Here is a 57,671-nt window from a genome sequence, read left to right on the forward strand (position 1 = left end):
TGCGTTGCGTGGTCTATGACTACAGCAGTATCTGCAAGTTTGATTACTTTACCCCCAAACTCCTGATGAGCACTGTAAACCCATCCACCATCCCACATAGCTAGTTTATTGGCCAAAAATGAACTGGAGCCTGATAAATTTAATCCGGTTGAGCCGCCTGGCTGCACTTTTATAGTGCCTACCGTAGCAGCAGCGTCAACGTTATCATGAGTAACCAGATATTTTGGAAAACCCAGCTTGGTGAGGCCCTGCAATGAAACCAAGCCGCCGTTACGAGTGCGGCGCTGATTATACCATCCAAAACCGGGAGCCTGGGTTAGCGCCTTTTGCCGACTTTTTATAAAACTGCTCTCAGCCTCAGCGGCAATAGTATTAAGCTCGTGTTTCTTCGCTTCAGTAACCAACGCCTGCTGACCAAAAACACGGCCGGCAAATACCATTAAAACGCATAAAACAGCCCGGCGGTAAAGTTTAATCATATATTAATTTAATGAAAGCTAATAAAGAATAGCCTGTAACAAGTTTGCACATTTTTACACACTTTCTAAAATAATAAATAACAACATTTCACTTTTAACGGCAGTTAACATTAACCATTGGCACAGTAATAAATCGAATTCCGTTTTTGTGTATTCCACCACTTATAAGGACAATTTAGGTATAATTACCGGTGTAAAGCAAATCGCTTATTCGTACACCGGGTAAAAATATACACATTTTGAGGCATTAAATCCCTTACAACTTAGTAGTATAAATAAAGTAAAGTGTCATTAATACAAAAATAAGATCGGGATTTACCCAAATACTTGAAATTAAGCTTTAAAGCAGGCTTTTGCATAATTATTGCCCTTGTGGACTGTTAACTAACGCTATCACGATTTGAAAAAGCCGCTACTCAGAACTTTTTGTACTCTTTTACTATTTTTCACCTGTTTTATTTGTTTTAATAACTCTTACGGGCAAAGCGTAACTTTTACAGGGATAACCACCGGTATACCAACAACAACGGTGGCCGGTACGGCGCAAGTTCCGGTTATGGGGTTTAGTGCGGCGGTAATAAATGGCAGCATAACTTTCACTTCGTTTTACTTTACATCAAGCGGAGGCAATGCCGACGATTACTTGGCTAACGGTACATTGTTTAGAAGCCCAACCGCTACTTTTGACCCATTAAACCCCGGATTACCTGTTGGAAACGTAACATTTAGCGGCACTAATGTTACCATCAATAATCTTTCGGAAACTATTAGCGGTACCAACTATTATTTTTTAGTTGCCGATGCTATTAATACGGTTGTTGGAAATGATGTTCAAATGGTGGTTGCATACAGCAATAACTGGGCTACAGACGCAAACGGCAATAATTATCAACCTAAATTTCCGGGAAACTTTCATCACAAATATACTGTTGCAACGCCTTACCCGCTGGCCATATCACTTCAAAATACGGGACTGGCTTCTCCCAGCGCTATTATAACTACTGGCACAAGCGGCATAAAGTTCTATGAGTTTAGTGTAACCAATAAATCAAGCTCTACTTATACTTTATCAAAGTTTAATATAAACAGTAATACATCAAGCCTTGGCTCTACATTAAATAATTTTAAATTATACAGCAATACAAACTCAAATACTTTTCCCAATACAGCAGCCATAGCTACGCTCCCATTTACGTCAAGCAGCTATGTAACTTTTAACTTAACCAACGAAACTATTGCCCCAGGCGACACTAAATATTACTGGCTCGTCGCTGATGCTTACGCAGGTGCCACGTCCAATTCAATACAATTTAGTTTAGCAGCAGGGCAAAGCGGTATTTCCAACCCTGGTAATGCTGAAGTGGTGTCGTCCTCGCCATTGGGTACGTTTAATACGGCTACTGCATATGGCAATACCTACAATATTAATTATACCAATTTAACGGTAACCTCCTTAACCGGCGGCACAACGAGTGGTACTATTACAGCGCTGCAAAATGCAGTGGTATTATTTGGTTTTAGTGTGACATCACCCACTACGATTGCTGTCTCAAATTTTAATATAAACAGCACAGTAAGCGGAGGAACTTTAGCTGCGCAAGATTATTTTGACACAGGCATATTATACCGCTGCAATAATGCCAACTTTAGCTCTGCAACCAGTAAAATACCCGTGGGTATGGTAACCTTTAATGGCAGTTACGCTAATGTTGTATTTAATACGCCTGAAAGCATCACTAGCTCAAGTGCCAACCAAAATTATTTTTTGGTTGCTAATAACATTAACACAGCGGCTTCAACTACTATCAAATTCAACTTCAGCAGTGGGCAAAGTACACCAGCAATTGTGCAAACAGGACCGGCGTCAAATTATAATAACTTTGACATAGCGGCCAACCAACTCACATTACCTACACCTACTATTGTATATTCGGCCAACAGCACAGGATATACAGCACAAACAACTTTTTATGCCGGCCAAACAGCCGTGCTAAATGGTTTCAATGCAAGAGCAGTAGGGAATATTTCTGTAACCAGCCCTTATATTGACTTTACTGTTTCCGGCGGCAGCCCATCAGGACTTTTCAATAATTTAACTTTATGGGTATCCACAACGGGGTCATATGCAGACGCTACCCAGGTTACCGGAACTTCTTTCACTAACGCAGGTTCTGGTATTAAAATAACATTGCCAACCGGCACGCCAATTACCATTTCGGGTGGTACCACTTTAAGTTACTATGTAGTTGGCACGCCCAAAGCAAGTGCCTCTCTTCCTACCACAAGAAACATTGGTGCAGCCAGCATCATGAGCGGCAACGGCGGAAACTCTTACACAACTACCCTTGGTACAGTCAGCTCAACACTAGCAGTTGCGACTATCACTATTGACGGTAACAATACGGCATCAGCCGGCATAACCCAAGGCGCCTTATCTTACGGGCAAACCAATATCGTATTGTTTGGGTTTAAGATGACAGCTCAGGGTACATTCACCATGTCAAAAATGAGTATCCCGACAAGCGTGAGTATGTCTAATTTCTTATCCAACGGAAAAATATACCGGTCGACCACGCCATATTTCACCGATGCACAGTTATTAACCACGGCGAGCGTAGCAACAGTTGCATTTTCATCAACATCGGCCGACATATCCAATTTCGGTCAAACTTTCACTGTTTCAACACCAACCACTTATTATTATTTCCTGGTGGGAGATTTAGTAAGTTCAACCGCTGCAGGCACTTCATTTCAATTAAACTTCACCAGCGGGCAAACCCCTGCTGCAATTAATAATGGCGACACCGGCGGCAATAAGTTTAATATTTTTACTACTACGGACGGTGTAAGTTTTACTATTGCAACAACTTATAAATGGACAGGCGCGGTAAGCAGCGATTTTACTGACCCGAAGAATTATAAAACGCTGACCAACCAAACAGTAAACACCATAGGCACAAATGTGGTACTTGAAATAGGCTACACTACTTATACAACCACTCCAAATGTTAACGGCGACATTACCGTCGGCGGCGTAACTTTTGGAACCGCAGTATCAAATCCTACACTAACCATGACAGCCGGTAAAAAGCTGATTATAAACGGCTCTATATCGGCAATAAACGGAATAAATGCAACTATATCTGGCTCAGGAAACACAATTACCGTAAACAGTACTGCCAATTCTGCAGTTACCGGATCATCTACATTAAATTTAAGTAATGTAGCGCTTAGCAATGCCGGCGCTTTTACTATAGCGGCAAACTCCTTTCTTAATTTAACCAACAATGCAACGATAGCCAATACGGGGACGTTTACCTTACAGGCCGACGCGAATGGTTCGGCCTCAATTGGCGCACTTTCTGGTAGCTCGGCACTCACCGGCAGTTATAATGTGCAACAGTATGTGCGGGGTAAGGCCAGCCTCAATTATCGCGGCTACAGGTTAATGTCTTCCCCGGTATCTGACGCTACACAAACTGGTTATTACAGCCTGGCCTATTTAAAAGGCACCGGCAGTTACCTTACGGGCCCCAATAGCTCAACAAATGGCTTTGATGTTAATGGCGCCTCAACTTTATACCTGTATCGGCAGGATACTACAGCCAGCACTAATTATAGAGGGGTAACAAATATCAACAACCCCAATTTATACGAAATAACCACTACCGATTATCCAACTGCACTGCCGCTGCCTATTGGTAACGGCTATCTATACTTTTTCAGAGGTAACAACAGTACCAGCACTACGGCTCTGCCAAGCGATGTAATATTACCCAGCGTCGGGCACTTAAATCAGGGATCAGTTGTTGTTAAAGATTGGTTTTATCCTATAAGCAAGGCATCTTTCCAAGATGCCAGCAGTTTGTCGTATACTTCATCCAGTGTAACTGAGGTGAGAGGTTTTAACCTGGTGGGTAATCCGTATGCAAGCACCATTGACTGGAACAAAGCTTTTGATGGCAGTAATGGCATTACCGCTTCAGGTATCTCGCCCATTATTTATGTTTATAATCCCTACACCAAAACTTACGCTACATATGATGGTTCAACGGGCGATAGCAAAGATAACGGCAGCAGGTTTATACCCACCGGGCAAGGCTTTTTTGTGGTTGCCAGCGGGCCGGGAGCAAAACTAACCTTTAATGAAACTGCCAAAGTAACCAACCAGCCAGGCACCTTTATGCTAAACAGTGCGCCAACAATGCAAAGCGTTAAAACGTTGCACATAAAACTGGTTAAAGACAGCGTACAGCAAGAAGAGACCTTGCTATCGTTCAATAACAACTTTAGTGATAATTACCTGGTTAACGAGGATGCACCTTATTTAAAAGGATACAGCAACATCAGTTTTTCAAGCCAATCGGCCGATAAGCATTTGCTGGCGATAAACCACTTACCTTTCCCTAAAGTTAGTCAAAGTATCGCGATGAGCGTTGCAGTGGCGCAGGCCGGCAGCTATCAGCTCAACATCGCCCAACAAGATAATATTCCGGCGGCTTATGATGTGTGGTTGAAAGACGCATATCTTAAAGACTCGCTTGACATCAGACACAACAGCACTTACAATTTCAACGTATCCCCTGATGTTAATTCAACTGGAGCGGGCAGATTTAGTGTGATTATGCGGCTAAATCCAAATAAAGTGGTACATCTGCTAAGTTTTAGTGCGATTAAAAGCACTAACGAAGTTAAGATAAACTGGACAGCAGAGAACGAGGCGAATTATACAAACTATGTACTTGAACGCAGTACAGACGAGGGCAAAACCTTCAAAACCATTGACAGTTTGACCTCAGCCGCGTTAGGCACTTATAACGATCTGGATCCGTCGCCGGTGCTTGGCGACAACTACTATCGTTTGAAACAAGTGGACGTTGCGGGTAACATATCCTATTCAAATGTAGTTAAGGTAATGTACGCAAATGCCGCTGGTACTATTCTGGCTAACAACAACATCAGCATATACCCAAACCCGGCGCATTCAACTATAAACCTGGCGGTAACTAATGCCGGCGATAAAAATGCAGTTACAGCAGGCTCTTATAAAATAACCATTACCAATAGCCTGGGGCTACTGGTAAAAGCTGAAACATCGACTAGCATTAACTGGCAGGGTCAGATAGATAATTTATTGCCGGGCACCTATTTTGTTCAGGTGATTAATACAAAAGATAATACATTAACCGGCAAAAGCACGTTTATAAAGTTGTAACTTTGCCAGCTCAATGCCCAGAAGATGAAAAGGATCCTTCTTTCAGCTATATTTTTAATTGCCAATATATCTGTGCTTTTTGCACAAGGTCCCTTTGGATGCAATGGGGGTGATATTGACAGCGGCGACTGCCCTATTGACAACTGGGTAATTGTTTTTGCAGCTTTATCAGTTATTGTAGCTACGGCATATTTATATAAAAAACAACAAAAGGAAATAAGAGCCAGGTTTCTTAATAACTAATATCTTTTATATTCGGCATACAATAACCTTAAAACAATTTGCCCACAATCATTTTTTTCCAGGCAACACGGATGATATTTACTAACAGGCCCTTGCGTTTGAAGTTAATTTTTTATCGCTATAAATTAATTTATTCAAAGTCAGTTTTTTATAAGCAATAATTTGTACTATTATACCAGAAACAGCCACTACAACCACACGTTGTTATATTAAGGTTGTTTAATAGTTAAGTATGTACGCCCCTAAGAGATTTACGTTTCTTGTTATTATCCTAAATCTAATTTGCCTGAAGTGTTTAGCCGCCGGCGTTACTGTCACTGTTCCAACAGGCGGCATAGGTATCTCGGCAGATAAGTCATCAGGCAGCGCGGGTGCTGCCTATACAGCGCTTGGCAACATTGTTTTAACATCAACTGCATCTGCTGATTTTCCGGTGGGGGCAACGCAAACCCTTACATTAAAAGTTCCAACCAACTGGCAGTTTCAGGCCGGTACAGGTTCGGCGACGGGCGGCGGTAACATCATGGTATTATCCACTTTAGTTACATCGGGTTCAGTAGTAGTAACATATACAAATCTGGTTGCCAGCATATCTAATACACTCACTATTAGTGGCCTGCAGGTGCAGGCCACAGTACGCACCATTTTAGCAAGCAGCAATATTACCTGCCAAACCGGTAGTGGTATTGCAGGTATTACCACTACCACAAATATGGGTTCACTGTCGCAAGTTGCCGGTGCTTTTGTAAAAATGCAGCTGCTTGTACCCGGCGAAACGGCGGCTCCGGGCACAACTACCGGCAAAACGGGAACGCCCAACGCAGCCTCGGCAGGTACTGCCTTCTCGGTTACGGTAAATGCTGTCGACGCCAACTGGAATGTAGTAAGCGTAACCGATAACGTGACTTTATCATCTACCGACGTTAATGCCACCTTACCATCAAGTACCGCATTGGTAAACGGCACTAAAACATTTACCACCGCTGTTAATTTAAGAACACCCGGTACAACAACCACAATTACCGCCACTGATGCTACTGACGGAACGAAAACAGCCAATACCAGTCCATCCATAACGGTAAACGTAGGCGCATATAATTCCTTGCTGATTATATTACCAGGCGAAACTTATGCACCGGGCACGTCAACCGGCAAAACAAGCACGGCAACTTCACCAACAGCGGGCACTTCTTTCAATATTTCTGTATACGCTGTTGATGCGGCCTATAATACCGTTACCTCAGTAACTGATAATGTTGCTATTACTTCAAACGATGTAAATGCGATTTTACCGGCCAGCGCTGCGCTTTCCGCAGGAACGATAACTTTTAGCTTTACCTTTAAAACAGCCACTACCACCAGAAATATAGTTGCTACTGATGCCACAGCGTCAAAGACGGTAACCTCGTCAAGTGTAACGGTATTGGCGGCGGCATTTTCCAAGCTTCAAATATTACTGCCGGGAGAAACAGCTGCGGCAGGTACAACCGCAGGCAAAACAGGCACACCAACTGCCCAATTGGCCGGAGTGGCATTTACCGTAACTGTTAATGCAGTTGATGCCTATTGGAACAAGGTTACCACCGCGCCTACTGATGCTATTGGTATAACTTCAAGCGATGTTAATGCTACTTTGCCTGCCAACGCTAACCTGGCTTCAGGCGTCAGGACATTCAGCATCACTTTACGAACACTTGGCACCGGTACTGTAACCGCGACAGATGCTACCGACGGCACTAAAACAGCTAATACCAGTTCTTCGGTAACCGTAAATCAGGGCACGTTAGCCAATTTGCTGATTGTTATGCCCGGTGAGACTTTCGCAGGTGGAACTGCAGCCGGCAAAACGGGGACGCCTAGTACGCCAGTGGCCGGTACGGCTTTTAATTTCAGTGTATACGCAGTAGATGCAGGCAATAATGTTATTTCAACCATTAACGATAACATTGCTATAACCTCGACCGATGCTAACGCAGCATTGCCTGCAAGCGCTGCATTATCTTCTGGCACACAAACATTTAATTTCACTTTTAAAACTGCGGGTAGTTTTAAGATCACCGCTACGGATGCTACTGCGTCGAAAACGATAACGACTGCTACATTAACTGTGATACCGGGTGCATTTGTTAAACTGCAGCTTCTTTTACCCGGTGAAATCGCTGCGGCCGGCACAGCAACCGGAAAAACAGGAACCCCTACTGACCGGGTGTCAGGCACAGCTTTTAACGTAATAGTAAACGCAGTTGATGCTAACTGGAACAGGGTGAGCTCAGTCACATCGGTAAACGCGACATTAATCAGTGATCAAATCAATATAATTTCTAACGATCTGGCTGTTGCAACGCCGGTTAGTACAGGAACTATGGCTGCCGGCACCAAAACCATTAGCGTAACCCTAAAAACACCAACCACACCAACAACACTGGGTACATTACAGGCCAGCGATGTTACCAATACAGGTATAACATCAAACACCAGCCCAACCTTTAATGTTAATGTTGGTACTTTTTCAAAGTTGCAGTTATTACTACCCGGCGAAACTGCTGCACCGAATACAACGACCGGCAAAACCGGTACACCCATTGCGCAAACAGCAGGTACACCATTTACAATAACCGTTAACGCGGTTGATAAGAACTGGAACATTGTTAATACCGCTACCGACGTAATAGGTATAACCTCTACAGACGCCAATGCAATATTACCTGCCAATGCCGCATTAGCGGGGGGTACTCAAACTTTTACATTTACGTTTAAAACAGCCGGATCGAAAAAGATCACCGCCTCTGACGTTACCAATACCAGCCGCACCGCTAACACCAGTCCTTCAGTAACCGTGAACGCAGGAGCCTTTGTAAAACTGCTTGCGCTGGCACCTGGCGAAACATTGGCGCCCGGCACGCCTATGGGTAAAGCAGGAACGCCAATAAACCAGTCGGCCGGGAAAGCATTTAATGTAAGTGTGTATGCGGTAGATGTTAACTGGAATAAGGTGACTACGATAACAGATGTCATCAACATAACTACAACTGACGCGGCGGGAGTAGTCGCAGCCAATGCTGCTTTAGTAAGCGGCGGAAAAAATTTTTCTGTCACCTTAAAAACTATTGGTACAGCTACGGTTACCGCTACTGATGTCACAGACGGAACAAAAACAGCCTACACGACATCAACCATTACTGTAGGCGCAGGCGCTTTTGCTAGATTGTTATTACTGATGCCAGGGGAGACTTCTGCACCAGCGACTACAACAGGCAAAACAGGTACCGCAATAACGCCGCAAACTGCGGGCACTCCATTTAACGTAACCGTTTATGCGGTTGACGCCGCCTGGAACATCCTTACTACACCAACCGATGTAGTGAGCATTACTTCCAGTACAGATATTAATGCTGCCTTGCCCGCGAATGCAGCATTGGTAGCCGGCACAAAAACCTTTAGCGTAACCTTTAAAACAGCGGGCGCCAGCAGGAATGTGGTTGCGAGGGATGTGACTGACGGCACGAAAACCTTAAACACCGGCACCTCAGTTACGGTGGTGGCCGGTGCTTACGCTCAACTTCAAATTTTGTTGCCGGGCGAAACAGCCAGGCCCGGAACCAGCGATGGCAAATCTGGCGCTGCAAACCCACCCGCCCGTGGCACGGCATTCAACATTACCGTTAATGCCGTTGACGCTTATTTTAACCTGGTTAATACAATAACAGATGTGGTTACCATTACCTCGTCAGACGGAGGGGCCACTTTGCCCGCTCCTACCGCACTGGTATCAGGCACAAAGAGTATGAGTGTTAAAATAGTCAGCACTTCAACATCGCCACTGCCAACAATCACCGCGACTGACGGTTCGATAAGCAATACCATATCAGTACCTGTCAGTGTTCCGCCAACAGCCGCCACTGATTATTTCAGGACAGCAGTATCAGGAGATTGGTCTGATGCGTCGATCTGGGAAAGTTCAACCAACGGTACTACGGGCTGGCAAAATGCAACTATAGTTCCGGGCACCTCAGCTAGTGGCGTTACTATATTAAATTCTTATAATGTTACGATATCGAGTACGGTTACTGCCGGGAAAATTACAATAAACAACGGCGGGACCCTGACGGTAACCAGTACATTAAATATTAACAGCGGAGGTGCAGATGTGCATGGAACTATAATTAACTCAGGGACGATTAACCCCACCGGTACGCTTGTTTTTGAAAGCGATGGCAAATACCAGCATAACTTTACCACCTCTGCCGGCACTATTCCCGCCGCCACCTGGGATAGCAATTCAACCTGCGAGATTATTGGATACACCAGTTACTCAGGCACTATAGGAGGAGCCGGCCAAACTTTTGGCAATTTTATATGGAACTGCGCTAACCAAAATACCACCGGCGGGGTTGCGCTGGGTGCAGTTACTGCATCAATAAACAATTTGACGGTTAGTAATACCGGTGCGTCAAGCAGCACGTTCCAGTTAATTAGCACAGCGAGTGCTACGGCAAATATCACCGTAAAAAGTTTTACGCAAACCGGCGGTAACTTTTTATTGAGCGCCAGTTCAAGCGCTACAGCTAATTTAAGCATCACCGGCGATTTCAATATGTCGGGCGGTATTATGAAAACTACCGGGAGCAATACATTGATTTCATTTGCAGGCACCAGTACGCAAAATTTTATTAAAACAGGCGGTACTATGTCAACGGCTTTAAATTTCGCTATCAATAACAACGCGATTGTTGACTTTGACACCAATGTTCTTGACGGATCAACCGGTACATTTACACTGAACAATGGAGGCACTTTAATTACTGCTAACGATGACGGTATTTCTTCATCGGGCGCCACCGGGACAATTCAAAGCAGTGGTACCCGCAACTTTGGCACTGCGGCAAATTTTGTATATGATGGAGCCAATGCGCAAAATGCAGGCACTGGCTTACCGACAACAATAAATAACATCACTATAAATAATAACCAAAGCGTAACATTGCCCGCCACAACAGCAAACTACACTATAAATGGTACGCTCACATTGACCGCCGGTAACCTGGATATGAATACCAATAACCTGTTAACCGGGAGCGGTTTTATAGCTACCGGCGCCGGCTACATCCGCACACAAAGCACCGCAACAGCACCTGTTTCGTCCGGCAAAACATGGGCCGTTGGGGTTGAGTATTATAGCGCGAATGCACAAAATGTGGTTGCGGGCACTTATAAAAACCTATCCTTCTCGGGGTTTGGCGCCAAAACGCTAACCGGGAATATCAGCGTCACGGGCGATTGGTCATCGGCTGATGGGAATATCGACTTTTTAACCAATAATGCTACTGCTCAGTTTACCGGTACCACACAAACACTGAATGACGATGGCACCAATGGCGTTACCTTTGGCAGCGTTACCTTTAGTAACAGCGGAACCAAAACTATGGCTTCGGGTAAGTTTTACCTGGCAACATCCGGGTTATTGACAATGTCAGGATCGGCAGTGCTGGCAGCTAACGGCAATCTTACTGTTTTGTCTGACGCGACAGGCACGGGCAATATAGGCTCCTTAACAGCGGGAGCCATTACGGGCAAAGTAAACATACAATGTTTTGTTACTGGTGGCGGCGACATTGTTAACCGGGGCTACAGGCTTATATCGTCTCCAATATCTGACCCGGCTGCAGCCAACTCTTACTACAATTTGTCATTCTTGCAGGGGAACGGTAGTTATTTAACCGGCCCCGGAGGGACTGCCAATGGGTTTGATGCCACGGGCAACCCCACAATATACTTGTATCGCGAGGATAAAACACCCAATAACACTTCGTTTTTAGCCGGTAATTTTAGAGGTATTACCGCCATTAACAGATCGCCGGCATATAATTTAAATACGGTTGACAGTACTATTAATATGCCGGTTGGTAATGGCATGGCTTACTTTTTCAGAGGGAATAACACCACTGTAGCTACTAATACGCCAAATGATGTTACGCTGAGTTCGACGGGCACATTAAACCAGGGACAAATCATTGTATCGCCGTGGTTTATAGGCGGTAGCAATTTATCGTACAATGCGTCAACCGGTTCAAGCGATCCCCGTAATAGTGTCGCGGGGTTTAACCTGGTGGGTAACCCGTATGCCTGCGCAATAGACTGGAACACCGCATTTGCCGGAACTATGACCAACGGTATTTATGCCCCTGGCACAGATCAAACGATTTATATTTATAATCCGCAGAGCAAAAATTACTCGACCTACTTAAATACCAGTTCATCGGGCGGTACGGGCACTAATGGTGGCACCAATATCATCCCCGTAAGCGAGGGTTTCTTTGTACGTGCCACCAGCAGCACTGCGCAATTAGTGTTTAACGAGTCGGCTAAGGTAAATGTGCATCCGGCTACTATGCTTAATAGCGCAACCACTACCATAGTGCCCCAGCAGTTACGACTGCAACTGTCAAAAGATACCATCAGTAAGGACGAAATAGCTATCGTATTCAACAATGCGGCACATGCTGATTATAAGGTAGGTGAAGACGCGCTATACCTGCAAGGCAACGGTGCAGTAAGCTTGTCCAATTTGTCGGGCGATAACAGAAAATTGGCTATTAATCAAATGCCGCTGCCAAAACAAGCGCAAAGTATTCCGCTCAACATGTATGTATCAAATGTAGGAAGCTATAAGTTTATTCGTACTGAGCTGAGCAATATTCCTGCGGTATACAATATCTGGCTGGTTGATAACTATATGCGCGATTCGTTAGATTTGAAAGCCAATAACCAGTATGATTTTATAGTAAGTGCCGACGCAGCCAGCCATAGCGCAGACAGGTTTAAGCTGGTTATGAAACCTAACCCCGCGCTGTCTGTACGCCTGTTAAACTTTACAGCAACTAAAAACACAACGCAGGTAAAGATAAACTGGATCGCCGAAAACGAGGCCGACTATACACAATACATTTTACAACGGAGTACCGATGGTGGCAAAACCTTTACGGTATTAGACAGCCTTACATCGGCCGGCTTGGGTACTTATAATGATTTCGATCCATACCCGGTTACGGGCAGCAATATGTATCGCATTAAACAAATTGACGTGCTGGGTAATATCACTTACTCAAACATCATAACGGTTATGTACTCGCCGCCGGCCAGCAACTTTATTGTGAATGCCCGCATCAGTGTATATCCAAATCCAACGTCAAATGCACTTAACCTGACGGTCAAAACAGGCGATGGTTCATCTGCTCCCGGGTATTATAAAATCACCGTTACCAACACATCCGGCATTGTCGTAAAAACAAGTTCGTCAACGCAAGCCGACTGGCACAACGATGTGAGTAACCTGGCACCGGGGACTTATTTTATTGAAGTGATTAACCTGAAGGATAACAGTTTGACAGGAAGGACAAGCTTTATAAAGTTGTAATATCCTTCCCAATACCTCATTGGCTAAGATATTGAAATTGCCACAAAGCCTGCTGTACAAAAAAGCCCCCTTAGCATACACTAAAGGGGCTTTCGCAATATTATTGAACCTTATGGTTATATAGATTGGTTTGATGTTGGCTGCATATAACCACCTCTGCGGCCACGTGGACCGTGTCCATCATAATGACGGCCTGCAGGTGGTGCAGATGAAGGAGCCAGACTTAGTTGATCTAATATGCCGTCGACAACCTTTGGTAAATCATCAATATTTTTTTGCGCATTATGGTGCACTTCACCTACCCCAAAGCCTCTCCAAACCAGTTCGCGGCTATGGCGGTCTATCAAGTCAATGATCAAAGTGCCTTCTTTATAATGTTCGGTGCCGGTATTTACAACACCTCCGTAGGCAAACGTACCACCGTAATAGTAATACGGGCGATACCAGCCGCCCCAGCCACCCCAGGCGCCCCAGCCAAGCCCAAAGCCACCGTAAAAACCCGGATAACCACCATAATATTCGGGATAGTAATAGGTGCGGGTACCTGTACCCACAACGCTTGAATAGCTCACAATAATATCTGGGTTACGCTGGTTTAATGTCAGCCCCTTAGCCTGCAAAGCTGCCGTAGCGGCATCTTTAATTTTGGCATCGGCCACCATGCTGCCACGGTTAGTTGCATTTCGGTTACGCGCGGGCGGCATCCATGCAAATGTTCTGTACTCGCTTAAGTTAGTGCGGTTTAAACCCGCGGTGTAATAATCATAACTTGTACAGGCCGACAAACCTGACACCATTGCAATAACCAGCAATGCATAAATTGATCTTTTCATGGCGATATATATATTACTGTTAGACTGCCTGCAATTAAAAGGTTTAATACCAAATTAAGTTTTTTGATTCGACAATTTTTAATAATTGTTACGATTAAATAACAGAAAAAACAAACAAAAACTGCACTTTTGTGCACCAAAAGTTCCGCTAAGCTTTTTGGGGAAATATTTACAAAAGCAGCAATGAGCCAATATTTTATTATAGATTTCGATAGTACATTCACCCAAGTTGAAGCATTAGACGAACTAGCCCGAATATCCTTAAAAGACCGCCCTGACCGCGAAGAAATATATAAAAAGATCGAAGATCTGACCAATGCCTCCATGGAAGGTAAATTATCTTTCAGCGAAAGCCTTGAAAACCGCGTTAAGCTATTGCAAGCCAATCGTGAGCACCTTAAGCAGTTAATCTCACATTTAAAGAAAAAAGTTTCTACTTCTTTTTCACGTAATACTATTTTTTTTAAAAACCATCAGGATGAGGTATTGATCGTGTCGGGTGGTTTTAAAGAGTTTATTACCCCGGTTGTTACCGAATATCATATCAAAAAAGAAAATATTTATGCTAATACCTTCGTGTTTGACGATGAGAGTAATATAATTGGTTACGATCGTTCAAACCCGCTATCGCAGGAAGGCGGAAAGGTTAAGCTGCTAAAAGAATTAAAATTAGAGGGTGATATTTACGGCATTGGCGATGGTTATTCTGATTTCCAATTGAAGGAGTCGGGCATGATTAAAAAGTTCTTTGCCTTTACTGAAAATATCGAACGCAAGTCAGTAGCTGAAAAAGCCGACCACATTACACCAAGTTTTGACGAGTTTTTGTATATCAATAAACTTCCCCGCGCTATATCGTATCCCAAAAATCGTATTAAATGCCTGGTGGTAGGAAATGTTGAGGATGACGCGAAAGTGCAAATGCGTAAAGAGGGTTATAACATCCGCGAACGCGAAAACTATGAAGAAAAATACCTGGAGGAAGCCGGTGTTTTGCTTTGCGACGAAGAGCATCAGCCCACACCTGAGGATATTCAAAATGCCGGGCGTTTAAAAGTGATTGGCTGCTTTGGCAAAGTTAACCGCAAACTGGCTGAAGCCGCGGGCCAACTGGGCATCATTATTTTTGACGACCCCAAACATAATCCGCGCAGCGACGACTTTTTGCCTAAACGCGTTATTGCCTTTATGAACGAGGGCAAAACACATACCAGTTGCAATTTCCCCGACCTGCAGCCGCCGCGCGTTAACAATGCCCACCGCCTGATACATATTCACAAAAACGTGCCGGGTATACTGGCTAAGATTAATGATGTTTTTGCGCGCCATAACATCAATATCGTGGCTGAGTTTTTGGTGACTAATGAGCAAATTGGCTACGTTATAACCGATGTAAACACAGGATATGATACCGAAGTGCTAGACCAGTTAAAGGCCATTGAGCATACTATAAAGTTTAGGTTATTGTATTAAAGTTCGGTTAAAAAATGAACAATAAAAAGAAAGAGGTTAGTGAAAACACTAACCTCTTTCTTTTTATTGTTTTTCCTCAGTAAGCGGCACCACCAGCACCGGCACCGTGGCGTGCCTTACCACATGCTCCGCTACGCTACCCATAAGCAAGCGATCGAGCCCAGAGCGGCTATGGGTACCCACTACAATCATGTCGGCCTCAAACTCCTGCGAACACTTGACTATACCGTCGACAGTATCGCCAAACTCGCTGAAATGCATTATTTCCAGGTCGCCGCCATATTTCTTAATAACGTCGTCAATGATATGTTTTGAAGCATCGTTTTGGATGTCCATCAACTCCACGTCAGCCATGCCGATGTCAGAAGCGCCGCTAAGCGGGTCGGCAGCGTTGTTATAAGGCGTTACAATCGGCTCAACAATATGCACCAGCCCTACTTTGGCTTTAAATTTATGTGCGATATCAAATCCGTATTTAGCGGCATTGTCGGCAAACTTGTTATTATCTACCCCAATAAGTATTTTTTTGATCAGCATAATGATGTCGGTTGGTTGTTTGATATAACTTTATTGTTGTTGTTATGTTTTAGAAACCGTTAGCTTTCATCCACGCGGCACACCAGGTAAACCATTCTTCAGTGCTTTTTGAGTTGTGGATACCAAACCCATGACCACCTGCCTGATAAATATGCATCTCGCCTTTTACATGGTTTTGAATCATGGCGCTATAAAATAGCAAAGCATTCTCAACGGGTACGGTGCCGTCATCTTCGGCCATAACTATGAAGGTTGGTGGCGTATCAGGCGTTACCTGTTTCTCGTTACTGTACAGGTCAACCAGCTCTTGCGACGGGTTTTTACCGATCAGGTTATCTTTTGAGCCCTGATGGGTCTTATCACCGAAGGTTATAACCGGATACATCAAAATGGCAAAATCCGGGCGTACGCTAATCGACTTATCCCCGGCCACAACCTGTTTAAAATGTGTTTCGACTGTTGATGCCAGATGCCCGCCTGCAGAAGCGCCGATAATACCTACTTTTGCAGGGTTGATGCCCCATTCGGCCGCCCGGCTACGTACAATCTGCAAAGCTGTTTGTGCATCCTGCAATGGGCCAATGGTTTTGTCTTTCATAATCAAATCGCTCGGCAAGCGGTATTTTAAAATAAATGCCGACACCCCGATCTTGTTAAAAGCTTTAGCAATATTAAAACCTTCATTTACCATCGAAAGACCGCCATAGCCGCCACCCGGGCATATTACTACGGCTGTACCTGTATTATTGCTTTTGTCGGCCGGAAAAGGCAGCAATACCGGGTTGATCACCTTGTAAGCCCAGTCTTTAGTATCATTTTCCTGATAGTCGGCCGGGGCAGGCTTTGAGTTGATAACGCCTTTAGGGTAAAGCGGTATTTGCGTTATCTCCTGCGCGCGCACAGCTATCGCGCTTATGAAAGTCAGTGTAGTTAATATGAGCTTTTTCATTGGGTTGGTTATTGAAGTTATCATTCTTCGCTATCGCGAAGAATGATAAACGGTCTATATTTTTGTTCTAAAATCCATTATTACTTAACCATGCAGCGCACCAGTCGAACCAAAGTTCCTTACTTTTTGGATTGATTAACCCAAAGCCATGGCCGCCGGCCTGGAACAGGTGCATCTCGGTAACTACCTTATTTTTCTTTAGCGCTTCGTAAAACATGATCGAGTTTTCTACCGGTACCGCGCCATCATCCCCGGCCTGCATCAAAAAGGTTGGCGGGGTTTGCGGCGTTACCATCAACTCGTTGCTGTAAAGTATAACCTGATCCTGCGCTGGGTTTTTGCCCAATAAATTTTCGGCGCTGCCGCGATGCCCCTTTTCGCCAAAAGTTATCACCGGGTAAGCCAGCACCATAAAATCGGGGCGAACGCTGATGCCCTGGTTATCAATAACCGGCTTTTCGAAATGCGTACCGGCTGTCGAGGCCAGATGCCCTCCGGCCGAGAAACCCAGGATGCCTATTTTTTGCGGGTTGATGCCCCATTGCTCTGCATTTTTACGCACTATCATGATAGCCGTCTGCGCGTCCTGCAGCGGACCGACAGTTTTATCGACCATGATCTGATCGCTCGGTAAACGATATTTTAATACAAACGCGGTGATGCCAATTTTATTAAACTCCTTAGCTACAGCATATCCTTCGTGACCGATAGCTAAAATAGCATAAGCCCCGCCGGGGCAAATTATCACTGCCGAACCATTGGCCTTGCCTTTTTCGGGGTAAAAAGGGATCAGCATAGGCACGCTTACCTTTGATATGTGCATATCGGCAGTAATGCTTTCGACATAGTCGGCCGGCGTGGGTTTTGAATTAATCACACCCTTAGGATAAAGCGGGATAGCCGGCGCCGTACCCTGGGCAAAAGTTGTTACAGCTGCGGCCATGAGCAACAAAGTTGTACAGAAGATTTTCATAATAAAAGGCTTAATACAAGTATAAACCTTTTACAATAGAAAAAAGAAAGCCGTGCCGAACTTGTTTTGGCATCCCACTAGCAATAGCAATTGCCGTTTAAGTGAGATGCCGAAAAAAAGCCAGACATGGCAATAAATTCTGGATTGTTAAATTACTTACTGCCCCCAAACTCCATCAAATACGCTTTCAGAAATTCGTCGAGATCGCCGTCAAGCACTGCGGCTGCATTTGATGTTTCATGGTCGGTACGCAGGTCTTTAACCAATTTATAGGGATGCAATACGTAGTTGCGTATCTGCGAGCCCCATTCTATTTTCTTTTTGTTACCTTCAATACGGTTCACCTCTTCCATGCGTTTGCGCATCTCAATTTCGTACAATTGCGATTTCAGCAAGCGCATAGCGTTATCTTTATTCTGTAATTGCGAACGCGACTCCTGGTTTTTGATGATAATGCCCGATGGTTTATGGTATAAACGCACGGCAGTTTCTACCTTATTCACATTCTGCCCGCCGGCACCGCCTGAACGGAAGGTTTCAAATTCCACGTCGGCCGGATTGATCTCGATCTCGATGGTATCATCTACCAACGGGTATACATAAACGGAAGCAAATGAGGTGTGGCGCTTAGCGTTTGAGTCGAACGGCGAGATACGTACCAGGCGGTGTACACCGTTTTCGCCTTTCAGGTATCCGTAGGCAAAATCGCCTTCAAACTGCAGCGTAACGGTTTTTACCCCGGCCACATCACCTTCCTGAAAATCCTGCTCGCTGATCTTGTATCCGTTCTTTTCGCCCCACATTACGTACATACGCATGAGCATACCCGCCCAGTCGCAGCTTTCAGTACCACCGGCGCCAGCTGTGATTTGTAACACGGCGTTCAGTTGATCCTCTTCTGCCGACAGCATGTTTTTGAACTCCAGATCCTCAACAGCTTTTACGGCCAGGTTAAACTGCTCCTGCATTTCGGCCTCGGTAGCATCGCCGCTCTGAAAAAACTCATACATCACCCCGGTATCGTCAATTATTGATGATACACGTTGATAATCGTCTGTCCAAACTTTTTTGGCTTTGATGGAAGCTAAAACCTTTTCGGCCTCTTTTGGGTGGTCCCAAAAATTAGGGCCAAGGGTTATTTCCTGTTCTTTTTGCAGTGCATCGAGTTTCTTGTCGATGTCAAAGATGCCTCCTCAGGGAAACTAATCTATCCCTTAAATCCTGAACCTGTTCTTTAGTCATGGGAGCAAATATAGAAATTGTTGTTGATATAGGATATCGCGCGAGCGACTGACCCAGACGTTACTTCGCTCGTCGCCCCTTTTCGCTTTTGGCGTAAAGAGGGTTTTCTAATATTTTTTAACCTTCTTTACGCGCATCGAAGAGAGGGTGGTCCATCCATCAGCTGACGGCGCAGAGCGGGTGAGTCCGCGCCGTGCAAAAAAAATAGCGATGAGTTTAAATTCATCGCTACTATACAAATTATTTTATATCAATTACGCTACGGCCAATTGGCTAAGCCAACTGTTCATCTCGTAGCTGCTGTTATCGCTCAACATTGAGAGTAGTTTACTCAAGGTAAAGTCGTTGTGTTGATCGCCGGACTGAGTCATAATCTTCTGCATCACCGGAGCTATCAGCTGCTTCGCTATCAGTTGTGCTTCATCAGCATCAATGTCATAATAGTCATTTAATTTTGTAGCAAACTTGCTTACGATACGGCTAATAAGCGGGTTGTTGTTGTATATATCTGGATATTGAAAATACTTAATCATGTCTTTAAGCTTTCCGTTCTCCATCTGACGTTTCAAAACCTCAATGATTGAGCTCGACGCTTCATTGATCACCGCGTCATGATATTTGGCCGGAATAATTGGATTGTTAACAACTGCCGTCCCGGCGTTATTTTTTACAAGCATAAAAAGTTTTTCAAACATGATAAAACAAATTAAAGTCAGATTAACAAATTGATGTCAATAATGAATTTCTATTATCAACAATTCAAAAATATTAAATAAAAAATAATATATTAATATTAAAATTACTAAATCTATAACAATATTACAATCCAATGATTTTAAAACAAAGCTATCTGAAGCAGTGTTGAATTAACACTAATGTCATTAGTTCAAAATTTAATATGCACGTTGATATTAAATTCTATTTTTGTTTACAAAACATTAACCAATTATGCTGCCAGCTATCAACTTCACAACTACTCAAGCGTACAAATACTTAACAGATCATTATATTGACATTGTTCAACAGAACCTCAAAGAAATGTTTGAGGCTGATAAAGAACGTTTTGATAAATTTTCGTTACGCTTTGAAGAAATCTTACTTGACTATTCAAAAAATCGCATCAATGACGAAACCGTAGCTTTATTAATACAATTGGCTAAAGAGTGTAAGTTAAATGATGCAATAAAAGCCATGTTTAGCGGCGAGGTGATCAACGCTACTGAGGGCCGACCGGTACTACATATCGCTTTGCGTAATCAAAGTAATACTCCGATTTTAGTTGAAGGCAAAGATGTAATGCCTGATGTTAACCGCGTACTAAACCAAATGAAGGAGTTTAGCGAAGCTATCATCTCAGGTTCATGGAAAGGTTACACCGGCAAAGCTATTACTGATGTGGTAAATATCGGTATCGGAGGTTCAGACCTGGGGCCGGTAATGGTTACCGAAGCGCTTAAGCACTATAAAAACCACCTGAACATGCACTTTGTTTCAAACGTTGATGGCACCCACATCGTTGAGACATTGAAAGACCTGAATCCGGAAACGACTTTGTTCCTGATTGCGTCAAAAACTTTCACTACGCAAGAAACCATGGCCAATGCCCACAGCGCACGCGACTGGTTCATTAAAAGCGGCGCCAAAGATGAAGACGTTGCTAAACACTTCGCGGCATTGTCAACCAACTCAGAAGGTGTTTCAAAATTTGGTATTGATACCAAAAACATGTTTGAGTTTTGGGACTGGGTTGGAGGCCGTTACTCGTTGTGGAGCGCTATCGGCTTGTCAATTGCGCTGAGCATTGGCTTTGATAACTTTACAGAGTTGTTGGGCGGAGCGCACGCCATGGATAACCACTTTAAATCGGCCGAACTAAACGATAACCTGCCAACCATCTTAGGTTTGGTTGGTATTTGGTACAATAACTTTTTTGATGCTGAAACCAATGCCATTTTACCGTACGACCAATATATGCACCGCTTTGCGGCTTATTTTCAGCAAGGTGATATGGAAAGCAATGGTAAACATGTAGATCGTAACGGTAACCATGTTGAATACTCGACAGGTCCAATCATCTGGGGCGAACCCGGCACTAACGGTCAGCACGCATTTTATCAATTGATACACCAGGGCACCAAATTAATTCCTTGCGATTTCATCGCACCGGCACAGTCGCATAATCCGCTGGGCGAACATCATGCTATGTTGCTGTCAAACTTCTTTGCACAAACCGAAGCTTTGATGAACGGAAAAACACATGAAGAGGTAGTTGCAGAATTGCAGAAATCAGGTAAATCGGCGGCTGAGATCGAGAAACTGGCGCCGTTTAAAGAGTTTGAAGGCAATCGCCCAACTAACTCAATTTTGGTTAAAATGATTACCCCACGTACACTAGGCTCATTAATAGCTATGTATGAACACAAAATATTTGTACAAGGCATTATCTGGAACATTTACAGCTTTGACCAATGGGGTGTTGAGCTGGGCAAACAATTGGCCGGTAAGATATTACCTGAACTCAGAAATGACGACAAGATCAATTCCCATGATTCATCAACCAATGGCTTGATCAACCAATATAAAGCCTGGAGATAAGATAAAAATCTATTCATAAACTAAGCGCCCCGTCTTTTTAGATAGGGCGCTTTTTGTTTACGATAATTCGGCTAAAGCCGATAAATGTTTTATCGGGCTCCGTTGGCTAAAGCCAACGGCAATGAATCGCTGGAATAAATTTGCTAGTTTACTTAATCACAAGGGCTTAATAAACATGCATTAGGTCTTTATCAAAATTCATTGCCGTCCCATTTATGGGGCGGATAACAATAGCACATTACGGGCTTTAGCCCAACTCGCAGCAATCTATTATTGACCTTTATTTAACAAATACTATCTTGCATAAAAACTAAGCCTTTAAAATGTCACATGTAAGAATTTGGGTACATATTGTATTTGCTACGAAGGATAGAGAACCTTTACTAAACAATGCATTCCGATATGATGTATTTAAACACATTGCTGAAAACTGCATAGCAAAGGATATTTTCCTTCAGGCAATTAATGGATATACGGACCACATTCACTGTTTAATTTCATTAGGAAAAGATCAAAGCATCGCCAAAATAGTTCAATTAATAAAAGGCGAATCATCATTCTGGATAAATCAGCAGAAATTAACTCCACAAAAATTCGCCTGGCAGGATGACTATTTCGCCGTATCGATAAGTGAATCGCAATTAAGTCAAGTTAGCACTTACATTAAAAATCAGGAAAAACACCATGTTACCAGATCATTCGCTCAAGAGGCAAATTTGTTTATGAAACGTTACGGATGGGAACTCTGAGAAATATAAACAAGAAAGCCGCCTACTAAAAACGGGCGGCTTTCTTATTTTATCGCAGTTTGGTTTTATAGCAGTTATTGTTTTTCAGGAGCGGCTATGCCGGCAGGCAGGTGACGGGCAGCTTGTATCTGATACACAAATGGCCAATGCCTGCCGGTTACAAAAAGGCGTTTATTTTGCGCATCATAAGCTATACCGTTTAGCACGTTATCTTCATTATTGAAGTTCTTAGGTCGTTCTTTCATCGGCCATAAGTTCATCAGGTTAATAGCATAATTTACGCCACCATCCAGATCAATCATTACAATGGTATCATAACCAAAAACATTAGCATAAATCTTACCATCAACATACTCTAGCTCGTTGATCAGGCTAACCGGCGATTCATTATCAAAAACGTCTATAAATCCAACCTTTTTGTAGCTATCCTTATCTATCTCCCAAATACGATTACGGCCGTCATCAAAGTAAATCTTTTTACCATCGGTAGTAGCGCCCCAACCCGTAGCACCGGCCCCTCTGGTAAATTTACCTAATGGCTTCAATGTGCTTTTGTCAAACAGGTAACCTTCTTTTTCTTTATCCACAAACATTAAAACCTTATCGCCTATTACTGTATTTCCTTTAACCGAATGACTGCCGGGAAGTACTTGTTTAGCCAAAACTTTTCCCGTCTTTAAATCAACCTTTCTGATTTCGGCATGAGCCGTATCACCAACGGTTTCATATAAAAAACCGTTGTCATAGCTTAAGCCGTGTGTATCGGCAGCAGTATCATGCGGAAATTTATTTTGAACTATAAATGTTAAACGCTCAGGCATTGCCGGCGGTACTTTAAAAAAGCTGGTCATACCCAAATGCATTTCGCCATCTTTCCAAACTTTGGCCATAATATAGCGCTGCCCCATGTGCATCGTGTCAATTCTAATCGGGAATACTGATGAATCTTTAGTTACACCTATTCTAACAGAATCTAGATAATATACTACCGAATCGGGAGTGAAAGAAGACGGATAATGTACTTTTGCCTCAACCGGCTTATTATCAAACACGCCTATACCAATGGTTGGATCCATGGTAATTGCAATTTTTTTATTATCTGTTTTACTTTTGCATGCGGCAAACATTAAAACACCTGCAACTAACGGTAATAGTTTATTCTTCATAATTATTGGGCGAATGTATCAAGCATCCGTCAAAAAGGGGGTTAAATTTTTATTGGTGTAATTGGCAGGGCAAATATAACAACTTGCGCTACAAACAATTTATTTCTTTACTAAACTAATTTGATAAATGTGCGGCCATTTTTTGCCAGTTACCAGCAGGCGTTTACCTTTCTCGTCCCAGGCTATGCCGTTTAATACATTGTTTGATTCTTCAACATCGGTATAACTTGCCGGATGTTGCGCTTTAGGCCACAAGTTTGACATATCGACCTTTTGTAATACTGCACCGGTTTTAGGGTCAATCACCAATATATAATCGTATGTGTACCGGTTGGCGTAAATTTTTCCATTAATGTATTCCAGTTCATTCAGTGAATCAACAGCACCTCTATTATCATACACGTCGATGTGACCAATTTGCTGATAGTTGTTTTTATCCAGGAACCAGATACGGTTAGTGCTGTCATCCATATAAAGCTTCTTGCCATCATTGGTCATCCCCCAGCCCTCAACGCCAACATTGTTATTAAAGGTATTTAGCACTTTTAAGGTTGATTTATCAAATACATAACCAATTTTATCTTTCCAGGTAAGCATCACTATTTTGTTGCCCACAATAGCACTGCCTTCACCAAAATATTTAGGGTCGATGGCTTGTTTTTGCAAGACTTTGCCGCTCTCTACATCCGATTTCTGAATCCTCCCGCCGGCGTTACCGGTACTTTCATAGATATATCCATCCTGGTATAAAAAACCTTCAGTATAAGCGCTGGTATCGTGCGGATAAACTTTGTCAACTTTATAAGTATATTCCTCGGGCGCTTTGGCGGCCAATAAAACGATATTGGTTGATATGTCCTGGCTTTTACCGCCCTGATAAACTTTTGCGGTGATAGTCTTAGAGCCAAGCGTTAAAGTATCTGTTTTTAGGGTAATAGCCGAGGTATCTTTCTTTGATCCTAACCTGGTTGAATCCAGCAAGTACACCACCGAGTCCATTTTGGAGGTTAAAAGATGGATATTCACATTTACCGGCTCGCCGGCTTTATAAGTAGTGCCCGATTCGGGGCTAAGCGTCATATCATTGCCCGTGTTTGCATTATCATTGTGGCAGCTATAAATAAGTGTTGCTAAAACAGCAAATACTAGTAATGGTCTGTATTTCATAAGTTATCGGGTTGAGGCCAAAACGCGTCCTCAATATGATTTAGTGTGTAATCTGTATCGTTTTTAAATAAAATGGCAATGATATCAAACCGCACTTCACCTTCATGCCTGTTTAAATAGATATACTCGTCGGCAGCCAGCGCCATCAGTTTTTGCTTCCTGTTATCCACAAAATCTTCAGGTTCGCCAAAGCTGTTGCCAGTGCGGGTTTTAACCTCGGCAAATATAATAGTCTTGTCTTTATAAGCAATTAAATCAACCTCGGCTTTGCCATGTCGCCAGTTTAGGTCAAGTATCTGATAACCCGACGCTTCGAGGTGAGTTTTTGCAAGGCTTTCGCCGTTTCGGCCAAGGTCATTATGCTGCGCCATGCGGTTTATTTAATAATGACAGAGCCCAGGTAGTCGGATATAGTTTTCTCTACCTTTTTCATGCGCATGTATTGTGTAAGCAGGATATCCTGATCTTCCGGCGACTCGGCCTTTGCCAACTCATTGCGCAGACTCTCGAGCATTTTGCCTACCTTATGTTTTTTAAGATGGAATATAGCGCTTAGTATTGTAGCCTTCATATTATCCTGCTCATCGCTCACTAATATCTTGTGCATCTCGTACCAGTTCTCGCTCAGCGTATATTTAGTTGCCAATAGGGTCACCACCAAATCAACAATTTCTTTATCGGGATGATGAATGAAATGCTGGTCTTCAGGCAATACACCATTCTCCACCTCTTTGCTGTAAAGTTTAATAAATTCTTTACTTGCAGGATGCTCAAACTCTACGTCATTTAACTCAGCAACCATAAACGGGCCGATATAAGTATTGGCGATACCGTCCCAATCTATCATCTTATTTCCGTAAAGCAGCAATAAACGTACAATCTCTTTTTCCTGCGAGTATGTCTCCTGATGCTCCTGCGGGATCTCCTCTACTACCGGATAATCCTCGTATGGGGTTATCATCTTATCGGCAGACTGCTGACCGTCTCTTTTGGCCTTCGCCTGACGCATCTTGTTAAGCTCAGACAACAGGGCGCGCTCATCAATCTGTAGTAAGCTACTGCACTCCTTGATAAACACAGAAGCTTTAATTGAATCGGGTATTTTGGCAATACTTTCGACGATATCACGTATCACCTCTGACTTTTTGATTGGGTCATTCCCGGCTTCTTTAAGCAGCAGGTCGGTTTTAAAGAGTATAAAATCTTTCTTATGGTCGTCAATGTGTTTTTTAAAGCCGGCGGTACCCACGAGACGTACATATGAATCCGGGTCGTGTCCATCAGGAAAAAGAACCACTTTTACGTTAAGTCCCTCTTCCAATATCAAGTCCAGTCCCCGCAGGGCGGCTTTGATACCTGCCGCGTCACCGTCGTACAAAATAGTTACGTTTTTGGTTAGGCGGCCTATCAGCCTGATCTGCTCGACCGTTAACGAGGTACCTGATGATGCAACCACATTCTCGATATCAGCCTGATGCACGGATATCACATCGGCATAACCTTCAACCAGGTAACAATTATCCTCGTCGCGGATAGCCTTTTTGGCAAAATATAAGCCGTAAAGGACGTTTGATTTATGATATATTTCCGACTCGGGCGAGTTAACATATTTAGGGACATTTTTATCCGTCTTTAAGGTACGTCCGCCAAAGGCGATAACCCTACCTGTAAAATTATGGATCGGAAACATTACGCGGCCACGGTAACGATCATATAATGTACCATTATCTCGTTTTACCGACAAACCACTATCTAGCAGGAACTCTTCTTTATAACCCTCTTTAAGTGCTTTGCTGCTGAAAGCCTCCCATTGGTCGGGCGAGTAGCCCAGTTCGAACTTTTTAATAGTTTCGGTACTGAAACCGCGTTCTTTGAAATAGCTTAAGCCGATGGCCTGTCCTTCATCAGTATCCAACAAACTTTCGTGAAAAAATTTGGCAGCAAAGCCCGACACGATCATCAAACTTTCGCGACGGTTATCAGCCTCCTGGTTTTCTGGAGACAGGGCTTCCTCTTCAACCTCGATACTGTACTTTTTGGCCAGCCATTTTAAAGCTTCAGGATAGGTGAATTTTTCAAGCTCCATCAAAAAGGTAATGGCACTCCCTCCTTTCCCCGACGAGAAATCTTTAAATATACCCTTAGCCGGCGACACTGTGAATGAAGGTGTACGCTCGTTTACAAATGGCGACAAGCCAATAAAGTTGGCTCCGCGCTTTTTTAAATGCACAAACTCGCCTATCACCTCCACAATATCTGTGGCTTCCATTATACGGTCGATAGTTGATTTGAGTATCATGCTTTTTAAAAATGCAAAGGTAGGGCAATTATTGGTTGCCTTACCGTTTTAAGGAGGCTTAAATTACGAATTATTTGTGGGTAAGCGCGTTAAAATTTCTCTCACTTATCATCGACGAAGTGAGAGATCTATACACATGCAGCGCCAGCAGTGAATGCCTATGTATAGATTTCTCGCTACGTTCGAAATGACAAGCTTTTAAACATTTTGCATTTTCGGCTTCAAAAACGTTACCGCGATTCCAACCAACACAATCACACTACCAATAATCTCTTTCAAAGCCAAAGTTTCGCCTAACATAAAAACCGCCAGCAAACCGGCAAATACGGTCTGGCTTAACAAGGCAACAGCAGTCTTGGTAGGTTCAATATAACTAATGGCATAATTAATTGTGATCCAACCCACCAACTGGCAAACAATACCCATAGCAGCTAAACTTATCCAGGTGATGGTATTGTAGTGAAACAAGTCTTTACCCATCACCAAACTAAGTATCAGCAGAAAGACACCGGCGGCCAGCATATTGTAAAACATAAACGGAATAGTATCGATACGCTTTAAAATATCTTTAGTAATAAGGATATAGATAGAATAAAACAAACTGGCCAATACGGCATAAATAATGCCCATATTTAGTTGCAGATGTATTAAATTGGCATATCCCACCAAAATCACCATACCGGTAATAGCAATGAATGTACCTGCCCAAAACAGCCGGCCTGAGCGTTTGCCGAAAAGCAGGTAACTTAACAAGCCTACCCAAACTGGTGCCAGGTTAGCCAGCAAAGTTGATACGGTAGCACTGATCATTTTTAGGGATAGGTTCCAAACCGCAATATCGCTGGCAAATACCAGTCCGCCAATTAAGGCAAGCATAATTTCCTTACGCGCCATTTTTAAATTGCGTTTGTACAGGCAATAAGGCAGCAAACATACCCAGGCGAAGAAAATGCGGTAAAAAGCACAGACTATAGGCGACGCGTCGGCTGTCTTTACCAGGACAGGCGAAAAAGAGATGCAGATAATGCCGATAGCCAGGCTGAGTTTGGGATTCATAGATGCGGTAAAATTAGGGAATTTACGCTTTCAAAATGCTTTGTCATCCTGAGCATCGCGAAGGATCTTATACGCATTGCTAGTCGCTTATACAAAATCCTTCGCGATGCTCAGGATGACAGAAAGTTTCAAATCGCTATGAAACAAAAAAGCTGCTCCGAAACCGAAACAGCTTTTTATATATGCAAAGTCTCTTGGAGACTTTAAATTATTCTGCTACTACGCTGAAAGGAACATCTACTTTCACTTCTTTGTGTAGGTTTAAAGTTGCGATATAATCACCAACAAACTTAGGCTCCTCATTAAAAGTGATACGACGACGGTCAACTTCGAAACCTTCTTTTTTCAATGCATCAGCAACTTGAATAGTGTTGATAGCACCGAAGATTTTGCCTGTTTCGCCTGCTTTAGCGCCAATAGTAAGTTTTACACCTTCTAATTTAGCAGCGATAGCATCAGCGTCTTTGCGTATTTTTTCTTGTTTGAATGCAGCTTGTTTCAGGTTTTCGGCCAAAACTTTACGTGCAGATTCAGTAGCCAATACAGCATAACCTTTCGGGAACAAAAAGTTACGACCGTAGCCCGGTTTTACGGTTACGATATCGTCCTTCTCGCCCAGGTTTTTAATATCTTGTTTTAAAATAACTTCCATTGTCTTTTACCTCCTGATTATTTTAAAGAGTCTGTAACATAAGGTAATAAACCAATGTGGCGTGCACGTTTAACGGCTTGTGCCACCTTGCGCTGAAACTTCAATGAAGTACCGGTTAAACGACGTGGCAATACTTTACCCTGGTCGTTAACAAATTTCAACAAGAAGTTTGCGTCTTTATAATCAATATACTTGATACCGTTCTTTTTGAAACGGCAGTATTTTTTACGGTTGTCCTCTACTTTAGGGGCAGTTACGTATTTAATTTGATCGTTTGCCATTAGTTTGCATCCTCCGCTTTAGCTGCAGGCTTTTTGTTGAAGGCACCGCTACGTTTTTTCTCATTGTAAGCAATGGCATGTTTATCCAAAGCAATTGTCAGGAAACGCAAAACACGCTCATCGCGTCTTAACTCGACTTCCAATTTGTTAATTAATTCACCTGGAGCCTTAAATTCAGTTAAGTGATAGTACCCTGTAGTTTTCTTTTGGATTGGGTACGCTAATTTTCTCAAACCCCAATTATCCTCCTGGACAATTTCGGCTCCGCCGTCAGTAAGAACTTTGCTGTATTTGGCAATTGCCTCTTTAGCAGTTTCTTCTGACAACAACGGGGTTAGAACGATCACGATTTCGTACTGTTGCATTGTTATACTTTGATTTTTAATTATTTACCCGTACAATACGGGGCTGCAAATGTAGATATAAAACTTGAAAGTTCAAATACTTTATATTATAACAGATTGTTTTTTTAGCCCCATTACATTTATATTAGATAAACAAGCATTAAGCCTCTTAACAAAAAATAAACACGTATTTAATTTTATAGATAAAACATTGCAGTAAGTTCGACTGTCTAAATAAGTAACCAAACTAAGTACGGCCATGAAGTTTACTGATTTTACCACCGACAGAACAGAACACGCCAATTTCATGTATGATACTATCTATTTCCAGGAGCCGGGCGAAAAAGATTTTGATAACGAAGACTGGGATGAAGAAGATGATGATTTTGAAGACGAGGAATTTGAAGACGAGGCTGAGGACATAGACGACCTGCACGAAATACGTGTAGATGACGACCTGAATGAGCCGGGAGAAGATGATGAGTACGACATTACACGCCCTGACCCGGAAGATGATCATTTGCCGGAAGAAGAATAGTGATTTCTTTGCTATTATTAATATTAATAAGGTGTCACCCTGAGCCTGTCGAAGGGCGAGCGGTGGGTGGCCTACCCGCCATGCTTCGACAAGCTCAGCATGACAAGCGATTGCTGTGATTCCCCCTCTGTCAGCATTTTTCAACAATCCCGCTTCGCCCTTTCACGTCCCGTAATTTGTTGCTACCTTAGTAGCTGTGGATAATTTTATTGTTTCGGCACGTAAATACCGTCCGGCAACTTTTGAAACAGTTGTTGGTCAGCAACATATAACAAATACCCTAAAAAACGCCATTAAGAATAATCAGCTGGCGCAGGCGTTTTTGTTCTGTGGCCCGCGTGGCGTGGGTAAAACAACCTGTGCGCGCATCCTTGCCAAAACCATAAATTGCGAAAACTTACAGCCCAACGGCGAGGCCTGCGGCACCTGCCATAGCTGCCAATCGTTTCAAAACGGCAACTCCTTTAATATCCATGAACTTGATGCAGCTTCCAATAACTCGGTCGACGATATACGCAGCCTGATTGAGCAGGTACGCATACCGCCGCAGGGTGCGCGCTATAAAGTTTATATTATTGATGAGGTACACATGTTGTCGCAAGCAGCATTTAACGCCTTCCTGAAAACACTGGAAGAACCACCTCATTACGCCATATTTATATTAGCGACTACCGAGAAGCACAAAATCCTGCCGACTATCCTTTCGCGGTGCCAGATTTTTGACTTTAACCGTATCCGCGTAGAGGATATGGCTAATCACCTGGCGTCTATCGCAAAAAAAGAGAATATCCGGTACGAGGATGACGGCCTGCACATCATCGCCCAAAAAGCGGATGGCGGCTTACGCGATGCGCTGTCTATGTTTGACCAGATTGTTAGTTTCTCGGGCGCCAACGTTACCTATCGCGCAGCGATTGATAACCTGAACATTCTGGACTACGATTATTACTTCAATATAACCGAAAGCCTGCTTACTGAAAATACATCAAAAACACTTTTATATTTTGATGAGATATTGTCAAAAGGCTTTGATGGTGCACATTTTATATCGGGATTATCAGAGCACTTCCGCAACCTGCTGGTGACTAAGGATAATGCGACAGTAAAATTGCTGGAAGTAAGCGAGGGCATCAAGAATAAATACCTGCAGCAATCGGGTTCGTCCAGCGTGTCTTTCCTGATATCGGCTTTAAACATAGCCAACCAATGCGACCTCAATTATAAGCTAAGCAAAAACCAACGTTTGCAGGTTGAGCTGGCATTACTCAAAATGTGCCATTTGCCATCGGTCTTTAACCTGGCTACCGCCCCGCAAATTGCAATGCCCGATAACGAGCAATTAAAAAAAAAACCTGATACCTCAGCAATAGCAGCTTCACAGCCTTCGGCACAGGCTGGTAATTATGTTACTATGGTAGCCGATACGCCGGCAAGCTATACGGCTACACCAAAGGTTACCGAGGCGCTTAAAACACCCGTTGCAGAGCCGGCAAAAACAGCTACGCCATCCATATCTGCACCTGAAGATAAACCCAGGCCAGCGTTTATACCAAACTCGGGCGCTGCCTCGTCCATTAAAATACCCTCATTAAAAGATATTGGTAACGTCGCCGAGGCAGTACTTGATGAGGAAGACCCATACGAAAAAGGTGAAGGCAAGGAAGACTTTAGCTTTGATGACTTTTTGAAACACTGGCATACTTTTGCCGCGCGCATAAAAGCCGAAGGCAAGATGAATTTGTTTACCATCTTTTCGTCCGAAGCACCTAAAATGCTCAGGCCTTATATATTTGAAGTAGTAGTTGAGAACAAGATATTAGATCAGGAATTTCGAAACGATAAGCCACAGTTGATGAACTACCTGCGAAAATCGCTCAATAACTACCAGATAGAGGTTAATACGCGCATTGATGAGCAGGTACGGGTTAAACGCCCATATACCAGCCAGGAGAAATACCAATACCTGGCAACTAAAAATCCAAAACTTACCGAGCTGCGCCAGCGTTTTAATCTGGATTTTGATTAAAACTTAAAACCCGCATTTGCAATAGCCAGACAACCGGATGGCTGTTTTATACGTTTATAAGTTGTAGATTTACAAACCATTATAAACGCCGGTATGAAACGCGGACATTTACTTTTTTGTGCGATATTATATTGCTGCATGATTGCGACTGCGTGCAAGCTCGATCCGCCTATAATGCCGGGAGATAAAGGCTACGTTTCTACGCCTGAAAATACCGTACCCGGCTCCAAAGGCACAACAGGTACTACCGGAAGCACGGGAGCTACAGGCAATACCGATACGGCTAAAACACCGCCCCCGCCTTTTACCGGCTTTTGGTTTTGCAAAAGCGACATGGCCGAAATTTATAACCAGGCAAACCAACTACAAAGCAGCGCCGCTGCCGATCCGTTTTATTATTCGATCACGTTTGACAGCCTGGCTAATGTGGGTGCTTTTAAACTTACGCCTAGTCCGCGGCCGGGCCCCAGCTATTTTGCATATACTATTATAAGAGACAATGCCGGCAATCAATATATACTTTTTGATTCTGATCCGTTTTTCAGAAGTTCCAATACCAGGATCCAGATTTTTAACCAAACAGTTAATACAATGACCTGGCTCATTATCGACCCAAAGCTGCATAATACCGGTAGCGGCAATACCTACACAGCCCACCGGCTCGATCTGATAAAAATCCCATAAAACAAGAAAGGCTGATTTTTGGATCAGCCTTTCTTGTTTGTTGCCTTATCTTACCGGCGGTGTATCATTTTTTGGGTAGCCTTCTTCGTCAAGGTCGTCTCGGTCGTCTTCAGGAGTGTGGGCAAGATCCTCGTCAATCGGGTCGACGGTTATACTCTCACCATTATCTACGTGCATACCCAGCAATTCAACATCATCCTCTAATGATTCATTAGGAATGTATTCGTCAGCCGTATCATACGGATTGGCCTCATCATAGGTCGAGTTAAAATCTTCACCATTTTTTGCAGCCGTATTGTAAGGGTCTGGATGGTCATAGTCCGGGTCGTCGCTAGGCACATCAATTTCATAGCTGTTGCTATCTTCATTGTACTTTAACTGATCTTTGTCTATGGTTTCGCCCAGTTCGTCTTTTAAAGTTTTATCTCTGTCGTCGTTCTCGTTATTAAACGGATCATTGTTGTGTTTCATAGGTTTATTGTTTATTAAATATCTACAGAAAAAACCCTGCCAAAAAAAGCCAACCGGCAATAATTATAACCCGCTAATAAGAGATTTGTTTACGGTAGGTGGCTACGCCGCCAATGGCAACTTTAAACCCAATGGAGATTTGCGAATAGTTATCTCTTTGCTTTCCCGCTGTAAAACCATCCAGTCCATCGCCTAAAATAAAGTTTTGCTGGTAACCTATATCTATCTTAAAACCAGGTTCGCTATATTTATTATAAAACTTAAACTCATACCCAATACGGGCGGGTATCACCAGTTCGTTTGAGTTATTTTCGCCCGTTGTATAAAACCCCGGCACCTGTATGGATGCCCTGTTAATTTCGGTCATGTGGTTGTAGATCATGCCGATACCTGTTGAAAGGTACAGGTTTTTGAATGCATTAGCCACCCGGCTTCCGGAATAATCTATCAATTCGCCCATCTGCAATTGCCCCCGCATCATAATGGCCGTATAGCTGTTGGTAAACTGCCGCCCACTGCTGGTTTTAAGCGAATCGCCGCCACGTAAAGTGCCCGTTTGTACCTCAATAATGTAATTAACAAACGGACTGACATTATAATTAAACATTAACCTGCCAGAACGTGTACCGGTTATAGTTTGCGCATCAGTATAGGCCTTGTTAAAGTCGAGCCCTAAACCCAGATCATACTGAGCGTAATCGTACCCTATTTGTGCTTTTACAACATTAGTTGCCAACATCACAATCGCCAGCAAAAAAAATCTTTTTATAAAAATATTCATTTTTTACCCGTAGGCTTTGACTTATCATGTTCTAAGCCTACGTTTTAATTTTTATTATGAAGGCTTGTGTGTTAGTTAAATTTATAACGGTTCTGGCAAATACCATATCCGCTTCTAAATTATTTAAAATTAACCACTATTTTACAAAATCATGCAATTATTGATACGCTGTATTTTATATCTTTGGTGCCACTACAAAAAAACAAATACCTGGTATGTCAAAAATTAAAGTAAATAATCCGGTAGTTGAACTGGATGGCGACGAAATGACCCGCATTATCTGGAAGTTTATCAAAGACAAACTGATAGTGCCGTACCTGGACCTGGATATCAAATACTATGATCTTGGTTTAGAGTATCGCGATGAAACTAATGACCAAGTAACCATTGATGCTGCTAACGCTATTAAAGAATACGGCGTAGGTATTAAATGCGCTACCATTACACCCGACGAGGCTCGCGTTAAAGAGTTTAACCTGAAACAAATGTGGAAATCGCCAAACGGTACTATCCGTAACATTTTGGACGGTACGGTTTTCCGCGAACCTATTGTTATGAGCAACGTGCCACGTTTGGTACCAAACTGGACAGCCCCTATCTGCATTGGCCGTCATGCTTTTGGCGACCAGTACCGTGCTACCGACTTCCTGACCAAAGGCAAAGGTAAATTAACGGTAACCTTTACACCTGAGGATGGCGGCGAAGTACAAAGCTACGAAGTATTTAACTTTAAAGGCGATGGTGTCGCTTTGACTATGTATAACACCGACAAGTCTATCCGCGGTTTTGCACATGCTTGCTTTAACCAGGCAATCATGAAAAAATGGCCTTTATACCTTTCAACAAAAAACACCATCCTGAAAAAATACGACGGCCGCTTTAAAGATATTTTCGAAGAGATTTATCAAAACGATTACAAAGCTAAGTTTGACGAGTTAGGCATTATTTACGAACACCGCCTGATTGACGACATGGTTGCATCGGCCCTGAAATGGAATGGTAATTTTGTTTGGGCTTGTAAAAACTATGATGGCGACGTACAGAGCGACACTGTAGCACAAGGTTTTGGTTCATTAGGTTTAATGACTTCAACTTTGGTTACTCCAGATGGCACTGTTATGGAAGCTGAGGCTGCACATGGTACCGTGACCCGTCACTACCGCGAGCATCAGGCCGGCCGCCCAACTTCAACTAACCCAATTGCCTCAATATTTGCCTGGACCCGCGGTTTAGAGTTCCGCGGTAAACTGGATGGCAACCAGGAGTTGATTGACTTTTGCCACACTTTGGAGCAAGTTTGTATTGAAACCGTTGAAAGTGGCAAAATGACCAAAGACCTGGCTATCACCATTAAACCAAAAGTTGAGCACGGTACAGATTACCTGTATACCGAAGAGTTTTTGGAAGCAATTAATGAGAATTTAAAAAAGAAGTTGGGTAAGTAATTAGCCTGATTAATTTGATATAAGCAAGCGGCTTTCCAAACCAGGGAGCCGCTTTTTTATTTAGGTGCGATATTTGATACCTAAATTCAATAAATTAAATCGGCGTTTTGGGTTTCACATTTTACTGATAACTTAGCGCTTTAATTCACAGCAATCATGTCTACAGCATTATATCCGTTAAAATTCAAAACCATATTTAAAGACAAGATCTGGGGCGGTCAAAAGATCAAAACCTACCTCCATAAAGATTTTGGCAACCTGCCTAACTGCGGCGAAACCTGGGAAATATCAGGCGTTAAGTCTGACGTTTCAATTGTTAACGGCGGCGCGCTGGACGGTGAGTCGTTAGCCGACTTGTTAGAGCAATATGGCGCCGACCTTGTGGGCGAGAAAGTTTACCAGCATTTTGGCAATATATTCCCCCTGCTGGTAAAGTTTATTGACGCTAACGAGGATCTCTCTATCCAGGTACACCCTAATGACGAGCTGGCAAAAAAGCGCCACAACTCGTTTGGTAAAACCGAAATGTGGTATATCATCGAGTCCGATCCGGGTTCGACTTTGATAGCAGGTTTTAATCAGGAAATGACCGAAGAGAAATACCTGGAGAAATTTAACAGCGGCCATTTGATGGACGTACTAAACCGTGAAACCGCTAATGAAGGCGACGTATTCTTTTTGCCTGCCGGTCGTGTACACACCATTGGTGCCGGTTTGTTACTGGCCGAAATTCAGCAGACATCAGATATTACTTACCGTATTTATGATTTCGACCGTGTTGATGCCAATGGCCACAAACGTGAGTTGCATACACAAGAGGCTTTAGCGGCTATCGACTACAAATATTATGGTAACTATAAAACCAAATATACCCCTGAAAAGGACGAAACCGTGGAACTGGTCAGTTGCCCATACTTCACCACCAGCGTATTGGACGCCAGCCACGGCACCAGCAAAGACTACAGCAATTTGGATTCATTCGTGATCCACGTTTGCTTAGCCGGCGCTTACACCATTAACTACAACGGCGAAAGCTACCCGGTTAAAATGGGCGAGTGTATTTTGTTACCAAAAACTATTGACAAAATAGATTTGCAAACTGAAGGTGGTTTTAAAATATTGGAAAGCTTTATTGCGTAAGCGCAATTTAGCTTCAAAATAAAAAGGGTTGCGCTTTGCGCAACCCTTTTTATTTTACCCTGATTCTTCGCTTTACCCCGCCTGTCATTCTAGCATAGCGAAGAATCTTATATAAGCGACGGCCAACTGCAAAGCGCTCATAACGATAAAAAATAAATAATGGATGTCACCCTGAGCTCGTCGAAGGGTGTGCGGGTGGCCTTTACCCACTAGTGCTTCGACGGGCTCAGTATGACACCACTCTTTATTTAACGACACAAAATTTTTAAACTTTAAATTATTAGATAATTAGCCAAACATTTCTATTTTTGTAGCACAATAAAAACGATAAGTATTATGAACTCAATGCAAGAAGCAAATTCAGAACGTCATTACATATTATTAGTTATTGCTATAGTTATTGGTTTGGTTGGCGTTTACTTACGCTTTGCTGATTTCAAACATGCCTCAGCTGTAGCCAATGTAATTATGGCTCTTGGTGCAGGTGTTGCATTGAAAGCTGTCTTTAACATCATAGACTAATTTATACAACGGTATATATGCAAAAGCGTCCGGCAGAAAATCTGCCGGACGCTTTTTTTTGACAACTCTCCCAACCGTTCCGACAATTGGCGGAACGGTTGGGAGAGTTGTTATTTCGGCCTATACTTCGACTCGGTCAGAATCTTCTGGGCATCGTTATTGATCATCAGTTCAGGCAGGGTTACCTCCGGATGTCTTTCCATGTATTCCCTTACTATTTGCCAGCCTGTCCATACGCCCAGTTTCGGCGCAGATTCATTATGGTCTCCTAATTGCGGTGTAAACGGAGCCTCACCAATCATGGTGTTGGTTTTCATATCGTCTGTTTCATAAAGCAAATTCTGCTCAAGCATGTAGGCCCAAATGGTTGATTTAAAGTCGGTGCACCATTTTAGTTGCTGGGCCGTGTAACCGATTTTCACTGAATCGGGAACGTCAGGTAATATTTGGTCCATAAAGTAAAGTATCTTACCATTATACACCATTTTTGACAGTAATGTTTTATCATTATCACTTTCAGGAAACATATCTTCTTTAGCTATGCTCTCAACTACCTTAGGGGCAATATATTGCGGTGTAAATCTTCTGTACATATAATGCGGGAAAGTTTCGATTATGGCCGGGTAAAATCTTGAATCGGCGCCTAAAAACAAATCCAGACCAATGCCTACATACTTATCGCCCACCACCGTCTGTGCTTTAAAGCCTGAAAAGAAAGCATAAACCTTCGGCATAGTTTTCTTTGGATAATAATATTTAATGCGCCTGAAGGCGTCCGTCAACTCTGCTTCCTGTTTTTGCATATTGGGATAAACCGAGTCAACATCATGTTTTACATCATTATAAGCCCTGCCTGCAAATACCGGCCGCAGTACGTTAAAATAACCCGTATCGCGGATGCTGCCGGCCTCAAGAATGCGCTGCACATAATCTGCAAAAAACATATTGTATTTTTTGATCAGCAACATGGCCTGAGGCTCCATGGGTTTTGTCCGCAGGCCGTCAAAATCATGGTCAAAGCGTTCTATCTTTACATCAATTGGTATATTGCTTACATCAATTTTTTTGCTTCGCCCACAGGCTGCAAATAGCAGTAAAGCAATAAAAACTACATAAATTTGTTTGAACTTATAAAAGCTTGGTATCATTTTTATACTTTCAACAAAATTAATTTATTATTTGTATTTAGATACAAATACGGTACTTGTAATATCTTATGAAAATAGCATTAGCTCAACTCAACTATCATGTCGGCAACTTCGAGTCAAATACTGCGCATATAATCCAGCATATCAAAAAAGCAAAAGAAAACGGCGCCGACCTTGTTGTTTTTGCCGAGCTATGTATCTGCGGATACCCGGCGCGTGATTTCCTGGAGTTTAGCGAGTTTATAGAGCAATGCGAAACATCGGCCCAAAAAATAGCTGCAGAATGTACAGACATAGCATGTATCATAGGCTTACCTATCCCCAACAACAAACCTGAGGGTAAGGACCTGAACAACTCGGCGTATTTTATTGAAAATGGTAAGGTAAAAGCTATTGTAAATAAAGCCCTGCTGCCCAACTACGACATTTTTGACGAGTACCGTTATTTTGAACCATCGACCGAATTTGATTGCATTGAGTTTAAAGGCAAGCGTATAGCGCTAACTATTTGTGAGGACCTGTGGAACACTATCGAAAACCCGTTGTATATTACCCGCCCGATGGATACCCTTATCCAACAAAAACCGGACGTAATGATCAATATAGCCGCTTCGCCGTTTGCGTATAATCATGACGAAGAGCGTATCGGGATTTTGAAAGATAATGCGGCCCGTTATAATCTGCCACTGTTCTATGTTAATCATGTAGGCGCACAAACCGAGTTGATATTTGACGGAGGATCATTAGTATTTGATAAATCCGGAAAACTTATTGATGAGCTGCCCTATTTTGAGGAAAGCCTGACTTATTATACTTTGGGCGAGAACGGGGACGTCTCTTTTGCCCATCCGTCGACTGTTAAATTAGAACGTGACAGCGACATTACCCAAATACATGATGCGCTGATACTGGGTATACAGGATTATTTCCACAAATCGGGCTTTAGCCGGGCGATATTGGGTCTGTCAGGTGGTATTGACTCGGCAGTAGTTTGTGCACTGGCTGCTGAAGCCTTAGGCCCTGAAAATGTGATGGCAGTGTTATTACCATCCAAATATTCTACCGATCACTCCATCAAAGATGCTGAAGACCTTGTAGCCAACCTTGGCTGCATGAGCCAGACTATAGCTATTAAAGACATTACCGATGCATTTGAGAATGCTCTGCATCCGCAGTTTAAAGACCTGCCATTTAATATTGCTGAAGAAAATATCCAATCGCGCAGTCGCGCTGTATTGCTGATGGCTATGTGTAATAAGTTTGGCTTCATCCTGCTTAACACCTCTAACAAAAGCGAGGCTGCAGTAGGTTATGGCACCTTATATGGCGATATGTGCGGTGGTATTTCAGTTATTGGCGATGTTTATAAAACCCAGGTTTTTGAGCTGGCGCGATATATCAACCGCAATGGCGAGATCATCCCGCAAAACTCAATCGTTAAACCACCGTCAGCCGAATTAAGGCCTGGCCAAAAAGATTCAGATTCGTTGCCTGAATATGACGTTCTGGATGCTATACTCGCGCAACACATAGAACATCGCCGTTCGGCCAAAGAAATTATAGCAATGGGCTTTGATGAAGCAACGGTTCGACGGGCTATCAGATTAACCAATCTGGCAGAGCACAAGCGTTATCAAACCCCGCCCATTCTGCGTGTGTCGCCGAAAGCTTTCGGCATGGGACGCCGCATGCCTATTGTGGGTAAGTATTTGCAGTAACGGAAAAACGCGTTCCTAATTAATATACGATTGTCATTCTGAGCATAGCGAAGAATCTTATACGCTTTTTGAGCCCGCTCTTCGCTTTTATAAGATTCTTCGCTATGCTCAGAATGACAATTTAAATTAAACAGAAAAGGCTTTATACTGGTATAAAGCCTTTTCTGTTTAATTTATTTATAGCTCCTCCCCTTGGGGGAGGCCGGGTGGGGTGTTATATTTTCTCAAACAACTCTGCCAATTTCTGTTCCAGGTCGGCGCCGCGCAGGTCGCGGGCTATGATCTTGCCGTTAGGGTCTATCAGGAAATTTGCCGGGATAGATTGAACTTTATATAGCGCAGCAACCTCATTGTACCAAGCCTTTAGGTCTGATACCTGCGTCCAGGTTAAGCCGTCGTGTTTTATAGCTTCCAGCCACTTGTCTTTTTCGCCCTGGCGATCCAATGACACGCCAAGTATGGTAAAATTCTTTGCTTTATATTTATTGTAAGCCTTAACTACGTTAGGGTTCTCGGCACGGCACGGGCCGCACCATGATGCCCAGAAGTCAATCAGCACATACTTACCTTTGAAAGACGACAGCTTAACCGGGGCGCCGTTTACATCCGGTTGTGTAAAATCAGGCGCTACAGCCCCAACGGCGGTCACCTTGGCGTCGTCAATATTTTGCCTGATCATCTTACCCACCTCGGTATCGCGCAGGTCCTGATCAATTTTGCTGTACAGATCGCCTGTTTCAAAGGGGTTGGCACCCTGACCATTCATCAGATTCAACACCATTAAACTTTCGTAGCTGTGCGGGTGTGTGGCTACAAAGTCCTTCAACATATCGTGCTGCTTACTTTGTAAAGCTTTAAAACGGGCCTGCATTTTTGATTGGAACTCCGGCGTTTTTTGGGTGGCTTCGGGTGTTGCTTTAGCTTCGTCGTTTAATTTCTTTGCTTCGTTATTGAAATAGTTTAGTTGCTGGGTCAGGTATTTGTCCTCATCGTTTATTACTGATCCGGTTATTTCGGCATGTTTAACCGAATCCTTTGTAGTATTTACATTGGTGGTGCCTTTATCAAGCATAAATTCAAGAGCATCGGCGCCATTGCCAAGCTTGGTTATCCCAATGCCTTTATGATCCAAAACAAGTAACGCGTTCGACGGGCTGGGGATACTGCCTGTAATAGTGAAGCTACCGTCGGCAAGTAAAGTTGAGTCGATAATTTTATTGGCCCCGGCGCGATAAAGTATATACATGCGCGCGGGCGTAGTCAGGTTACTGATCTTCCCGGTAACTGTAAAACTGTTGCCCGCCGGCGCTTGCGCAAAAACCATTACCGGCAACAGGGCTATTATATTTAACATTAATTTCTTCATTTGATTTTTGAAATATCCAGGATTAATAACGAATAATACCCGAAGCAATTATAATTTAAGTTAATTTTTGATAGGTGCGCCACCAAAGGTCGGGCATTTCGCCCGATATGGCCAGCTGGTAATCCTCATACCGGCAAGGTACTAAATGAAAGCGCTCATTTTTAGACCCGGCGCTTGGATAAGGCACCTGCATCCACCAGCGGTCTGATTTTTTGCTTTTCACAAACACCAGCTCATGATCGTCATGCACTAAACTTGTTTTATAGATCAGGTATTGCGATTTAGGGCTTAGCGGGAAGTCTTTTTTACGGTTATAAACCCCGTCAATAAAATACCATATCATTTGCGCCAATAGCATGGCGGTTTGTCCGTTATTGTCGTAAGCCGGATTAAATTCATAGAAACCTATGGAGCTTAGCTTATCATTAAATCCGGCATAGCGGCAAATCTGGCAAGCCTCTTCGCCGTAAAAACCGTTTGGCGTGGCGTTGGCATTAGCCATTGCATCAGCGGATTTTATGGCGCTGATATCAAAACTGATCATATTTGCGTTACGGACAACCGGTTCAACCACGCCAATATTCTGGCTCAATGTCCCCAGCCGGTGCACATCAAAATACAACTTCTCCATCACCCTCAAACTATCCTGACTGGTAAAAAAGGTTTGGTAGCCCAAATTGCTGAAATTGAACAGATAGTTAGGTTCGTGCAAAAATATTTTGCTTAGGTATGAGTTTGATGTTGTGGCGATGGTATCGGGATTCTCATCCTCTTCCAAATCAAAATGAGAATCGACAACCACCAGGTCCACTTTTTGCTCCAGCGCTTCATAACCCAGGTATTGCGCGTAAGTAAGATCCTGTCCGCCCCCGATAATTAACGGGATAATATCTTTTTTAATCAGCTCGCCCACTACCGTTTTTAAAGCATAATAAGTATCAGTAATGCTTTCGCCCTGGCGTATGTTACCCAGGTCGGCTATTTTGGTAGTGTATGATCCTTCGTGAAGTTGATATAGCTTTTCGCGTACATAATCAGGCGCTAAAGCACAACCGGGGTTGTTAATAGCGTTCCGATCCTCCTGTACGCCGATGATGGCAATATCCGTAGGCAGATCAAGGTCTGGAAACTCTTGTGTATAACAATTAATCTTGCTACCTAGATGACTGGTATAATACCCGTTTTTGGGGGCAATGCTATTTAAATCAACAGGTGCAAAAAAATCTGACAAAGACATATATGCAAATGTAATAAATGTGCGGATATGCAGATGTGCAGATATGCAAAATCGCAGATTAAGCCCGTTTGTCATCCTGAGCAAAGCGAAGGATCTTATAAAAGCGACCGGCAAAGCACATAAGATCCTTCGCTTTGCTCAGGATGACAAAACGCCAATTTGATTTGCACATCAAAACATCACTTGCATATTTGCACATCAAAACATTATCCGCACATTTGCACAGCTGCAAATCAGCATATCAAAAATGGTTCTCGTAACAGGCGCTACAGGTTTTTTGGGCTCTGAGGTAGCTAAACAATTAGCTGACAAAGGCGAGGCTGTGCGTTGCACCAAACGCACATCGTCTGTAATACCGGCCCTGCTGATACCTTATACCCAAATAGAATGGGTTGACGCCGACTTGCTGGATATCTTTGCCTTAGAGGATTCGCTCGACGGTGTGAACCAGGTTTACCATTGCGCCGCCTGGGTATCGTTAAAACAAAAAGACAAAGAGCCGATGATTAACACTAATGTTAAAGGCACCGCCAACCTGGTTAATCTTTGTTTGGGCAGAGATGTTAAATTGGTTCACGTAAGCTCCATCGCAGCTATCGGCGTTGCCAAACCCAGCGAGCTGATCACCGAAAATCATCATCTCGATATTGCTACCGAAGATGACGGCTACGCCATATCAAAACTGGAAAGCGAAATGGAAGTGTGGCGCGGTATTGCTGAAGGACTGAATGCCGTGATCGTCAATCCTTCGCTTATTATCGGCGCCAACGCCGGTGTTTTGGGTAGCGGTCAGCTTTTTGAAACTGTGCGTAAAGGGCTGAAATTTTATACCGAAGGTACTGCAGGTTTTGTTGATGTAAAGGATGTTGCCAAATGTATGATAGCGCTTATGGAAAGCGATATCAGCGAGCAACGCTACATCATTAGCGCCGAAAACAGGAACTACCACCAGCTCACTACCGAGATTGCCCAAGGTTTCGGCATTAAGCCGCCGTCAATACTGGCCAAACCATGGATGATGGGCCTGGCCTGGCGCGCGGCCCGCTTAGCTTCGTTGATAACTGGCAAGGCCCCGGCTATTGATAAGATTGCCGCGCAGGCATCAACCCAGACGCGTAATTTTGATAACAGCAAAATTAAAGCAGCTACTGGCATTGAATTTAAGCCGATAAGCCAAACCATTTTGGAGGTTTGTGAGCGATTGTCCGGGTAGTATTGCAGAAATAGATGCTAAAATATTATATTGGTGGTATGCAACAATACGACCCTCGCATTGACGAATACATCAGCAAAAAAGCGCCATTTGCTCAAGCCATTTTAAAGCATCTGCGCGAACTAGTGCATTCCGTTTCGCCGCAAATCACGGAGACCATTAAATGGGGGCACCCCTTCTTTGAATACAAAGGCGTATTGGCCAACATGGCCGGCTTTAAGGAGCACTGCGCATTTGGCTTTTGGGGCAGCAGATCGCTCAACGACCCGCACAATATTTTAAAACATTCGCAGGAACGCGATGGCGCCGGTAACTTTGGCCGTATCACCAAACTATCCGACCTGCCGGACGATGCTATACTGAAAGACTTTATTTTACAGGCTATTGCCATCAAAGATGCCGGTCCTGAAGTCAATGTGGTTAAAAAACCTGCACCGCCAAAAGCTCCAAAGGCACCTATTGAAATGCCCGCCTATTTTGCCGATGCGCTACAAACCGATCAAAAAGCATTGGCTACTTTTCAAAACTTCAGTCCGTCAAACAAGCGCGAGTACCTGGAGTGGATCATCGATGCCAAAACCGAAGCTACGCGCCAAAAACGTATTGAACAAGCCTTAGAGTGGATGGCTGAGGGAAAATCAAGAAATTGGAAGTATAAATAAGCCGAAACACGCGCTCCTTTCTATATTTCGCCTTCGCGCTTGCGCAAAAACCACTCTGCACCCAACAATGCAACAATCAGCACAAATATCCACTTCACATCAATCATGTCGCTGTAGTGACGATCTTCGTACACCAGCGTTTTGATATTTTCATTCTTACGGATCAGGCCGGCCAATTCACTCAGTTGCGAGGGATATAATAACCTGCCGCCGCTTTGCGCGGCGATGCCTCTAAGCAACTGATGATTTGCAGCGCTTTGTCTGATTTCGAGATTAAGCGGTTTTACGGTTAACTGACCGGCGGCATTAAATAAGCGGCTGCCCAATTTTGCCGAAGCGGTGTACGTGTATTCGCCTACCGGCAAAGTACCTGCATCCAGTTGGTAGCTTTGCCCGGTTCTGGTAGCCAGAAAACTATAATTTTTACCTGCGGCGCTTTTCAGCTCAATCTTTACATCCGGCGTGTTAAGCAGCTCCAGGGCGTCGTTATATAACTCGGCATTAAAAAGCACATTTTCGCCTTCGTCAAAAATATTTTTTGAAGGATATGCCCTGAAGCGCTGACGATTAGCATTAGCCGTTAAATACTGAACACTTTGACTAAATAACTCTTCCAAAGCATGGTGATTGCCATACTGCTGATACTCGGCAAGCTGCCAGCGCCATAACCCCTCGGCGGTAAGTATGCCTATGCGATGGCCGCCATCGTCGCCAAACATCAATAGCGGGTAGCTGGTAGGTACAGCACCGATACGCTGCTTAAACAACACGCCGTTGGCTATCGATGAAGTGTAAGTGCCAAACAGAGCTTTTAAAGGTGGCATTTTAGCAATCTTCTGCAAAGTAGAATCGGACAATACAAACGACGTAAACCCGGGCGCCGGTTGTGCAAATACCTCCTGCATTTCCAACCTGCTGGTACTAATGTTGGTGAGTTTTTGCCAGTGGTTAAAGCCGGCCACATCTGCCTGCTCGCCCATAAAATACCATAGCGGTACTTTGCCTTTGCCAATAATATCTTTAAGCGCAGAAAACATGCCGGTGGTAGGCTGATGCAGCATAATCAAACTATAATCGCTCAACTTAAGTGAGCCGAGGTCTGAAGTAAAACTTGTTTTAAGCTCATAGTTTTTATTTGCTTCAATAGCCTGCTTAATCACACTGATATCGGGGTGAGCCGCATCATACAACAACAAAACTTTTTGTTTGGAATCCAGTACCTCAACATAAATGGTCTCGCTATTATTTTGTGTCGACAACTCATTTTTTATAGGGGTGATGCTTATATTGAATTTGTGGACTCCTTTTTTGTCGGCGTTCAGTTTCAGCGTCAGGTTCTTTTTAAAGGCATCATTATCTACCGGGATGATTTGTGCATTTACCTGTCGCCCATCTTCAGTTACTGATAGGTGCATTGCCTCACCTTTGCTCTGATACGCCTGTGTGAGAACTTCTATCTCAAAATCGTTGCCTAAAAAAGCAGTCTTGTTATAGTTAACGTTACCTATTAGTAAGTCGCGCTTAGCAATAGTATCGCCCAGCGCTATGGTATAAATGCTGGTTTTAAAATTGTGGGCCTCATATTGCGGATCGGCACCCTGGTTATAAGAACCATCAGTTGCCAATATCAAGGCACCCATATTTTGGTTTACAAAACGGTCATTCAGTTGTTTTAATGCTGCCGCGATATTAGTTTGTTTGGCATTGAACGATTTGGATAACCCATCGTTCAAATCATGCCCGAAGTTAAACTCCCGTACCTCATAGCCATCGCCCAATTGCTTTTTCAACTGGCCCAATTCATCTACAAACTTAGCGGCATCAAAATCTTGAGGATGGAAAGTATTTACAGATTGCGAATTATCCTGCGCTATCAAAACCAGCGGCTTTTGGGGTTGATAGTTAGTAGACTTGATCAATGGAGACACGAGCAGCAGTGCGATCAGAAAAACTGCTGACGCTCTGAAAGCTGACAGCAGGTATCTGAACTTATCACCCAGATTTTGCGGCTGCCGGTACATTAACCAGGCATACACCAAGCCCAGCAACAGGCAAGGGATAACCCACCACCCAGATACAGATCCCCATGTAACAGAAAATAACAGCATGTTTTGGTTAGACGTTGTACGTAATACGTTTTACGTTATACCCGCAAAATGCGAAATTATTGTGAATGTTGGGTGTAATAAATGCTAGGGGGATTAATACACGTCGGTTTGCCATGGTAGCCAAGCATCAATAATACACCCCAAACCAAAAGTTCGGCATAAAAAAACAGCATATCTGTATATTAAATATGCTGTTTTTATGATGATTTATAAAGGCTTTTTAATCAGCCTACCAAATCTAAAATCGTAATTCTAAAATCTGAAATTTTATAACATTCCACCATCAACCGGGATAACCTGGCCGGTGATATAGGTTGCCATGTCAGATGCTAAGAAAACGCAGGCATTAGCTACGTCTTCAGTTTCGCCGGCGCGCTTTAATGGTATTGATGCGGCCCAACCTTCAACTACTTTAGGGTCTAAAACCTCGGTCATTTCCGTGCGGATAAAGCCCGGTGCAATAACGTTGGTACGGATATTACGCGAACCCAGCTCTTTAGCCATTGATTTGGAGAAACCAATGATGCCTGCTTTTGAAGCCGCATAGTTAGCCTGACCGGCATTACCATCAACCCCAACTACCGAGCTCATGTTGATAAACACCCCGTCGCGGTTTTTCATCATAATTTTTGAAGCCGCTTTGGTAACGTTAAATATCGATTTCAAATTTACTTCAATAACTTCGTCCCACTGGTCTTCGGTCATACGCATTAACAGGCCGTCTTTGGTGATACCGGCATTATTAACCACGATGTTCAGGGTACCAAAATCGGCAATAATATCATTAATCAGTTTATCAGCCTCGTCAAATTTCGAAGCGTCGCTGCGATAGCCTTTTACTTTGGTACCAAAGCTTTGAAGCTCCTGCTCAAGGGCCAAACCTTTCTCAACAGACGATAAATAAGTAAAAGCCACATTAGCGCCATGCTCGGCGAATTTTTCAGCAATTTTGCGTCCGATTCCTTTTGACGCTCCGGTAATTAACGCGGTTTTTCCTTCTAATAATTTCATAAACTTTTAATCAGTTCTGTTTCGGGCAGCGAAGATAACAATTTAGGATGAAAAGTTGATGAAGTGGCTTTTACCTTTCATCGATAGTTTTAGCTGTTGATACGCCCGCGTATTGGCGGCCTGAACAAAGTGAAGCATCTTATACAATTGTCTTTCGCCGTTTGCCAATTACAAGCCTCGCATCCGTTCACATAAAATTAATTTTAACCGCAGGCAAATTAGTTTTATCTTCAGCTCATTATCGCTTATCACATGTCCAAAACAACAAATCTTGCCTCGTCGCTAATTGGCGTTTACGCATTTAAATGCCACCGCGCAATTATCACATCCTCAAGAAATTCTAAAATCCTTTGTAATTTTTGTAACAAACTAACAATTCTATAATCTTAATGATACTATACAGCTAAGGTAAACCAATTTAAAGCTGTAAGTTTTGTGAGGGCCCGCACCTTAAGGGTTCCGTTAAAAAATCGAAAAAATATAATGGCTGATTTAATCTTTTCACTATGGTGGGTAGTTCCCGTCCTGGTTATTCTTGTGGCGTACAAATTTGTACTGCGGGTATTTTTCGGTATGGTTATCGTACCCGATGACCGTATTGGTCTGGTTGTTAAAAAGTACGTACTGGCGCGCGATAAGCGGCTGCCCGACGGCCGTATCATTGCCATACACGGCGAGGCCGGTATGCAGGCCAAAGCGCTGGCGCCAGGTTTGTACTGGAGCATGTGGCCCTGGCAGTACTCCATCACTATGGAGCCCTTTACCATCGTTCCACAAGGTAAGCTGGGTTTAGTAAAAGCCCGCGATGGCGCGCCTATGGACACAGGCCGCGTGCTTGGTAAACCGGTAGATTGCGACAAGTTCCAGGACACCGTCGGCTTCTTAGAGCATAATGGGCAAAAAGGCCCGCAGGCTGCTTTCCTTACGCCGGGTAGCTACCGCATCAATACCTTTATGTTTGAGGTTGAGATGGTGCCTATCACCCAGATACAGGAAAACAAAGTGGGTATAGTAACCACGCTGGACGGCGAGCCTTTGGAAAAAGGTGAGATTGCAGGTATGTCTGTAGCGGGCCACAAAAACTACCAGGACCCAATGGCGTTCATAAACGCCGGCGGCCGCAAAGGTTTACAGGAGGACGTGATCCTGGCGGGTACTTATTATCTGAACCCGTGGTTTGTTATTGTGGAACAGGTAAGCATGGTTTACATCCCTATTGGTTATGTGGGTGTGGTGAACTCGTTCGTCGGTCCGGAGGGTAAGGATACCACCGGGGACACCTTTAAACATGGTAACATTGTTAAACATGGCGACAAAGGTGTGTGGGAACAACCGCTTGACCCTGGTAAGCACCCGGTTAACATTTATACGCATGCGGTTGAGGTAGTTCCCACAACCAACATCGTGCTAAACTGGGCGGACAGCCGTACTGAGGCGCATGAACTGGACAAGAATCTGTGTACCATTACCGTGCGTTCGTCTGACGGTTTTACGTTTAACCTTGACGTATCGCAGATCATCCATATACCGCGTAATGAGGCGCCAAAGGTTATTGCCCGCTTTGGTAATATGAAAAACCTGGTATCGCAGGTATTGGAGCCTACAATTGCTAACTACTTCCGTAACTCGGCGCAAAAGAGTGACGTGATTGAGTTTTTGGCTAACCGAGTACAAAGACAGGAAGATGCCAAGAGCCATATCAGCAAAGTGCTGGACGATTACAATGTGGTCGGTGTTGATACGCTGATTGGCGACATCACCCCTCCTGCTGCGCTGATGAAAACGCTGACCGACCGTAAACTGGCCGAGCAGGAGAAGATCACTTACGAGATACAGCGTAATGCACAGATAGAGCGTAAAGAGTTTGAAAGTGCCAAAGCAGGTGCCGATATGCAGCCCGAAGTTGTTAAATCAACCCGCCAGGTTGAGATCAACACCCAGATGGCGGCCTCAAAAGTTGCTGCGTCAAAAGGTGAGGCCGAGGCCAAAACCATTAATGCAAAAGCGGATGCCGAAGTGCGCACAATCATAGCAAAAGCGGATGCCGAGGCAAAAACGGTAAACGCTAAAGCGGATGCCAATGCTACAGAGGTAAACGGTGTAGCCGAAGCTGCCAAGATCAAAGCCATAGGTTTATCTGAAGCCGAGGTTACCAAACAAAAAACCGAGGCTATGGGTACAGAGCAATACGCTATCGTTCGTGTGGCTGAAGCTTTGGCCGCTCATGGTATCAAACTGGTTCCTGAGATTTTGGTTAGCGGTAAAGATGGCGGCGGTAATGGGATCATCGATGCCCTGATAGGTAACGAGATGCTTAAAAAGCTGCAAAACGCTAATGATATCATTGAAGTGAAACCGGCTGAAGATAAACCGGCAAAATAATAGGTTTACTTCAAACAGAAAGGCCGCCCGTTGGGGCGGCCTTTCTGTTTGGCATTGATTGTCAAACTACTTTGGCATCTTGACGGACCAAAGAATTTTATACAAGGACCGAATCAGCACAACTAAAATTTCTCGCTATCAGGAGAAATGACGAGGTGGGTATTAGCGACGAGCGGATATTAGCTTAGATATTCATGTTCGATATAGCTTAAAACAAAAAAGCCTTTGCAATTGCAAAGGCTTTAAATTTATGTTTAATATCTGGTTAGTATTGCCATAGGTTAAGCTCCCAATCCATCAGCTGTTTCTTGATCCGCTCTGATTCATACAGGCGATCAATACCTTCAGCGTAGTCTTTGATGCGCTCATCTTTGTCGTTAGATACTTTAACCACATACCCATGAAACAAGCGTTTCAGGAAAACATCGTCAAAACTCAGGTCGGTAGCATCGTTGTTTCTGTTAAAGGCTTCGTGTGTAACCAATACCTGGCGTGCAGCAGGGAAATATACCCAAAATGCAGGCTGATAATCGGCAGAGATACCGGCGGCCTTCGGTTTCACCATCGGCGCTATCCAAATAATGCGCGGCTCCCAAACAGAGCGTTGTTTATCAAACATCCAGTCTTCTTTAATGCGGAATTTCACAACACTATCCGGCTGAAATTCTCCGGCTTCCATTCTTGAACTGATTTTCTCGCCATTAGCGTTAAATTTATTTACCAGTGCGCTGTCTGCCATTTTTGACCTGGCTTGAGCGGGAGTTAACGGTGTATCAAAACCGTCAAAGTTTGGCACGGGTGGTTTAGCCACAATCGGGTCATAAGCAGTTAATTCGCCGGCTGCAACCGCATCCATTATAATATCAATCAATCTCGCTTTTGGCGAACCCAGGTAGGCGTTTACTTTCTCGCGCAAATCAATTTCTTCCCAAACACGTTTCTGGAAAACAATATCCGATTCACGAACAGAGGCATATGGAGTTACCTTGTTATTCATGATATTGGTTTTCTTATAATACCCATCTAAAGGTATATCCAACGGCTTCAAAGCCTTTGCATCTGCAACAATAGGCGCATCTGTTGGCTTTTTAGTTGTATCAGCCATAGATGTTTGCTGGTTACTAGCGCTGCCTGTAACCGGGGCCTTAATAGCCTTGCTGGTCGAGGCTTTCTTAGACGAGCCTTTCTTTTTCCTGGTTTGTGCTACTGCTGTTACACAAGCCAGACAAAGTACAACGATCAAAAACTTACTTTTCATTTCTTCTTAATTTGCAGATAGTATGATATCATCTAAACCTCTTTGCGTGCCGTCAGGACCAACCGCTATGATATTGGTAAAAGCAATCCTTGAACCCGGTGTCAATGTATTCATAGCCGAGTGCATAGCTGCAGTTAACTGGTTACCGGTGCCGCTTAGTATAATCACATCCTGGCGTGGTTTTAATATCATCAGTGTGAAACGGGTTACACTAAATTTAGCGTCGAATTCAAAACCTTCTAATCTTGCAAAAAGAGCATCCTGCCCTTTTAGGTTGGCGGTACTGGTAGCACCGCTTGATTTGCCGGCAAACTCTGCCTTAGGGTCAGGTATACGTTTTACACGGAAAGTAGTTGCACCCAGGGCCATTACTTTTCCTTTAGTAACCTCGCCTGATACATTTACAGTAGCAGTACCTGGTGTACTTACGGTAGCTATGTACCCGTTACCAGATGGCGTGATGCTGCCGCCGCTCATACTCACACGCAGATCTTTTTTTGCAATACCCGGTGCCGATACCGATACCGGATTTGGTACACCGATATACAATACGTTCATTTTATCGGGCGATACTACTGCCGATGGTCTGGCTACGGTATAAGTTTGTGGTTGGGTAGTGTAAGTTTTAATAGAACCATCAGTTTGTTTAACCGATATGGTGCCAACCCAGGTGTGTACACCTTCTGTACTGGTGCTTCCAGAATACTTACCACGACCCGCCTCTGTTGGAAGCCTTGATCCACTAACTGTAATATCAGGCGTTGATTTTGAATCAGACGCGGTTAAAAATACTTCTGCAGTGTATGGCTGTCCAACCAAAACATAGCTGGTTGGCGCTACTGCCACGGCCGAGAATTGGTCCAGGTTAACAACCGCCTGGTCAACCTCGCCTAATATTTTTTTCACCACTTCATTCTCGGCGTTTTTAGCGTCCGACTGAATTTTGGTTAACGATGTCATTGCTCCACCCATTGGCATACCTTCGCCAAATGTTGCCTGTTCCCAGGTTTTATTTTCAAAACCCACGCGGTGCGGCGGCGGAGTAGTCTCTAAAGGCAATTTCATGCCGGCGCGTTCCTGCGGTGTAAGAAGGGCCAGTAATGCCTCACGGGTATCGTCAATCTTTTTATGTAAATCGTAAGCGTTGTGTTTACGGTTCACCATTAAATCAACAGAAACATCAATATTTTCACGGCCTTTATAATCCTGCGTCGCTTCATCTATACCGCCTGTAGCGTCAATCAACATCTTTTTTAACGACTCTACATAGTTGTTCAAGTCATCAGATAGTTTTTTGGCTTGTTGAGCGCGGGCATAAATAGGCTTTGCTCTTTCAGGCTGTTCTTTAAGCTTTGTTTTTTCAAACGCTTCAAAGGTATTATCAATACCTTTTTGCACGTTTGTTTTTGACGCGGACAAGCTATCGCTGATGTTTTTAAAAGCATCAAGTAAGCTATCCGGTACATCAAGGGCAATAAGGCCAAGTAATACCAGGTATAAAATACCCATCATTCGCTGCCTTGGGGTTTGTTTACCTCCAGCCATTTGTTATATATCTTTATTTAGTATCAAAATCCTGTTTATTACCAAAGGTTAGGCTTGACGAGGCTGATTCATCGCGGTTAGCATATTGCCATAAATAGCGTTTAGCGACGACAAGTTTTTAGCCAAACGGCCAACCTCATCTTTAAACTGTTTTGAATCTTCAATTGACTCTGTAAAATTGTTCATTGTCAAAGACAAATTTTCATAAAACTTGTTCATCGCCTTTAAATGAGCACTTGAATCTTGCAGTTCAAGTTCATAAACCGCATTTAAAGCTGACAAATTTTTTGCAAGATTATTCACTTGCTCATGGTATGTTTTCGAGTCAACATTGGTATCGGCCAGTTCCATTAAATTACCAGAAGCCTTATCAAATGAAGTTGCAAGGTTTTCATAGCTTTGAGTAGCTTGTTTCACTTTATTGGTAAAAGCAATGGTAGCTTCGCCCGCGTCAGTAACTTTTGAAATAGCATTTACCTTGTCGCCAAAAGTCCTTAAGCCGTCGGCCAGGCTGTTTACCAACTCCGGACCAATTTTAGCATCGGCCATCATTTTATCTAAAGCGGCAGTTTGCGAATAGTTGCTGCCGCCACTAACTGCACGTTGTGATGAAGCAGGCAATTCGCCTTTGTAATCGTGTGCCAACTCAGGATAGGCTCTTGTCCAGTCAATCTCAGCCTCTTCACGCTGAAAGCCCAGTATAAAAAACAATAAAGCCTCTGCACCAAGGCCTATTGAGATAAACAAGCCACCAAACGGTAAATGCTGTATCTTAAACAATAAACCTATAATAACTACGGTTGCACCCCAGGATACAATATTATTAATTCCGTATGGTTGTTTTTTCCCTGCCATAATTTTCAATAAATAGTCTTTATATTTTGGTTGTTTTTCAAATTAGCGTCTGTCTCTCAAGTCGCGGCCCTGGAAATGGGTAACGCAACGGAAACCAATATATGATTTGGCGCTGTCCTGGTACTCATATGTACGGGATGAGTTTTGCAGGAAGTAACCAACGTCTTTCCATGAACCGCCGCGAACAACTTTACGCTTCATAACTTCGGCTTCGTCTTTACGGGCTTCGTAGTTAAAGGTAGGCGACAAATCATTAACAAAGGTAGAGGCTGATGGGTCGAATGCTGATGAGGTCCACTCGGCTACGTTACCGGCCATACAATACAAGCCGTAATCATTAGGTAAGTAAGATTTTACTTTTACCGTATAAGTACCGCCGTCGTCGGAGTAATTACCACGGCCCGGTTTAAAGTTAGCCAGCAAACAGCCTTTGGCATTTCTGATATACGGGCCACCCCAAGGGTAATCTGTACCTACCCTGCCACCACGTGCAGCATACTCAAACTCTTCCTCGGTAGGTAAATCATATGGCGAGCGGTGTGGTAAACGTCTTGAATCTTTATAAGCCTCGTTATAACGGGTGCGCCATACAGTGAAAGCACGGGCTTGTAACCAGTTAACACCTACAACAGGATAATCTTTAAATGAAGGGTGAGAGAAATACCCCTCAACCATCGGCTCGTTAGCAGCGTATGAGAAATCGGCTAACCAAACCAAAGTGTCCGGATAAACCGCAACAGTATCACGGAAAATCGCGTCTGAACGCTTGAAGTTTGGATCTCTTCTATGATCTGCAGCGCGGCGATAAAGCGGCATTGCATAATTATATTTCAACAAACGTACGTCAAGCTCATTACGATCGAAAATACGATCAAGACCCTGATAATACATGCCTTGCAATTTCTGCGCGTTACCGCCGGCAGCATTGCCTTTTGTTTTGGCGCCCCTACCCCATATAGGGTAACGTTTTACATAGCTCCAGTCAATATATTTCTGACCATTTGGATTTTGAGCGGCAGCGCCCTTTTTACCGCCATTGCCGCCGATAAAGTATTTTGGATCATTAAGATAGCTGGTTATAGCAATTGAATCACGAACCCAGTTTACAAACTGCCTGTACTGGCTGTTTGAAATCTCTGTCTGATCCATAAAAAATGCCGGTATAGTAACCTGTTTAGTTTGTGCTATTTGCGCAAAAGTAATGTCCTGATCAGTCTGGCCCATTAAAAATGTACCTGACGGAATATAAACCATTCCATAAGGAATTTCCTGAATAGCTGTTTGCCCTTTAGCTCCAATCACCTCTCCGCGGTCAGATCCCTTACCGCCGCCGAAAATACAGCTGCTCAATGACAATGTACCTAAAATTCCTACTAAAAAGTATAATTGCTTCATGTTTTACAAATCAAAAATCAGGTCATTAAATATTACCAAATGACCCTCGAATATATAAAATTTGCGTAACCAAACCTTAAAAATGTTTTTTTATAATACAAAATAACACTTTTTAAACTTGCAAGCAAATTTATTAACGAACGAATAAGTTGGAAACTAATACCAAATTCCTTTAAATTAACCAGTTATAACAAGTGTGTTATCTGCTTTACCGCTTATACGGAAATTTCAGCAAAATGTTGCATCACAAATTAAAAAATAGCCTAATCTATTTATTAACCAGTTTGCAATATTGCTCAATAGCCATAGTCATTGACGGAGCTGCCGGAGTAGGCGCAGGAATATCCAAAATCAAACCCGCCTCAAGCACGGCCTTGTGGGTAGTTGCTCCAAAAGCTGCTATACGGGTGTTGTTTTGTTTAAAGTCTGGAAAGTTTTTGTATAGTGATTGTATACTTGATGGACTAAAGAAAGCGATGACATCATAAAAAACGTCCGCCAGGTCGCTCAAGTCGCTGCACACAGTGCGGAATAATACTGCAGGCGTAAAATTGTAACCGTTTTCTAACAGGAACTTTTGCGTTTCTTCTGCGGCCACGTCAGAGCATGGATATAAAAATTTCTCGCCCGAGTGTTTTTTCAAAACCTCAGCCAGGTCAGAAGCGGTTTGCTTGCCGAAGAAAATTTTGCGCTTACGATATTGAATATACTTTTGCAGATACAGCGCTATAGTTTCTGAAAGACAGAAGTATTTCATCTCCACCGGCACCTCAAAACGCATTTCTTCACATATCCTGAAGAAATGATCGGCTGAGTTACGGCTGGTGAAGATCACGGCGCTAAAGTCGGCCAGATTAATTTTATCCTTCCGGAAATCTTTAGCCGGTACGCCTTCAACGTGTATAAACGACCTGAAATCAATTTTAAGGTTCAGCTTTTTAGCTAATTCAGTATATGGATTTTTGTCGTTCTCGGGCTTAGGTAACGTAACTAATATACTTTTTACCTTTTTCTTTCTTTCTTCCAACGCTGTAATTTGCTGTAATTTAAAACCTAAAAATTATATATTCAGTGCCTTTACCAAAATTAAAATAGGGCAAATTTCGAGGGCACAAAGATAGATAATTAAATAGAATTTATGAAATCGAAAATTAGAAATAATGCTCACGCTGCTTCTTAGGTAAAGCCAGATAAAAATAGCGATAACTAATATTATAGCAAAAAGGAGCAAAACAGGTATGTATTGAGCCGCCAGTAAGCTAAAACAAAGCGTGACCGGCAAAAACACAAAAGCGATATTAAAGTAAGTTAAATAAAGCACCGACACATATTCAGTTACCAGTTTCTGGATATCAAATACAAAGCCTAAAAGCTTAAGCACCAAAAACTTACCGGCAAATAGCAGCAAAATAATGAATACGAGTGTGCTAAATAGTCGAAAACCGCTTATGCTGTAGTAAATGCTTTTATACGCGGCCAATTGATAGAGGAATAGCCCAAACGTCATTCCAAACAATAAAAATAAGCCTACAAAGGCCCAAAAATTAATCTGCACATCATCCTTACTGGCTTGCACCATTGCGCGCTTGCTGTAAAATGACAGGAACACATTCTTAATATCCTTATTCATGGTGATATTAAGGAAGGCCGTATAAATAAGCAGGCTGATAATCATCCCGATCACCCATTGGTCGCGGGTTTGACGGGTATGACCGCTGCGCAATGAACTTTTTGCCTTGTAGGGAATATCCAGAAAATACCGGCCCTTGTACAAGCTATCGCGCACATAAGCAGCAGCAGCCTGATAGATCATGGCCGAATCAGGATACTTAATGTATTGAAAAGCAATAGAGTCTTCAATAAACTTTTGGCGATTAGCCGAAGCCATCACCACCGAATCCAGAATATTGCGGGGTTGAAGAATTATGGGTTTTACAACAGGGGGTTGCTCTTGCACTGTACTATCTTGCTGCGCATGGCCCGCAAAGGCTGCAACAAACAGAAAGAAAAAGCACAAAGCAATAAAACGCATTTACTGACCGGGTTAAATGATCGGCAAAAATACCTGAAATATTGATTTTTTATACCGACTACAGCAACTAAAATCCAAAACAGCTATTTAGCCTGCTTGTTTGGGATGATCAGGTTAGCTGGTTTGCGTAATGATTTTCTCTGCAGATAGGTTGCCAGCTGTTCAATTTTATCAGTGCCAATGATATCTGCACCAAAACCAATCTGGGTATCCCACGATTCAGGCGTATCCGGACTGCCCCAGAATCTTACGAGCTTACCGGTGTAAGTATGTACACTATCAACTGTTTTTTGAAGCCGTTTCCTGTCGGCCTCAGGTATGGCGCCCTGCCCTTTCCATTTCGACCAATTTTCGAAATTAAGACTTACCTGCCCTACCCTGTCCCACTCGGCCTGCGTATGCGGATAAACCAGATCATCATCAAACCATAACTTTTTTGGATAATCTTTATAGTGTGCAGGCACTGG

The 57,671-nt window shown here is 43.3% G+C and carries 45 protein-coding genes (2 of these 45 only partly in view); 16 read left to right on the forward strand and 29 right to left on the reverse strand.

What is annotated here, in order from left to right; all coding sequences use genetic code 11:
- Positions 1-479 carry the 5' end (the start) of a S8 family serine peptidase gene (locus ACFS5N_RS18120; protein WP_377189020.1) on the reverse strand. The gene continues 3,262 nt to the left of window position 1, outside the view, so 479 of the gene's 3,741 nt are visible here — the first part of the coding sequence; it begins with the start codon at positions 477-479; its stop codon lies beyond the left edge, outside the window.
- Between the two features lie 400 nt (positions 480-879).
- On the opposite strand from ACFS5N_RS18120, the gene ACFS5N_RS18125 reads away from it, so the two are divergent.
- The 3 genes from ACFS5N_RS18125 (at position 880) to ACFS5N_RS18135 (ending at position 13,351) form a co-directional block, all read left to right on the forward strand.
- Positions 880-5,694 (forward strand): T9SS type A sorting domain-containing protein, encoded by a 4,815-nt coding sequence (locus tag ACFS5N_RS18125; protein ID WP_377189023.1) that lies wholly within the window; start codon positions 880-882, stop codon positions 5,692-5,694.
- Between the two features lie 24 nt (positions 5,695-5,718).
- On the forward strand, positions 5,719-5,937 hold the full coding sequence (locus tag ACFS5N_RS18130; RefSeq protein ID WP_377189026.1) for a hypothetical protein: 219 nt from the start codon (positions 5,719-5,721) through the stop codon (positions 5,935-5,937).
- Positions 5,938-6,169: 232 nt separating this feature from the next.
- Positions 6,170-13,351 carry a T9SS type A sorting domain-containing protein gene (locus ACFS5N_RS18135; RefSeq protein WP_377189029.1) on the forward strand — a complete coding sequence of 2,394 codons (7,182 nt, stop codon included), beginning with the start codon at positions 6,170-6,172 and terminating at the stop codon, positions 13,349-13,351.
- A gap of 116 nt (positions 13,352-13,467) precedes the next feature.
- On the opposite strand, the gene ACFS5N_RS18140 is transcribed toward ACFS5N_RS18135, so the two are convergent.
- Positions 13,468-14,184, reverse strand: a complete 717-nt coding sequence (locus ACFS5N_RS18140) for a DUF4136 domain-containing protein (RefSeq protein WP_377189032.1) — start codon at positions 14,182-14,184, stop codon at positions 13,468-13,470.
- A gap of 183 nt (positions 14,185-14,367) precedes the next feature.
- Between ACFS5N_RS18140 and ACFS5N_RS18145 the strand changes: the two genes are divergently transcribed.
- Complete coding sequence (locus tag ACFS5N_RS18145; RefSeq protein ID WP_377189035.1) at positions 14,368-15,657, forward strand: HAD-IB family phosphatase; 1,290 nt, start codon at positions 14,368-14,370, stop codon at positions 15,655-15,657.
- Positions 15,658-15,720: 63 nt separating this feature from the next.
- Here ACFS5N_RS18145 and ACFS5N_RS18150 read toward each other — a convergent pair whose 3' ends face one another.
- The 5 genes from ACFS5N_RS18150 to ACFS5N_RS18170 all read right to left on the reverse strand — a co-directional run bounded on the left by ACFS5N_RS18150 (position 15,721) and on the right by ACFS5N_RS18170 (position 20,053).
- The gene (locus ACFS5N_RS18150) at positions 15,721-16,194 is read right to left on the reverse strand and encodes a universal stress protein (protein ID WP_377189038.1); all 474 of its coding nucleotides are present in this window, start codon (positions 16,192-16,194) and stop codon (positions 15,721-15,723) included.
- A gap of 49 nt (positions 16,195-16,243) precedes the next feature.
- Entirely contained in the window at positions 16,244-17,143 is a 900-nt protein-coding gene (locus ACFS5N_RS18155) for an alpha/beta hydrolase (protein ID WP_377189041.1), read from the reverse strand.
- Between the two features lie 67 nt (positions 17,144-17,210).
- Positions 17,211-18,116, reverse strand: coding sequence for an alpha/beta hydrolase (locus ACFS5N_RS18160; protein ID WP_377189044.1), 906 nt, complete (start codon positions 18,114-18,116; stop codon positions 17,211-17,213).
- Between the two features lie 152 nt (positions 18,117-18,268).
- Positions 18,269-19,358, reverse strand: a protein-coding gene (gene prfB / locus ACFS5N_RS18165; RefSeq protein ID WP_377189047.1) for a peptide chain release factor 2 whose coding sequence is annotated in 2 segments (ribosomal slippage) — positions 18,269-19,297 and positions 19,299-19,358 — 1,089 coding nt in all. Because the reading frame shifts where the segments join, the coding sequence is not laid out codon by codon here.
- 254 nt (positions 19,359-19,612) lie between these two features.
- Positions 19,613-20,053, reverse strand: a complete 441-nt coding sequence (locus tag ACFS5N_RS18170; RefSeq protein ID WP_377189050.1) for a hypothetical protein — start codon at positions 20,051-20,053, stop codon at positions 19,613-19,615.
- Between the two features lie 253 nt (positions 20,054-20,306).
- On the opposite strand from ACFS5N_RS18170, the gene pgi reads away from it, so the two are divergent.
- Both pgi and tnpA read left to right on the forward strand, forming a co-directional pair.
- Positions 20,307-21,953 carry a glucose-6-phosphate isomerase gene (gene pgi / locus ACFS5N_RS18175; RefSeq protein ID WP_377189053.1) on the forward strand — a complete coding sequence of 549 codons (1,647 nt, stop codon included), beginning with the start codon at positions 20,307-20,309 and terminating at the stop codon, positions 21,951-21,953.
- Positions 21,954-22,276: 323 nt separating this feature from the next.
- Positions 22,277-22,702, forward strand: a complete 426-nt coding sequence (tnpA, locus tag ACFS5N_RS18180) for an IS200/IS605 family transposase (protein WP_377189056.1) — start codon at positions 22,277-22,279, stop codon at positions 22,700-22,702.
- Between the two features lie 74 nt (positions 22,703-22,776).
- On the opposite strand, the gene ACFS5N_RS18185 is transcribed toward tnpA, so the two are convergent.
- From ACFS5N_RS18185 to rpsF, 8 genes are all read right to left on the reverse strand, one after another.
- Positions 22,777-23,868, reverse strand: coding sequence for a glutaminyl-peptide cyclotransferase (locus tag ACFS5N_RS18185; protein ID WP_377189059.1), 1,092 nt, complete (start codon positions 23,866-23,868; stop codon positions 22,777-22,779).
- A gap of 99 nt (positions 23,869-23,967) precedes the next feature.
- Complete coding sequence (locus ACFS5N_RS18190; protein WP_377189062.1) at positions 23,968-25,035, reverse strand: glutaminyl-peptide cyclotransferase; 1,068 nt, start codon at positions 25,033-25,035, stop codon at positions 23,968-23,970.
- Positions 25,032-25,406 (reverse strand): YraN family protein, encoded by a 375-nt coding sequence (locus ACFS5N_RS18195; RefSeq protein ID WP_377189065.1) that lies wholly within the window; start codon positions 25,404-25,406, stop codon positions 25,032-25,034. The genes ACFS5N_RS18190 and ACFS5N_RS18195 overlap by 4 nt, the downstream gene beginning before the upstream one ends.
- 5 nt (positions 25,407-25,411) lie before the next feature.
- On the reverse strand, positions 25,412-27,334 hold the full coding sequence (gene dnaG, locus ACFS5N_RS18200; protein ID WP_377189068.1) for a DNA primase: 1,923 nt from the start codon (positions 27,332-27,334) through the stop codon (positions 25,412-25,414).
- A gap of 198 nt (positions 27,335-27,532) precedes the next feature.
- A complete protein-coding gene (locus ACFS5N_RS18205) occupies positions 27,533-28,390 on the reverse strand; it encodes a DMT family transporter (protein WP_377189072.1) in 858 nt (285 codons plus the stop codon).
- 208 nt (positions 28,391-28,598) lie between these two features.
- Positions 28,599-29,042: a 50S ribosomal protein L9 gene (rplI, locus tag ACFS5N_RS18210; protein WP_377189075.1), complete on the reverse strand. Its 444-nt coding sequence runs from the start codon at positions 29,040-29,042 to the stop codon at positions 28,599-28,601.
- Between the two features lie 17 nt (positions 29,043-29,059).
- Entirely contained in the window at positions 29,060-29,323 is a 264-nt protein-coding gene (gene rpsR / locus ACFS5N_RS18215; protein ID WP_095705209.1) for a 30S ribosomal protein S18, read from the reverse strand.
- Complete coding sequence (gene rpsF / locus ACFS5N_RS18220) at positions 29,323-29,688, reverse strand: 30S ribosomal protein S6 (RefSeq protein ID WP_377189078.1); 366 nt, start codon at positions 29,686-29,688, stop codon at positions 29,323-29,325. The genes rpsR and rpsF overlap by 1 nt, the downstream gene beginning before the upstream one ends.
- A gap of 238 nt (positions 29,689-29,926) precedes the next feature.
- On the opposite strand from rpsF, the gene ACFS5N_RS18225 reads away from it, so the two are divergent.
- From ACFS5N_RS18225 to ACFS5N_RS18235, 3 genes are all read left to right on the forward strand, one after another.
- A complete protein-coding gene (locus tag ACFS5N_RS18225; protein WP_377189081.1) occupies positions 29,927-30,205 on the forward strand; it encodes a hypothetical protein in 279 nt (92 codons plus the stop codon).
- 196 nt (positions 30,206-30,401) lie between these two features.
- Positions 30,402-32,231 (forward strand): DNA polymerase III subunit gamma/tau, encoded by a 1,830-nt coding sequence (locus ACFS5N_RS18230; protein ID WP_377189084.1) that lies wholly within the window; start codon positions 30,402-30,404, stop codon positions 32,229-32,231.
- Positions 32,232-32,369: 138 nt separating this feature from the next.
- Positions 32,370-32,915, forward strand: a complete 546-nt coding sequence (locus ACFS5N_RS18235; protein ID WP_377189087.1) for a hypothetical protein — start codon at positions 32,370-32,372, stop codon at positions 32,913-32,915.
- Positions 32,916-32,960: 45 nt separating this feature from the next.
- On the opposite strand, the gene ACFS5N_RS18240 is transcribed toward ACFS5N_RS18235, so the two are convergent.
- Positions 32,961-33,386, reverse strand: coding sequence for a hypothetical protein (locus ACFS5N_RS18240; protein ID WP_377189090.1), 426 nt, complete (start codon positions 33,384-33,386; stop codon positions 32,961-32,963).
- 73 nt (positions 33,387-33,459) lie between these two features.
- The gene (locus ACFS5N_RS18245; protein ID WP_377189093.1) at positions 33,460-34,167 is read right to left on the reverse strand and encodes a hypothetical protein; all 708 of its coding nucleotides are present in this window, start codon (positions 34,165-34,167) and stop codon (positions 33,460-33,462) included.
- Positions 34,168-34,382: 215 nt separating this feature from the next.
- Between ACFS5N_RS18245 and ACFS5N_RS18250 the strand changes: the two genes are divergently transcribed.
- From ACFS5N_RS18250 to ACFS5N_RS18260, 3 genes are all read left to right on the forward strand, one after another.
- Complete coding sequence (locus ACFS5N_RS18250; RefSeq protein WP_377189096.1) at positions 34,383-35,612, forward strand: NADP-dependent isocitrate dehydrogenase; 1,230 nt, start codon at positions 34,383-34,385, stop codon at positions 35,610-35,612.
- Positions 35,613-35,768: 156 nt separating this feature from the next.
- A complete protein-coding gene (locus ACFS5N_RS18255; protein WP_377189099.1) occupies positions 35,769-36,752 on the forward strand; it encodes a type I phosphomannose isomerase catalytic subunit in 984 nt (327 codons plus the stop codon).
- Positions 36,753-37,088: 336 nt separating this feature from the next.
- Positions 37,089-37,274 (forward strand): hypothetical protein, encoded by a 186-nt coding sequence (locus ACFS5N_RS18260; RefSeq protein WP_377189102.1) that lies wholly within the window; start codon positions 37,089-37,091, stop codon positions 37,272-37,274.
- A 110-nt stretch (positions 37,275-37,384) separates the two neighbouring features.
- Here ACFS5N_RS18260 and gldB read toward each other — a convergent pair whose 3' ends face one another.
- The gene (gene gldB / locus ACFS5N_RS18265) at positions 37,385-38,422 is read right to left on the reverse strand and encodes a gliding motility lipoprotein GldB (RefSeq protein ID WP_377189105.1); all 1,038 of its coding nucleotides are present in this window, start codon (positions 38,420-38,422) and stop codon (positions 37,385-37,387) included.
- A gap of 68 nt (positions 38,423-38,490) precedes the next feature.
- On the opposite strand from gldB, the gene ACFS5N_RS18270 reads away from it, so the two are divergent.
- Positions 38,491-40,140, forward strand: a complete 1,650-nt coding sequence (locus ACFS5N_RS18270) for an NAD+ synthase (RefSeq protein ID WP_377189108.1) — start codon at positions 38,491-38,493, stop codon at positions 40,138-40,140.
- A gap of 214 nt (positions 40,141-40,354) precedes the next feature.
- Here ACFS5N_RS18270 and ACFS5N_RS18275 read toward each other — a convergent pair whose 3' ends face one another.
- Both ACFS5N_RS18275 and ACFS5N_RS18280 read right to left on the reverse strand, forming a co-directional pair.
- Entirely contained in the window at positions 40,355-41,506 is a 1,152-nt protein-coding gene (locus ACFS5N_RS18275) for a redoxin domain-containing protein (RefSeq protein ID WP_377189111.1), read from the reverse strand.
- Positions 41,507-41,561: 55 nt separating this feature from the next.
- Positions 41,562-42,743, reverse strand: a complete 1,182-nt coding sequence (locus ACFS5N_RS18280; RefSeq protein WP_377189114.1) for a formimidoylglutamase — start codon at positions 42,741-42,743, stop codon at positions 41,562-41,564.
- 247 nt (positions 42,744-42,990) lie between these two features.
- On the opposite strand from ACFS5N_RS18280, the gene ACFS5N_RS18285 reads away from it, so the two are divergent.
- The gene (locus tag ACFS5N_RS18285; protein WP_377189117.1) at positions 42,991-43,956 is read left to right on the forward strand and encodes an NAD-dependent epimerase/dehydratase family protein; all 966 of its coding nucleotides are present in this window, start codon (positions 42,991-42,993) and stop codon (positions 43,954-43,956) included.
- 14 nt (positions 43,957-43,970) lie between these two features.
- Complete coding sequence (locus ACFS5N_RS18290) at positions 43,971-44,618, forward strand: YdeI/OmpD-associated family protein (protein WP_377189121.1); 648 nt, start codon at positions 43,971-43,973, stop codon at positions 44,616-44,618.
- A gap of 20 nt (positions 44,619-44,638) precedes the next feature.
- Here ACFS5N_RS18290 and ACFS5N_RS18295 read toward each other — a convergent pair whose 3' ends face one another.
- Complete coding sequence (locus ACFS5N_RS18295; protein WP_377189124.1) at positions 44,639-46,726, reverse strand: hypothetical protein; 2,088 nt, start codon at positions 46,724-46,726, stop codon at positions 44,639-44,641.
- Between the two features lie 267 nt (positions 46,727-46,993).
- Positions 46,994-47,737 carry a 3-oxoacyl-[acyl-carrier-protein] reductase gene (gene fabG, locus ACFS5N_RS18300; RefSeq protein ID WP_377189127.1) on the reverse strand — a complete coding sequence of 248 codons (744 nt, stop codon included), beginning with the start codon at positions 47,735-47,737 and terminating at the stop codon, positions 46,994-46,996.
- 483 nt (positions 47,738-48,220) lie between these two features.
- On the opposite strand from fabG, the gene ACFS5N_RS18305 reads away from it, so the two are divergent.
- The gene (locus ACFS5N_RS18305) at positions 48,221-50,119 is read left to right on the forward strand and encodes an SPFH domain-containing protein (RefSeq protein ID WP_377189129.1); all 1,899 of its coding nucleotides are present in this window, start codon (positions 48,221-48,223) and stop codon (positions 50,117-50,119) included.
- Positions 50,120-50,384: 265 nt separating this feature from the next.
- Here ACFS5N_RS18305 and porN read toward each other — a convergent pair whose 3' ends face one another.
- The 7 genes from porN to ACFS5N_RS18340 form a co-directional block, all read right to left on the reverse strand.
- Positions 50,385-51,377 carry a type IX secretion system ring subunit PorN/GldN gene (porN, locus tag ACFS5N_RS18310; RefSeq protein ID WP_377189132.1) on the reverse strand — a complete coding sequence of 331 codons (993 nt, stop codon included), beginning with the start codon at positions 51,375-51,377 and terminating at the stop codon, positions 50,385-50,387.
- A 6-nt stretch (positions 51,378-51,383) separates the two neighbouring features.
- Entirely contained in the window at positions 51,384-52,922 is a 1,539-nt protein-coding gene (gene porM, locus ACFS5N_RS18315) for a type IX secretion system motor protein PorM/GldM (RefSeq protein ID WP_377189135.1), read from the reverse strand.
- Positions 52,923-52,970: 48 nt separating this feature from the next.
- Positions 52,971-53,777, reverse strand: a complete 807-nt coding sequence (gene porL, locus ACFS5N_RS18320) for a type IX secretion system motor protein PorL/GldL (protein WP_377189138.1) — start codon at positions 53,775-53,777, stop codon at positions 52,971-52,973.
- 42 nt (positions 53,778-53,819) lie between these two features.
- A complete protein-coding gene (gene porK / locus ACFS5N_RS18325; RefSeq protein ID WP_377189141.1) occupies positions 53,820-55,172 on the reverse strand; it encodes a T9SS ring complex lipoprotein PorK/GldK in 1,353 nt (450 codons plus the stop codon).
- A gap of 268 nt (positions 55,173-55,440) precedes the next feature.
- Positions 55,441-56,199, reverse strand: coding sequence for a uroporphyrinogen-III synthase (locus tag ACFS5N_RS18330; RefSeq protein ID WP_377189144.1), 759 nt, complete (start codon positions 56,197-56,199; stop codon positions 55,441-55,443).
- Positions 56,200-56,232: 33 nt separating this feature from the next.
- Positions 56,233-57,204, reverse strand: a complete 972-nt coding sequence (locus ACFS5N_RS18335) for a DUF4271 domain-containing protein (protein ID WP_377189147.1) — start codon at positions 57,202-57,204, stop codon at positions 56,233-56,235.
- A gap of 83 nt (positions 57,205-57,287) precedes the next feature.
- A protein-coding gene (locus ACFS5N_RS18340) for a hypothetical protein (protein ID WP_377189150.1) crosses the window boundary here: on the reverse strand, positions 57,288-57,671 show its 3' portion. Its footprint extends 426 nt past the window's final position; only the last 384 of its 810 coding nucleotides appear in the window; its start codon lies beyond the right edge, outside the window — the gene reads right to left on this strand; its stop codon occupies positions 57,288-57,290.

It is taken from the genome of Mucilaginibacter ximonensis (assembly GCF_042686265.1).
GTDB lineage: Bacteria > Bacteroidota > Bacteroidia > Sphingobacteriales > Sphingobacteriaceae > Mucilaginibacter > Mucilaginibacter ximonensis.

Bases quoted from the DNA above. Each gene is read 5' to 3' on its own strand.
- ACFS5N_RS18160 (WP_377189044.1), bottom strand. From the start codon at position 18,116: ATGAAAATCTTCTGTACAACTTTGTTGCTCATGGCCGCAGCTGTAACA.
- ACFS5N_RS18135 (WP_377189029.1), top strand. From the start codon at position 6,170: ATGTACGCCCCTAAGAGATTTACGTTTCTTGTTATTATCCTAAATCTA.
- ACFS5N_RS18155 (WP_377189041.1), bottom strand. From the start codon at position 17,143: ATGAAAAAGCTCATATTAACTACACTGACTTTCATAAGCGCGATAGCT.
- pgi (WP_377189053.1), top strand. From the start codon at position 20,307: ATGCTGCCAGCTATCAACTTCACAACTACTCAAGCGTACAAATACTTA.
- ACFS5N_RS18150 (WP_377189038.1), bottom strand. From the start codon at position 16,194: ATGCTGATCAAAAAAATACTTATTGGGGTAGATAATAACAAGTTTGCC.
- ACFS5N_RS18245 (WP_377189093.1), bottom strand. From the start codon at position 34,167: ATGAATATTTTTATAAAAAGATTTTTTTTGCTGGCGATTGTGATGTTG.
- ACFS5N_RS18280 (WP_377189114.1), bottom strand. From the start codon at position 42,743: ATGTCTTTGTCAGATTTTTTTGCACCTGTTGATTTAAATAGCATTGCC.
- fabG (WP_377189127.1), bottom strand. From the start codon at position 47,737: ATGAAATTATTAGAAGGAAAAACCGCGTTAATTACCGGAGCGTCAAAA.
- rpsF (WP_377189078.1), bottom strand. From the start codon at position 29,688: ATGCAACAGTACGAAATCGTGATCGTTCTAACCCCGTTGTTGTCAGAA.
- ACFS5N_RS18140 (WP_377189032.1), bottom strand. From the start codon at position 14,184: ATGAAAAGATCAATTTATGCATTGCTGGTTATTGCAATGGTGTCAGGT.
- ACFS5N_RS18270 (WP_377189108.1), top strand. From the start codon at position 38,491: ATGAAAATAGCATTAGCTCAACTCAACTATCATGTCGGCAACTTCGAG.
- tnpA (WP_377189056.1), top strand. From the start codon at position 22,277: ATGTCACATGTAAGAATTTGGGTACATATTGTATTTGCTACGAAGGAT.
- ACFS5N_RS18190 (WP_377189062.1), bottom strand. From the start codon at position 25,035: ATGAAATACAGACCATTACTAGTATTTGCTGTTTTAGCAACACTTATT.
- porL (WP_377189138.1), bottom strand. From the start codon at position 53,777: ATGGCAGGGAAAAAACAACCATACGGAATTAATAATATTGTATCCTGG.
- ACFS5N_RS18260 (WP_377189102.1), top strand. From the start codon at position 37,089: ATGAACTCAATGCAAGAAGCAAATTCAGAACGTCATTACATATTATTA.
- ACFS5N_RS18295 (WP_377189124.1), bottom strand. From the start codon at position 46,726: ATGCTGTTATTTTCTGTTACATGGGGATCTGTATCTGGGTGGTGGGTT.
- gldB (WP_377189105.1), bottom strand. From the start codon at position 38,422: ATGATACCAAGCTTTTATAAGTTCAAACAAATTTATGTAGTTTTTATT.
- porK (WP_377189141.1), bottom strand. From the start codon at position 55,172: ATGAAGCAATTATACTTTTTAGTAGGAATTTTAGGTACATTGTCATTG.
- rplI (WP_377189075.1), bottom strand. From the start codon at position 29,042: ATGGAAGTTATTTTAAAACAAGATATTAAAAACCTGGGCGAGAAGGAC.
- ACFS5N_RS18225 (WP_377189081.1), top strand. From the start codon at position 29,927: ATGAAGTTTACTGATTTTACCACCGACAGAACAGAACACGCCAATTTC.
- porM (WP_377189135.1), bottom strand. From the start codon at position 52,922: ATGGCTGGAGGTAAACAAACCCCAAGGCAGCGAATGATGGGTATTTTA.
- ACFS5N_RS18235 (WP_377189087.1), top strand. From the start codon at position 32,370: ATGATTGCGACTGCGTGCAAGCTCGATCCGCCTATAATGCCGGGAGAT.
- ACFS5N_RS18250 (WP_377189096.1), top strand. From the start codon at position 34,383: ATGTCAAAAATTAAAGTAAATAATCCGGTAGTTGAACTGGATGGCGAC.
- ACFS5N_RS18195 (WP_377189065.1), bottom strand. From the start codon at position 25,406: ATGGCGCAGCATAATGACCTTGGCCGAAACGGCGAAAGCCTTGCAAAA.
- ACFS5N_RS18305 (WP_377189129.1), top strand. From the start codon at position 48,221: ATGGCTGATTTAATCTTTTCACTATGGTGGGTAGTTCCCGTCCTGGTT.
- ACFS5N_RS18335 (WP_377189147.1), bottom strand. From the start codon at position 57,204: ATGCGTTTTATTGCTTTGTGCTTTTTCTTTCTGTTTGTTGCAGCCTTT.
- ACFS5N_RS18255 (WP_377189099.1), top strand. From the start codon at position 35,769: ATGTCTACAGCATTATATCCGTTAAAATTCAAAACCATATTTAAAGAC.
- porN (WP_377189132.1), bottom strand. From the start codon at position 51,377: ATGAAAAGTAAGTTTTTGATCGTTGTACTTTGTCTGGCTTGTGTAACA.
- ACFS5N_RS18185 (WP_377189059.1), bottom strand. From the start codon at position 23,868: ATGAAGAATAAACTATTACCGTTAGTTGCAGGTGTTTTAATGTTTGCC.
- ACFS5N_RS18285 (WP_377189117.1), top strand. From the start codon at position 42,991: ATGGTTCTCGTAACAGGCGCTACAGGTTTTTTGGGCTCTGAGGTAGCT.
- ACFS5N_RS18130 (WP_377189026.1), top strand. From the start codon at position 5,719: ATGAAAAGGATCCTTCTTTCAGCTATATTTTTAATTGCCAATATATCT.
- ACFS5N_RS18290 (WP_377189121.1), top strand. From the start codon at position 43,971: ATGCTAAAATATTATATTGGTGGTATGCAACAATACGACCCTCGCATT.
- dnaG (WP_377189068.1), bottom strand. From the start codon at position 27,334: ATGATACTCAAATCAACTATCGACCGTATAATGGAAGCCACAGATATT.
- ACFS5N_RS18170 (WP_377189050.1), bottom strand. From the start codon at position 20,053: ATGTTTGAAAAACTTTTTATGCTTGTAAAAAATAACGCCGGGACGGCA.
- ACFS5N_RS18275 (WP_377189111.1), bottom strand. From the start codon at position 41,506: ATGAAGAAATTAATGTTAAATATAATAGCCCTGTTGCCGGTAATGGTT.
- ACFS5N_RS18205 (WP_377189072.1), bottom strand. From the start codon at position 28,390: ATGAATCCCAAACTCAGCCTGGCTATCGGCATTATCTGCATCTCTTTT.
- ACFS5N_RS18145 (WP_377189035.1), top strand. From the start codon at position 14,368: ATGAGCCAATATTTTATTATAGATTTCGATAGTACATTCACCCAAGTT.
- ACFS5N_RS18240 (WP_377189090.1), bottom strand. From the start codon at position 33,386: ATGAAACACAACAATGATCCGTTTAATAACGAGAACGACGACAGAGAT.
- rpsR (WP_095705209.1), bottom strand. From the start codon at position 29,323: ATGGCAAACGATCAAATTAAATACGTAACTGCCCCTAAAGTAGAGGAC.